We start from the raw sequence: 41337 nt of genomic DNA on the forward strand, positions 1-41337 counted from the left end.
CACCCGCCGTTCACCGTTGCCGGCGCGACCGTATTCGCGGGTAAACCCGCTCCTACACACAATGCACAGGCCGTTGTAGGAGCGGGTTCACCCGCGAACACGGGCGAAGCCCGTGCTATCCGCCGCGTTGTCTGTTTCGTGAACAAGCCCGCACGTTCCAGGATATGGCGGTTATTCGACCGCCAACCGCCCCTTGTTCTGCCGCTCGGCCTTGTACTGCATGGCCACTGCCGGTGCCGGCTTGGAGGTACCGGTTTCCAGCCATTGTCGCATGCGGCTGGCATCGGCGAAGTGGGTGTACTTGCCGAAGGCATCGAGAATGACCATGGCCACCGGCCGGTTGTCCATGCGGGTCAGCAGTACCAGGCAGTGCCCGGCTTCGTTGGTGAAGCCGGTCTTGGTCAGCTTGATGTCCCAGTTGCTCTTGTTCACCAGGTGGTCGGTGTTACGGAAGCCCAGGGTGTAGTTAGGCTTGCGGAAGGCCACGGTCTTTTCGCGGGTGGTCGACAGCTCGCTCAGCATTGGATACTTGCGCGAGGCCATCAGCAGCTTGGCCAGGTCGCGGGCAGTGGAGACGTTCTGCGTCGACAGGCCGGTCGGCTCGACATAGCGGGTATGGGCCATTCCCAGGCTGCGGGCTTTGGCATTCATTGCCTTGATGAACGCAGGGTAACCGCCGGGGTAGGCGTTGGCCAGGCTGTTGGCCGCACGGTTTTCCGACGACATCAGGGTAATCAGCAGGGTTTCGCGACGGTCCAGCAGGCTGCCCAGGCGCACGCGAGAGTACACGCCTTTCATTTCCGGGTTGTTGGCGATGGTCATGGTGAGCATTTCATCCATGGGCAGCTTGGCATCCAGCACCACCATCGCCGTCATCAGTTTGGTGACCGAAGCGATGGGCACCACGCGGTCGGCGTGGCTTGAATACAGCTCCTTGCTGCTGTTCAGGTCGATCAGCAGGGCGCTGCCTGAAGCCAGATGCAGTTTGGATGGGTCACGTTGAACCTGGGCCGGGGGTTGTGCAGCAGCAGTCGACGGAAGGGTCGCGGTACCTGTGAGCAACAGCAGCAGGCTGAGGATAGACAGGGAAGTTTTCACGTTGAGGCTCACTAAAAGTTTGTATGTCGTTGGCTGTGCAAGGGTTTTCCCCCTAGAAACCGATGCATTCTGGAGTATGGCTGAATTGCTGTCGAATGCCTTATGACTAAAGGGCGCAAGGTGAACGATATTTAATCCTGTACCCATTACGTTCTTTTCCAGCTTCGCCAGTTCCGTCCAATCGTTGGCAGAATTCAACCACTTGGCGTAGGTCGAGAGAAGCACCTGCACCGAGCGCCCAAGCTGCCCAGCAATGAACGCTGGATTCGTGGTGACGAGCCAGAAGGCTGGAAGATGAATGGCGACTCCGTCGAGACGCGGCGCTTCTGCTTCGAGCGGTATTGCGCGATCTCTCTGGCCCTTGCCAGTGCGCCAAGAGCCCGGCTGTTCAACATTACGGTGCGGGTGTATTTCGTCTTGGTCCGCTCGACTGCCTGCTTTTCAACCACGATCCGGCAGATGTGAGCCGTCTTTTTCTCGACGTCGACCTCATCCCAGCGCAGCGACATAATCTCGCCTGTGCGCATACCCACCCTGCGACACGCTGCTGATGACCCGATTTGCCTCAGAGGCGGTCGACCGTATCTTCAGGCCCGGCTTTCGGTACAGCAAGGCAGAGGTGCTGCTGATGGACTTGCGGCAACCCGGTGAGTTGGCAGAGGACTTGTTTGCGCTCAAGCAATGAGTGGCTGCATTCGACCTACATCTGCCTTTAAAAAAGGACAGCTAACGGCCAGAAGAGGACCGTCGAAGACATTACCTGATGGGCTGATTTGTGGAACGAGGCGGTCATCCATGTTCCGCTGCTAGCATTGATCTGAACTGAGAAATGAGCGCTGAAGATAATCCGGCACCTTCGAACACTGCGCAGGTGAAGCTAACGGGTGCAGGGCCTGGAGCAGTTATGATGCGGTCTGCAACCACAGCTACTGCACTGCTTCGATAGCGCGTGCGCCCGTCATAACCTACGGCATTTTTTTGCAGAAAGTCAGCGCTGTTCGAGGTATGAGGAACCGTGTCGAGTAGCCCAGCTCTCGCAAGTGCCAGCGTTCCACCACAGATGCCAGCAATTGTCGCTCCACTTGAACGACTAGCATGAAGAAAGTCTCGAATATCCGGAGCTTCTGTACGCTCCCAGACCATTCCTCCAATCACGACAACAACGTCCGGTTTCCAGTCCAGGCATTGTTGCAAGCCACTATCGACAGTTACAGCCAATCCGCCCTGCGAGTGGAGCGGCCCTGTAACAGGTGCGAAAAACCCGACGTCGATCCCATAAAATGGAGACGCAGTTCCAGCAATGAATGCGTATTCCCAGTCAGCAAAACCCGGTGTCAGTATCAAACCCACGCGTGCCATCAGCCAGATTCCTCCATGAATGCCGATAGCGTACGGCGTCTTCAAACAGACATCAAGGTTCAGCTAGCGGTGCTCATAGAAGGGAGGATGATGTTCCCGGTCGCGATATTGGATTCAATATCGAAATTAAGAATACTGTGCTGCTGGCACCAGGGCCTTAGAACAATTTGAAATTTGTCAAGTTTCGGCAAGCTTGATTGACTACGATTATGAAGGCGAAAGCGAAGCTGACGCATCTTAGATAACACGCAATTGACTCCAGACCGCCGGGGGCATTTAGTGAACCCCTCAGACTTTGTCTTCAGTAAGTGACCGCTTTTGGCCGATAACTGTTCTCCACGAAGGACAACAATGGGTCGAAAGCTGCCGGTCGGGATGACCGCTTTCGACCCATTGCAGACACTCACGGAAAGGAGTACTGCAAACCGAGGCCTCCGATCGCCATTACTGCTGGCTCTGGCTTGACAGCACTCTTCAAATTCACTGCAATGAAATGCGTTTAGGGGACGAACCAAGGAACCAGCCATGGGCAAGACGCCATCCTGTTCCCGGGGGGCATCCTCCGTGCCTCGGTTTTCATTCCGGTGGGCTTGTTTCTGGTCTGCCTTACATTTTGGTTAGTTGAAGACCGCTTGGACCGCTTGGGCTTTGTAGTTCACGCCCAACGCGCCCGAGGCAATGTCAGCGCAGTGAACGCGGGCGGCAGTCATCCACAAATCGACTTTAGGGACGCCACTGGCAGAGTGATCAGCTCACCCGTAACTGGGTTGATGTTCGGCTACGCCATAGGCGACCGGGTTAACGTGTTGTATCGCCCTGAAGCGCCCGCTACGACCGCACTCATCGATGACCGAGGCGCGCTGTGGGGCGCGAGCCTGCTGGCCGGTCTGTTCGCTTGCGTATTCGCGTTGGGAGGTAGCCGCTACCACCTGGCCGCATGGATTTACCGACGCCGGATGGCGCAACCAGTTAAAATGGTTTGCGACCACCGCCGGCCTTTGGGTAGTGCGCCTCAATCAATGCCACCAATCAGCTCCACGGCAGCATCTGCTCCATCTCGGCCATGAAACGCTCGCGACGGGTTTGCTTGCGCTTACCGGCGTTACTCGAAATCGGAAAAGCTCATCTGACTCATGAGACGGAGGGCTTGTAGAGGGCAGTGGACGGAGGGCTATTTCAGCACAGGTCAGACGGCCTGTGCTGACTTGATTGGAGAATCCCTAAGCTTCAACGATATACATAATGGAAAATGGTTAGAGCAATGAGCAGTACCATTTGGATGGCTAACATGCTCACCAATAATCGTCTCATATTGGGCGGAAAACGTTTAACTTCATTTAAGTCAATCAAGCCTCTGCGCAAAAAGATTGACGGTATCGCCAGTACCAAAGAGATCGACCCCGTGCGCATGACTTTGCCCAGTAAGCCTGCATGCTGGAATATTTTTTTATTGCCGGCCACGTACGTACAGTTCGGGAGAAACGACTCAAAGTGCTCAGTGTATTTATGTGCGATGTAACACAGCACGATCATAGACAGAATTATGGGCGCAAGGATCAACAGCGCAATCAATCCAGGGTCAACTGCATTCACTCCGATACCTCACGATATAAAAAATCACCCACCATCTCACCTCCCCAGCTCCCGATGTCTCCGAAGATTTTACCGCCAACTGCACCGCCTACCACAGCACAAACCAGCGCTCCAGGGCCGCCTGTAGTAACCCCCAGAACGACTACACAAGCACCAGCTCCTGCCATACCTCCCGCATACCCACCGAGGCTGCCACCTCCCAGGCCACCTATCAACGCCGAGCTTTCAACATATTTGGCGCGGCGGCACTGGTCCTCCCGGCCCATTGTGCAGGCTTTATGAATCGACAAGCCTGTGGCAGCCACATCCAGCGCAGTACCGATATACGTGCCTTTCTTGACCAAATTCGACGCTTTGGCAACACCAGATACCTTGTCGGCATAGCCGGCGATCTCGCCTGAGTGGAGGTAGCTGCGGGTCGAGATGCCCAATGCCTGCTTGACCTTTCCTTGGTTACGTAACCCTGAACCGTACGCGGCGAAGTTTTCCAGCTGCTTTTCGAGCTTCATGAACAAAGCGGTGCGCTTGGCATAAAACGCGTCGCGGGCACTCAAGGTGCCAGAGCCGAGGTACTCGCGATGTAATTTCTCGATCTCCTCAAGTGTGTCCTTGATATTTTGCAGATGCCTGCTCCAGCCTTCACCGACTGCACCAACTCCCATTGAAGCGTTGGCAAGAACGCTTTGCAGCAAGTCGAAGTGCTCCAGGAAAAAATCATCCGCGTCCACCCCACTTGTAAGCAAGCCAGCGTGCACCTGAGCAGCCTTGGCCATGAGGAAAGCTTCGTGGCTGGTGCAAGAGGGTGTATCGGGGTCGCCGACGATCACCAGCTCCCCGCCCATAACCACACTGTTGGCAATGTGCGCATTCAGAACATCGAATTTGCCCTGAGCATGCCCCGATACCGGTGTGCTGGCCTTCAAAGACTGGTAGGACTGGGTTCTGGAGTTGATGAAGCTGCGTGCCTCACTCATCGTCTTACCTCACGCATACTTCTTATTGTTGATCCGGTCCCAGCCCCCCGTCACATTCCCTCCAGCTCTACCATCAGTTCGTTTCTGCCGAGTGTAGGTGGTCTTGATGCGTCCGTAGTTCAACTGAACGACCTCGATAGGAACGCCCGAGCCGGCGTTCTGCGAGTAGTCGGCAATGATCACTTCTTCCAAGACAATTTCGTAGTACTTGAGCTTGTCTGTGCCTGCCCGGCAAAGCACGAGCTTCACTTCTTTCAGATGTTGGCCCGCACAGCTTGCTTCCAGCAGCTTGCAACTCGCGCTGTCGAGAAACTTAGTGAAGGTGAAATTGGTCAGGGTCGTACGACCGGATGTCGCACCGCCAGAAGAGCTCGCGGTGGCAGATGTGCTTTGATTGACGGCGAAATTGTAGCTATTGATCTCGATCCAGTTGGTGTACTGCTCATCCAGCGCTTCGCCAGGGATACCGTCGATTTGGATGTAGGCATCGAAAGCCATATTTACCGCTCCTTGGTAATGGTTGGAATTATTCTCGAAGGAAGAGTATGACACTTATATCAAAAGAATGTTCCTGGGCACGTTATGGGTTTTCCGATCAAGTCAGCACAGGCTGACCTGACCTGTGTTGGGATAGCCCTTCCTAGGAATTGGGGGACGCTAGCGCACGATCCGCGCAATTTACTACCTGCTGAGAGAGGATTAGAAAGCCTTGGAGCGATGCGTAGCCTATTACTGGAGTAGTTGCCCCCGCGTCAGAAGGGCCCAAACGTCCTGGGAGTGCTTCTTCATGCCGAAGATCTTGCACGGCAATGTGATAAGTGACCCGATGGCGTAAAGCCACATGTCAAGAAGCACGATTGCTACAAAGTCCATGGTGTTTATATCTCCCGGGGCTACCGTAAGGGGCTGGCAATGGAATTCGTTTACCACGAGGGCAGCTTTGGGTCGACAGCGGACTGTGGGAGGTGGCTGTAGCTGACGACCCAGGATGGATCTTGGTTGGCTGAACGCCTGGATGGGGGAGTAAAGCTGTCTAAAACCGCCCGAAAGCGTCTCGGTCTTATTGGGCCAAAGTCGCTGAAACTGGCTGAACCCTATTAGACAGGCCAGATGCTCAGGCCGCTTGCGGTGCGGTCTGAGGATAGACTCCCACGCTACTGCTGCATTGCCGGGATGTGCTGGATGGACGCACAGCCGGCGCGTACCAATTTTTGCACCAATGGCTATGTTTTTGAGTGGGATGCAGTGTAGCGAAAGGTCCCGGTATTGAGGTTCTCGCCCGTGTCCGGTGATCTGATATAAAACCTTTCTGGACAGGGTAAGCGCACACTTGATGTAGCTCAGAGCTTCTGAGCATTGAGAGGTGCGTATGACCATAGATAGGGATGGAATGGATTGTGATCAGCAGGCTATCAGGCCGGCTGAAAACAATGGTCCGCCAGGCGGTCAAGACTCGGAAGGTAAAAGGGAGCAGCCCGAGGATCGCGACGATTCCGCACATAATCGGCCCTTTCGAGGCAGGCAGAGACCAGGCCCGCCGGACCCATCGCGGGCATCCAATGCCGAGCGTTATAGTTATCACAAGCGCCCACTGGAGTAACTGCCAGTACAGTGTGTAAAGGCTGGCGGAAGTACTGTTCAGCCCAGCTGATAGAAGCCCAGCCCCGCGCTGGGCTTTTTGCATTCATGCGACGCCATGAGGGCTTGTGCTAGCAGGGCTGGGCATCGACGTTCAGCGGTGGATGAGCAAGAGCTCGCTGATGATGCAGATCGAGCCGTCCTCGGCGGGTGTTGCGTCGGTGTAATCGACCTGGTTGTAGACCCCGCCGTGGAACTCGAACAGGTGTGAAGCCCAGGTGCTGTCGAGCTGCAAATCGCCCGACGAGGCGGATACCCCGTTGTATTCGGCCGTCACGTTTACCACGCCTTCAGACGTGGTGTGAATGCTGATGTGGAACGTCGCACCCAGTGGCACCCCCTTCAAAACCGTGGAGTTCACCGGATCGGTCTGGTTGAAGGTGCGCCGAAACCCGAAGGTGATGTTGCCCTTGTTCCAGAACACCTTTACCGGCGGGCCGTCATCCCCGCGTACGTGCATCTGGGCAATGACCACCTTCTGCGCCGAGTTGACCTTGGTCAGCGTCATGGTCTGGCGATTCCAGTGATTCTGGGCGCTGGCCAGCGTCCAGTCTTGCGTTTCTGTCCATTCGCAGCGTGTCCTGTGGGTGCTTTTGCTCGAAGCACCTTTGGTGGGTGCTGAAAACTGGATCGAGCCATCGCTGAGCACCGTCACGATGCTGGGGAAGCGGGCAATCGCTTCAGCACCGTTTAGCTCCAGAGCAACGGGGTTGGTTGAGGAGACGGCTATCGGCGTGGCGATGGTGAGGTGGCTGATATCTACGGCCATGGGGAGCTCCTGGCGAAAGGGTTTGAGTGGTTGAGCAGCCGTGCAAATGGCGGTCGAACACAAAATTAGCCTGTGGCTAAAATCAAATCAATAGCTTTTGGCTAAATTAATTTCGCTTTGTGGGATGTTACCTACTGGCGAAATTTTTCGCGATGGGGCTTTACGCTGGCTTTGGCGGTGAGATAAGCTTTAGCTGAATACTGTACGAATATACAGCTATCAGGATAAGAATATGTCTAGGCACATGCAGTCGGGACCCCAACAGCGCCAGGAAATGACTGGAATAGAGCGGCTTAGCCTGCGGGTATCGTCAATGATCAACCACCCACTCGCGCAGACGCAGCGTTGGGTAGTGGTGCACCGCCTGGATACCGACGGTGAAGCGGAATGGGAGGAGGTGATGGGCCAGTTGCTGGAAACGCCCGAGTTACAGTTGACGTTCAACGATGATGCTAGCGTGACGGTGCGATGGGCGCGCTCTAGCGTGGAAGAGCGTGATGATTTTGTCGTCGAGCGCGACTGCGAGATGCAGGTCGAGGAGGCGGCACCTTTCTGAGCTTCAGCAAAAGCCCGCCGGTCAGGGCGGGCTTCGGTTTATACCAGGTGGGCATTCCACACCAGAAGGACCCTGGCCTGAATGTAGGTCTCTTCCCGACGAATCATGCGGTCTTTGTGCCGCGAGTTGTCGGAGATCATCTCGAAGTGGTCCTCGTCCGCGATCTGTAGCCGCTTGATGTAGATGTGGTCGCCCCAGGAAAAGAAGTAGATGCCATCGCCGACGAATTCGCGGATGCTGACGTCGACGATCAGCGGGTCGCGGTGCCTGATGGTAGGTTCCATCGACTGACCCCAGCCGGTCACCATCTTCAGGTGATGGTGCTCGCTGAACTCCACGCCCAGCTCGCGCAGGTGGCTGGGGCTGACGCGAACGTCCTTGAACATCTCGGGGTAGTCGTGGGGGATCTGGCCACCGCCCATGGCGGCCCGCACGTCATAGTGGGCAATCCACACTTCGTCACCGACCAGGCCGGGGCGAAGCGGCTCGGCTTTCAGCAGCGTGGTATCTGCAGGCTCTTGCGCAGCTGCCAGCAGCCTTTGCCGGGTTTCTTCAGAGATCCCTTTGCCGCTTCGGGCCAGCATCTGCTTGACCAGGTCGGCTGCTGAGAGTTTGTTGTCACCTGCCTCGACAGCACCTTGCGCATGTTCGCCTGGCGACAGTGCGTCGAACCAGCCCCGTGGCAGGCCTTCGATGCCCTCGATGCGACGGGCCACGTCATCGCCCAGGTTTTTCACTGTCTTGTCCGAAAGGATCTGGCTCAGGTGTGCAGGCGCCATCCCCCAGCGCTCTGCGCAGGTCCCCTTTCTCTGGCTACCGATCAGTTTCACCAGGTTGTGCTTGCGAATTTGGTAGATGTCCATGGGGTGAAGCATGCCAGTGTTTAGCTTGCTGCTAAATGTGCGCATGGCTAAATCTGCTCTTGTGGTGCTGTTAGCTGTAGGCTAAATTAAGCGCGCAAACAAGGAAAGCTAACGAGACATTTTTCTCCAGGGCTGATCACATCATCATCTGTAATGAGGTTCACATGGATCCGACCGACCTCGGCCCGGGCACCGTCACTTGGTTGGGCGGTACGGGGACTGTACTGCTAGGTGCGTTTCTGTGGCTGCGCAAGTGGTTGTCCAGAGATGCAGTCGACCGCGCGATGGACAACGCGGAGCTTGCAGTCATCCGCCACCTGACAGAACTGCTGGACATCGAACGGGATGCCCGACGGGAGGCCCAGGCAAAAGCTGATCTGCTCGCCAAGGAACGAAACGAGCTGGTGATGACCGTAGGCCGGCTGCAAGGCAAGGTCATGGTGCTGACCAGTCAGTTGGGCAGTAGCGGCCAAACACGAGGTGGCAACCCCGGCAATCCGTGAAGAACAAAAAAAAGCCCGCCAGTTTGGCGGGCAACAGGGGCATAGGGAGCAACGCACAACAAATTCGGGTCAGGCAGCCAAGGTGCCTGGCTGCAACTGTTCGGCCAGTGCCCGGGCTGATGCGAGCGTCGGCATCGGGCCGCTGACGGCTTCGCCGTTGCGAACCAGGTACCAGCACGCCAGCAGGCCCTGCTCACGCAGTGAGACGGGAACGGCGCTACCGACAACGGACATGATCTGGATAGTGGCCATGGGGACCTCCTGTGAAACATGGCTCCACCATACGCAGCAGCCGGGGCAGTTTGAAATCAACTTCCTCGATAGTGATCATTGGTCCTATCAACCGTTACCACGTTCGGGCCTTGTTACTTTGACTCCGTTCTCTGTCAACCGAGCACAGGGAAACGGTAAAGGTTGTGTAAGGGACGACCAGTGACTGACTCTGTTACGCTGAATAAACGTTTCATTCATGACCAAGGAGCCTGTTATGCCGACAACTCCAAGCCGGGACACCGTGCTTTGCATCTCTCTGGCCGGTCGCCCGGGGACCTTCGGCGTGCGCTTTCACAATCACCTGTACCAGCAGCTGGGCCTGGATTTCTATTACAAGGCCATGCGCACCGATGACCTGCCGGCGGCGGTGGCAGGGATCCGCGCTCTGGGTATTCGCGGCTGTGGGGTGTCGATGCCCTACAAGGAAGCCTGCATGGCTTTGGTCGATGAAATCGATCCCTCGGCGGCGGCCATCGAGTCGGTCAATACCCTTGTCAACTGCGATGGCCACCTGAAGGCTTACAACACCGATTACCTGGCCGTGCGCCAATTGCTGGTGCAGCACCAGGTCGATCCGGGCACCGCGTTTGCCCTGCGAGGCAGCGGGGGCATGGCCAAGGCCGTGGCCAGCGCCTTGCGCGATGCCGGCTTTGCCGAAGGCATCATCGTTGCGCGCAACGAACAGGCCGGGCGCCAGTTGGCGGATGTCTGTGGTTATCGCTGGGTGCCTGAGCCAGGCGACCTCTGCCCGCCGATGCTGGTGAATGTGACGCCGATCGGTATGGCAGGCGGGCAGGAGGCAGATGAGCTGGCGTTTCCCGAGCACGCCATCGCGGCGGCGGAGCGGGTGTTCGACGTGGTGGCGATGCCGGCGCAGACGCCGTTGATTCGCCGGGCTCAGGTGTTGGGCAAGCCGGTGATCACTGGGCTGGAGGTCATAGCGCTGCAGGCGCTGGAACAGTTCGTGTTGTACACCGGGGTAAGGCCATCGCAGGAGCAGGTGGATGCGGCTGTGGCGTACGCGCGGGCTATCTAGTTCCCCCAGCCCCCTTCACGGCTTTAGCTGCGAAGGGGGCTGGCGAAACCAGGGTCAGAACACCTTGTTCCCGCCATCGAGCTGCTTGTCGACCAGTGCCCGGCCATGGGCCAGCGACACATGCTGCGCATTCTCAAGGTCGGAGAAGAACTGCATTGGCATCGACATGCGCTTGCTGGTGTGCCCGTCAGGTGCCGTGATCAGGCAGCCGGCGGCATAGGGCAGGGGTGAGTCGGGGTGGGGCATCACGCTGGCGGTGATGGTGTGCTCGCGGTATTCACAGTGAAGAGATTGCATCGTCCTTACCTCGCTGTGGCATGTGAAGCAGTTACCTTCATATACCACAGCAAGAGGCCGGGAGTTCCCGGCCCGACGAGCGCGCCGCGACGAACGCTCAGTCCTTGAGGTCGGTTGGCTGGATCACTTCGACCCAGTAACCGTCCGGGTCCTTGACGAAGGCCAGGTGGTTCATGCGCCCGTCCTGCAGGCGTTTCTGGAACGGTACGTCCAGTTCCTCGAAGCGCGCGCAAGCGGCGCGTACGTCGGGTACCGAAATGCAGATATGGCCAAAGCCGCGCGGGTCGGTGTTGCCATTGTGGTAGGCGAACTCGGCATCGTTTTCGGTGCCATGGTTGTGGGTCAGCTCCAGCACGCCAGGGATCGACTTCATCCACTGGTGGCGGGCGGTGTCATCAGCGGGGATCTGTGCCGGGTCGACCAGGGCCAGGAAGTACAGGCTGAAAGCGGCTTCAGGGAAGTCACGCTTGTCCACCAGGCGGAAGCCCAGCACGCGGGTGTAGAAGTCCAGCGACTTCTCGATGTCCTTGACCCGCAGCATGGTGTGGTTGAAGACGAACTGGGCGGTGGCGGCGTCAGGTTGCGCGGTGACGCCAGGCAGGGTTTGCAGATCGTGCAGGCTCATGGGAACTCCTGAGACGGGGCCGGGCGCAGGGCGCCGGCAAAACAGACAGGCTGGCCATGATACGGCAGTGCACCGATTGCGCAAATGAAAGCGCCCTGCAAAGGCAGGGCGCTGAAATTAGAGGCCCGCATGTGCGGGCGCGTGATGGGGTCGCTAATCCTTTAGCTGTTTCGATACTGAGCCAGTCCTTGTGAAAAAAGTGTGAAGCCTGTGTGCACATTTCATCAGCGTACCCAGCTTTCTACCGTGGCGGCCCCATACTGTTCTTTCCAAGCCTTGAGACCGCGGTGGTTGCCGCCTTTGGTCTCGATTCGCTCGCCGGTGTGCGGGTTCTGATAGACCTTGACCACCCGTGGGCGGCGTTGTTGCTTGGCGGGTGTGCTGGAAGCGCGGGCCACAGCCTTCGGGTCGAGGATGGCGATGATATCGCGCAGGCTCTTGTCATAGCTTTTCATCAGGCCGACTAGTTTCTGCTCGAATTCGATTTCGCGTTTGAGGCCGGCATCCTTTTTCAACGCTTCCAGTTGCGCCATCTGTTCCTGGAGCGCTTTTTCGGCAGCACGAAACTCTGCAAGTCTGGACACTGTAATCACTCCTGTACGTCGGTCGTGGCAGGGCGTGACGAACATTGAAAAAGAGTAAAACGCCGGCCACGCAGGTGGGTTCCACTGTTCGCTGATATCGAGTGTAGTCATTCATGGCTACCGGGTAAACTGCTAACTTTTTGCAAGTAAGCCGGGAACTTTCCCAGTTTTGCGTGCGGTATTTGGCGGTTTTTCTGCGGTTGCGCGACCGGGGGGCTAGACCATGGTCCAATGGCCTGCGTCAGAGCCTTTGCGCGATCATTTCAGATAATGGCCGACTCATGTTCGGGCTTGCCGCAGTACCGTGGCCAATGCGTGCCGCAGGTTGTTAAATCGTGTTAATTCTGGATGTTTCTTCGCATGTTTTCCCCTTTTCCCCTCGCCCCCGGGCGCCGTGTTACCGGCCTGTTTCTGTTGTGTGCCGGTGTCAACGCCCAGGCTGCCGGGTTTCTTGAAGACAGCAGTGCCAAGGTTGAAGCACGCAATGTCTATTTCAACCGGGACTTCCGGGACGGTTACAGCAGTTCCAGCCAGGGGGCATCCAAGCGCGAAGAGTGGGCACAAGGCTTCATCCTCAATGTGCAATCGGGTTATACGCAAGGCCCGGTAGGTTTCGGAGTGGATGCGCTGGGCATGTTCGGCTTCAAACTGGATTCCAGCCCGGCCGACAGTAACAGTGGGTTGCTGCCCTCGTCCGGTCACGATCCCCGGCACTCGGCCGACCAGTATGCGAAGATGGGCCTGGCGGCTAAGGTCAAGGTCTCCAGTACTGTGCTCAAGTACGGCTCGATGATGCCGGATGTGCCGTTGCTCAAGTACAACGATGGCCGTCTGCTGCCCACCCTGTTCCAGGGGGCCATGCTCACCTCCGAAGAACTGCACGACCTGAAGTTCACCCTGGCTCGCCTGGACAAGTACACCGCGCGGGACTCCACCGACCGCCAGGACATCCGCGTGCACTGCAAGAACAAGCGTTATGCTTGCGATACCGAAGCCGACCACTTCGACCTGGCCGGTGTCGACTACCGTTTCAACGAGCGTTTCAGTGCCCAGTACCAAGTGGCCAGGCTGGAGAATATCTACCGCCAGCACTTTCTCGGGCTGGTGGCCAGTCAACCGCTGGCGGTGGGCAGCCTGTCGGCTGACTTACGGCTGATCAAAAGTGATGACATCGGCAATGCCCGTGCGGGCGAAATCGACCATCGCGCCTTCAGCGGCATGCTTGGCTATAGCCTAGGTGGCCACAAGCTCAGCGGCGGCTGGCAGCGCATGTATGGCAACAGCGCCATGCCGTACCTGGATGGCAGCAACCCGTACCTGGTCAACTACGCCCAGGTCAATGATTTCGCCGCTGCCCAGGAGCGCTCCTGGCAAGTACGCTATGACTACGACTTCAAGGCGCTGGGTGTGCCCGGCCTGACCTTCTTCACCCGTTACATCAACGGTGACAATATCAAGGTGCCGGGCAGCCGTGCCGAAGGCAAGGAGTGGGAGCGCGACACCGAGTTCAAGTACCAGGTACAAAGTGGCACTTTCAAGGATGTCAGCGTACGCCTGCGTAATTCCACTTACCGCAGCAACTATGAAAGGTGGGCGCGTGACATGGATGAGACGCGGGTCATTGTCAGCTACAACTTCTCGATCTTCTAAGCGGCCGCTTTGCCAAATACCGGTAGCCGCCTGACAATAGAGGTGGGTTTGCGCAAAGGGCAGGGCAATGAAAGACCTGTTGTTGATCGGCATCGGCGCGGGTGACCCGCGCCAGGTCACCTATGAAGCAGTCGATGCGCTGCGATGCGCTAGCGTGTTCTTCGTGCTCGACAAGGGCAACGGCAAGGATGAGCTGGTGCGCCTGCGCAAGGTCATTCTGCAGCGCTACCGTCCCGAAGGTGGCTATCGCCTGGTGCCGGTGGTCGACCCGTTGCGCGATGTGCAGGCGGAGGACTACCTGGGTGCGGTGCAGAGCTGGCACCGGCGGCGTGCTGCGCTGTATGCGCGCCTGATCGAGGAGGAAATTGGCGACGGGGAAACAGGTGCCTTCCTGCTGTGGGGCGAGCCCACCCTGTACGACAGCACCCTGCGTATTCTCGACCTGGTCCGCGAACACGGCGTGACGTTGCGCTTGCAGGTCATCCCTGGCATCAGCAGTGTGCAGGCGCTTGCGGCGCGGCACCAGGTGCCGCTCAACCGCGTCGGCGAGCCCCTGACTGTGCTGCCGGGGCGACGCCTGGCCGGGCAGGGGCCTATCGACAATGTGGTGGTGATGCTCGACGGGCAGTGCGCCTTTGCCGGGCTCGATGACCCGGCGTTGACTATCTATTGGGGGGCGTACCTGGGGACCGAGGATGAAGTGCTGATTGCCGGGCCGTTGCAGGCAGTCAAGGCACAGATACTGGAAGTGCGTGAGCGGGAGCGGGCGCGCAAGGGGTGGATCATGGATACCTATCTGCTGCGCAGAGCGCTGTGAGGTGGGTTGCCTGTGTCGGCCTCTTCGCGGGCAAGCCCGCTCCTACGAGCGAAACAGGCGACACCGTGCTCAAGGGTTACCCAGAATACCCACCACCGTGTCCCGCAACTTGTCGATACTGAAGGGCTTGCCGATCAGGTGCATGCCCTCCGGTACATTGAAGCTGTCGGCGTAGCCGCTGGCGAACAGCACCGGTAATAGTGGCCGCAGTTCGCGCGCTTTGCCCGCCAGCACTTCACCTCGCATGTCCGGCAGCCCTACATCGGTCATCATCAGTGCCAGCGCTTGGTCCGGATCCTCGAGTACCCGCAGGGCGGCTGCGGCGTCTTCTGCCTCGATGACCTTGTAGCCCAGCTCGTCGAGCACTTCGACCATCAGCATGCGTACGATGTCGTCGTCTTCGACTACCAGAAGGTGCATGGTTCAAATCCTGTACAAATGAGTGTCTTTAATCTGTGCACCGCGCGGCATCAGAAGTTCCCGAGGATACCGCTCCATGCAAACAGATGGAACGATTGCCGAACGCAACCTTCAAATACTGGCTTAATGCCCTGCCAGACCTGTCAAAGCTGGTTAGACTCGCTTATCAGGACAGCGCAGTGGCAGATAACAATAACGACTGACCGGCCACTCTTTTCAATGGACTTTTCTAGCTCGGGCGTTTTCTCATGATTCAAGCAGCCTCGATGGACCAGCGAAGCTTTCGCAAGCTGTTGAGCCGCAACATCGGCCTTCCCTTGGGGGTTGGCCTGCTGGGGGCCGTGGCCTTCGTCGCGGTGATCAACTACCTGCTTTCGGCCATGCAGTGGGTCGAGCACACCGACCGGGTGATCGGCAATGCCAACGATACGGTCAAGCTGTCGATCGATATGGAAACGGGCATGCGCGGCTTCCTGATCACGGGCGACGAGCGCTTCCTTGACCCCTACGAGGTGGCCAAGCCACGCATTTTCGGCAGCCTGCAGAGCCTGCGCGGCATGGTCGAGGACAACCCCCAACAGGTCGACCGCATCGATCGGCTGATCGCCTTGCAGCAGGCCTGGAACGACTTCGGCAACCAGATGATTAACCTGCGCCGCAGCCAAGGCGATTACCAGACCTTGATCGGCAACGGCCGGGGCAAGCGCATCACCGATGAAATCCGCAAGGAATTCGATGACCTGATCAGTACCGAACAACAACTGCGCATGGCCCGCAACGAAAAAGTCAGTTCCGTCACTGTGATGGCGATCTCGTCTTTCGTGCTGTTCATTGTCGGCCTCAGTGCATTGCTGGCTTACCTGGGCCGTCGCGACCTGTTGGCACTTTCGGCCAGCTACGATGAAAACCTGCAGGCCCAGCAACGGTCGGCGCAGCGCCTGGAGCACCAGGCCTGGTTGCGCAGCGGCCAGACTCAGTTGGCGCAGCAGGTGCTCGGGCAACTGACCCTGCCCATGCTTGGCGAGAACATCCTGCGCTTTTTTGCCTCTTATCTGGGCAGCGTGGTGGGCGCCGTGTACGTGCGCGACGAGCATGGCCGGCTGGTGCGCGTGGCCTGTTATGGCCTGGGTGCTGAAGAGCAGGCCCGCGAGCAGGTCGAACCGGACCACCATGGCCTGTTGGCCCAGGCGGTCCGCGAAGGCCGCTTGCTGCGCCTGGACGACCTGCCCGAAGACTTCTATCGCCTCAGTTCCGGCCTGGGCAGCGGCTTGCCGCGCAGTGCGCTGCTGATGCCGGCGACCGAAGACGGGCAGATCAACGGGGTGATCGAGCTGGGTTTCCTGCGCCCCTTGCAAGAGCGGGATGAAGAGCTGCTGGAGCGGGTCGGCGGCAACCTGGGCATGTCGATCGAGAGTGCGCGATATCGTCAGCGCCTGCAGGAAGTGCTGGCCGAAACCCAGCAACTCAATGAAGAGCTGCAGGTGCAGCAGGAAGAACTCAAGACTGCCAACGAAGAGCTCGAAGAACAGTCACGGGTGCTCAAGGAGTCGCAGGCCCATCTGGAGACCCAGCAGGCCGAACTCGAGCAGACCAACGAGCAGTTGTCCGAACGCACTGAAGCACTGGACCGCAAGAACGATGAACTGAGCCAGGCGCAGCTGGAGCTGCAAGCCAGGGCCGACGACCTGCAGCGATCGAGCAAGTATAAGTCCGAATTCCTCGCCAACATGTCCCATGAGCTGCGCACGCCGCTCAACAGCTCGCTGATCCTGGCCAAGCTGCTGGCAGAAAACGGTGAAGGCAACCTCAGCGAAGAGCAGGTCAAGTTCGCCGAATCCATCTACTCGGCCGGCAACGATCTGCTCAATCTTATCAACGACATCCTCGATATCGCCAAGGTCGAGGCCGGCAAGCTCGAAGTACGGCCCGAGACCACCCAGGTCGAGCGACTGGTCGACGGCTTGCGCGGCATGTTCCAGCCGCTTGCCGGTCACAAGGGACTGGCCTTCGAGGTCAAGGTCGAGCCGCAGGTACCGACCACGCTGTTCACCGACCGTCAGCGCCTGGAGCAGATCCTCAAGAACCTGCTGTCCAACGCCATCAAGTTCACCGAGCGTGGCCAGGTCAGCATGAACGTCAGCTTCCAGGCTGGCAGCGGTATCGTGTTCGCGGTCCGTGACACCGGCATCGGCATTGCGGCCGATCAGCAGCAGGCGATCTTCGGCGCCTTCCACCAGGTCGATGGCACCAGCAATCGCCGCTATGGCGGCACTGGCCTGGGCCTGTCGATCTCCCGTGACCTGGCGCATTTGCTCGGTGGCCAGATCAATGTCGACAGCAGCCCCGGGCAAGGCAGCGTGTTCAGCCTGATTCTGCCGGAGCGCTATGCCGCCGAGGACGAAGGCGTCGAGCCGCAAAGCCTGCGCCCGGCCGTCGATGCGTTGCCGCCTGTACCGCAAGCGCCGTTGGCCGCCGCGGTCATGCGCCCGGCACCGGCTTTTGCCGACGACCGCGAGCGCGCCCCTTTCGATACCCGTTGCATTCTGGTGATCGAAGACGAGCCCAACTTTGCCCGCATCCTCTTCGACCTGGCCCATGAGCTGGGCTACAGCTGCCTGGTGGCCCATGGCGCCGACGAAGGCTTCGAGCTGGCCGCCCAGTACATTCCGGATGCGATCCTGCTGGATATGCGCCTGCCCGACCACTCGGGCCTGACCGTCCTGCAGCGCCTCAAGGAGCAGGCCGGCACCCGCCATATCCCGGTGCACATCATTTCGGTGGAAGACCGCGTCGAGGCGGCCATGCACATGGGGGCGGTGGGGTATGCGGTCAAACCCACCAGCCGCGAGGAGCTCAAGGAGGTGTTCGCTCGCCTGGAAGCCAAGCTTACGCAAAAGCTCAAGCACATCCTGCTGGTGGAAGACGACGACCTGCAGCGCGAGAGCATCGCCCGGCTGATCGGCGACGACGATGTCGAGATCACGGCCGTGGCCATGGCCCAGGATGCCCTGGCGCTGTTGCGCCAGAACATCTACGACTGCATGATCATCGACCTCAAGCTGCCAGACATGCTCGGCAACGAGCTGCTCAAACGCATGACCGCAGAGGATATCCGCGCCTTCCCGCCGGTGATCGTGTATACCGGCCGCAACCTCACCCGTGAGGAAGAAGCCGACCTGCTCAAGTATTCACGCTCGATCATCATCAAGGGCGCACGTTCGCCAGAGCGCCTGCTGGACGAAGTGACGCTGTTCCTGCACAAGGTCGAATCGCAGTTGTCCAACGAACGTCAGCGCATGCTCAAGACCGCGCGCAGCCGCGACAAGGTGTTCGAGGGCCGCAAGGTGCTGCTGGTGGACGACGATGTGCGTAATATCTTCGCCCTGACCAGTGCCCTGGAGCACAAGGGCGCCATTGTCGAAATCGGCCGCAACGGGCGCGAAGCCATCGAGCGCCTGGAGCAGCACGACGACATCGACCTGGTGCTGATGGACGTGATGATGCCGGAGATGGATGGCTTTGAGGCCACCCGCCTGATCCGTCAGCAACCGCGCTGGCGCAAACTGCCGATCATCGCGGTGACCGCCAAGGCCATGAAGGATGACCAGCAGCGTTGCCTGCAAGCCGGTGCCAATGATTACCTGGCCAAGCCGATCGACCTGGACCGCCTGTTCTCGTTGATCCGTGTCTGGCTGCCGCAACTGGAGCGAATTTGACTAGCGAACGCAACACCGACATCGAGATCCGGCTGCTGATCGAGGCGATCTACCTCAAGTACAGCTACGATTTCCGCAATTATTCCGGCGCTTCGATCAAGCGCCGGATTCTCCACGCGCTGCGTCAGTTCGATTGCCTGACGGTGTCCGCGCTGCAGGAGCGCGTGCTGCACGACCCGGGCATGTTCATGCAGTTGCTGCAGTACCTGACGATCCCGGTCAGCGAGATGTTCCGTGACCCTGACCACTTCCTTGCCGTGCGCAACGAAGTGGTGCCGCTGTTGCGGACCTGGCCCTCGATCAAGGTCTGGATCGCGGGTTGCAGCACGGGGGAAGAGGTGTATTCCATGGCCATCCTGTTGCGTGAGGAAGGGCTGCTTGAACGCACCATCATCTACGCCACCGACATCAACCCGCTTTCGCTGGACAAGGCCAAGCAGGGTATCTACTCGATGCAGAGCATGCGCGAATACGAGGAAAACTACCGCCTGGCCGGTGGCCGCCGAGACTTCGCCGAGTACTACACCGCCGCCTATGGCAACGCCATCATGGACAGCAGCCTGCGCGACAACGTGACTTTCGCCGACCACAGCCTGGCCACCGACAGCGTGTTCTCCGAGACCCAACTGGTGTCGTGCCGCAATGTGCTGATCTACTTCAACAAGGACCTGCAGGATCGGGCGCTCGGCCTGTTCCATGAGTCGCTCTGCCACCGCGGTTTCCTGGTGTTGGGTAGCAAGGAGTCGGTGGACTTTTCGGCCTACAGCGAACGTTTCGAGCCGCTGGTCAAGCCCCAACGGATCTTCCGTAAATCATGAACGGCGTACGTGCAGTGGTGATCGGCGCCTCGGCGGGTGGCGTGGCGGCATTGTTCCAGGTGCTCGGCGCGCTGCCATCGGCGTTTGCCATCCCGGTGCTCTGCGTGTTGCACCTGCCGGACGATCGCCACAGCCAGCTGGCTGGCGTGATGCAGCGGCGGCTGCATCGGCCGGTGTGCGAGGCACATGACAAGGAGAGGATCCGCAGCGGGCAGATCTATGTGGCGGGGCCGGGTTACCACTTGTCGGTGGAGCGCGACCTGACGCTGTCGCTTAGCCAGGAGGAACCGGTGCATTTCTCGCGCCCCGCGATTGATTTCCTGTTCATCTCGGCGGCCGATGCCTACGGCGACGGCCTGCTGGGTGTGCTGCTCACCGGGGCCAACGAAGACGGCGCCAGGGGCCTTGTCTACATCAAGAACAATGGGGGGCGCACGATCGTCCAGGACCCTCGTGACGCACAGGTTGCCCTGATGCCGGAGGCCGCTCTGGCCCTGCACCAGCCCGACCATATCCTTACTCTGAGCGGTATCGGGCAGTTGCTCGCGACCTTGGAATACAGCGCATGCTAAGCCACACCATCGCCAAACTGCTGATTGTCGACGACTTGCCGGAAAACCTGCTGGCGCTCGAGGCCCTGATCCAGGGCGAGGACCGTGAGGTGCACCAGGCCCAGTCTGCCGAGGCTGCGTTGTCGTTGCTGCTCGAGCACGAGTTTGCACTGGCCATTCTCGATGTGCAGATGCCGGGCATGAACGGTTTCGAACTGGCCGAGCTGATGCGCGGCACCGACAAGACCAAGCACATCCCGATCGTCTTCGTCAGTGCGGCGGGCCGCGAGATGAATTATGCCTTCAAGGGCTACGAGAGCGGGGCCGTGGACTTTCTGCACAAGCCGCTCGACACCCTGGCGGTGAAAAGCAAGGTCTCGGTGTTCGTCGACCTGTTCCGCCAGCGCAAGGTGCTTGGCCGGCAACTGGAAGCCCTGGAGCAGAGCCGCCAGGAACAGGAGCTGCTGCTCAGCCAGCTGCAGGTGGCACGGTGTGAGCTGGAGCATGCCGTGCGCATGCGTGACGACTTCATGTCGATCGTCTCCCACGAGGTGCGTACGCCGCTCAATGGCCTGATCCTGGAAACCCAGTTGCGCAAGATGCACCTGGCACGGGGCAACCTGGACGCGTTCAGTGTCGACAAGCTGCAGGCCATGGTCGAGCGCGACGAACGGCAGATCAACAGCCTGATCCGGTTGGTCGAGGACATGCTTGATGTTTCGCGCATCCGTACCGGTAAATTGTCGCTGCGGCCCAAACTGTTTGACCTGGGCCAACTGGTGCGTGGGCTGGTGGAAAACTTCACGGCGCAGGCCATGGCCCTGGAAACACACATCGAATTGCAGCGTTGCGAAGCGCTGAAGGGGGAGTGGGACGAATTCCGGATTGAACAAGTAGTGGCCAACCTGTTGTCCAATGCAATGCGTTACGGCGAGCGCAATCCGGTGCAGGTACGGGTGTTCGAGCAGGGCGGCATGGCCTGGGTGCAGGTGCAGGATCACGGTATCGGTATCAGCGCCGTCAACCAGCAGCGGATCTTCCAGCAGTTCGAGCGGGTCGCTGCCCAGCAGGCTAGCGGAGGTCTGGGCCTGGGGTTGTACATCTCCGAGCAGATCGTCCAGGCGCACGGTGGCCGGATACAGGTTGAAAGCGAGGAGGGCAAGGGTGCCACATTCACCCTGCAATTGCCGCTGGCAACATTCAAAGAACAAAACGACCAGGCGCGGGCAACCTCTGTGTAAGCCTGGGGTCTGATGGCCAACTGTAAGTATTTCAAGGCGTTAACATGAGTGAAGATGCACAAGATGTGGTTCTGGTCGTCGAGGATGAACCGGCGATTCGCATGATTTTGCGCGATTACCTGGCGGGTGAGGGGTACCACGTCCTGGTGGCTGAAGATGGCGAGCAGGCGTTTGCCATCCTGGCCAGCAAGCCGCACCTGGACCTGATGGTGACGGACTTCCGTTTGCCGGGCGGGATCTCGGGCGTGGATATTGCCGAGCCCGCGGTGAAGTTGCGGCCAGACCTGAAGGTGATCTTCATCAGCGGCTACCCGGCGGAGATTCTCGAATCTGGTAGCCCGATCACCCGCAAGGCACCTATCCTGGCCAAGCCGTTTGACCTGGATACCTTGCACGAGCAGATCCAGTCGCTGTTGCGTTGAGGCATCCGGCCTCTTCGCGGGGCAAGCCCGCGCAGGGGCCCTGGCAGGCTATCGCAGCGTCCGCTCAATCCCGCCGACCAGCAAGTTTTCCATCAGCTCCAACCCCTGTTCTTCAGGCAATGCTTTGAGTAACCCCGGCAGCTGATTGAGAAGCGTCGCCAGTACATGCGCTGTGGCGTCCAACGCTTGCCCCGGCAGTTTTGCTTGCGGTGCGATCAGGCGCAGCAAGCCTGCCTCATAACGCTTGCGCAACGCTGCAAGGTGCGCCTGTTGCGCCTCACTCAAACAACACAAATCCCGCTCGGCCAGCCGAAACTGCAGCGGCCGCTCGGCATGCAGCTGCCAGTGCGCAGCAATCAGGCAGCTCAACGCCGATGCCCCACGGGCCATGGCCCGGCGGGCCTGGTCCAGCGTGGCTTGCAGCTCTTCGTACAACTCTTCGATCAAGTCGTACAGCAGGTCCTGCTTGCTGGGGAAGTGATGGTACAGCGAGCCGGCGGTCAGCCCCACATGGGCCGCCAGCTCGCGCATGCTGACCTGGCCAAAGCCCTTTTCGGCAAACAATGCCATGGCCCGGTCACGTCGCTCCTCAAAGTTGGCACAGCGCATTGCGGCATTGACCGGGGGCATGGTGCTTGGTCCTCAGTAGGTGAAGAAACCGCGACCGCTCTTGCGCCCCAGCCAGCCGGCCGCGACCATTTCCTTGAGCAGTGGAGCAGGGCGGTACTTGCTGTCGTTGAAGCCGTCATGGAAGGCCTCCATGATCGCCAGCAGGGTGTCCAGCCCGATCAGGTCGGCCAGGGCCAGCGGGCCGATCGGCTGGTTGCAGCCCAGGCGCATGCCGGTGTCGATATCCTCGGCACTGGCCAGGCCTTCCTGGCGCACGAAGATCGCCTCGTTGATCATCGGCACCAGGATGCGGTTGACCACGAAGCCCGGGCGGTTACCGGCGGTGATCGGGGTCTTGCCGACTTTTTCCGTCACCAGCAGTGCCTGGGCGTAGGTGCTGTCGCTGGTCTGCAGGCCACGAATGATCTCCACCAGCGCCATCATCGGTACCGGGTTGAAGAAGTGCACACCAATGAAGCGCTCGGGGTGCTCGATGCAGGCGGCCAGTTGAGTCACTGACAGCGACGAGGTGTTGGTGGCGATCAGGCAGTCGGCGGCGACGTTGGCTGCCACCTGCTGCAGGATGCGCTGCTTGAGCTGCAGGTTCTCGGTAGCCGCCTCGATCACCAGCTGTGCAGCGCTGAGCTGGGTGTAGTCGGTGCTGGTGCGGATGCGGGCTTTGGCGGCTGCGGCTTTGTCGGCGTCGAGGGTGCCTTTGCTGACCTGGCGCTCGAGGTTCTTGCTCAAGGTGGCCACACCGCGCTCAAGCGCTGCGTCGGAAACATCCACCAGCAGCACCTGGTAGCCGGCAATGGCGCACACCTGGGCTATGCCGTTGCCCATGGTGCCCGCGCCGATCACGGTGATCTGTTCAATGCTCATGTGTCAGCCTCCCTCAGACGCGCTCGAACACGACAGCGATGCCTTGGCCACCGCCGATACACATCGTGGCCAGCGCGTAGCGGCCCTGGATGCGCTGCAGCTCATGGATGGCCTTGGTGGCGATGATCGCACCGGTGGCACCCACTGGGTGGCCCAGGGAAATGCCCGAACCGTTGGGGTTGACCTTTTCCGGGTCGAAGCCCAGCTCGCGGGCAACCGCGCAGGCCTGGGCGGCGAAGGCTTCGTTGGACTCGATCACATCCAGGTCTTGCAGGTTCAGGCCGGTTTTTTCCAGCACTTTGCGGGTGGCCGGGATCGGCCCCAGGCCCATCAGTTCAGGTTCCACCCCGGCGTGGGCATAGCCCACCAGGCGTGCCAGAGGCTTCAGGCCCAGGCGGCGCACCGCGTCACCTGTGGCCAACACCAGGCCGGCGGCGCCATCGTTGATACCGCTGGCGTTGCCGGCGGTGACGGTACCGTCTTTCTTGAATACCGGCTTCATACCGGCCAGTTGCTCGGCGGTTACATCAGCACGCACATGCTCGTCGACACTGAACTGCACGCTGCCCTTGCGGGTTTTCAGCTCCAGCGCAACGATCTGGCTGGCGAAGCGGCCCTCGGCAATGGCACGAGCGGCGCGGCGCTGGCTGGTCAGGGCCAGTTCGTCCTGCATTTCGCGGGTAATGCCATGCTTGGCCGAGACGTTCTCGGCGGTAATGCCCATGTGGAAGTGCTGGAAGGGGTCCTGCAGTACGCCGACGGTATAGTCGATGCCTTGCAGATCACCCATGCGTGCACCCCAGCGCGCTTGTGGCAGCAGGTAAGGGCCACGGCTCATGGATTCGGCGCCGGCCGCGACGGCCACGTCGGTGTCGCCCAGCAACAGGCCCTGGGCCGCAGAGACAATGGCCTGCAGGCCAGAGCCGCACAGGCGGTTGACGTTGAATGCCGGCGTTTCCTTGGGGATGCCGGCGTTCATTGCCGCTACCCGTGCCAGGTAGGCGTCACGCGGTTCGGTGGGGATTACCGTGCCCATCACCAGGTGGCCGACTTGCTCGGCGGCCAGGCCCGAGCGCTCGATGGCGGCGCGGGTCACGGCGCTGGCCAGGTCGGCCAGTGGCAGGTCCTTGAGAGAACCGCCGAAGCCACCAATGGCTGAACGGACGGCACTGACGACGTAGATTTCTGCGCTGCTCATAAGGGCTCCGATTGCGAAGGCGTGGCGGGACCGGGCCAGGCTCTGCGAGAATGGTTGGCGGCCCCGAAGTGGGATCGAGTCTAGGCAAAGGCTCTGTTGCAGCCTATGCCGGATCTGTTCAAACAACCTGGCACTTTTTGCCACTCAGCATAGACAGCGAAAACCGCCATGCGCGAAAGCGATTCAGTCGCCGTGTACTTCCTCAACGCCATGCTCCACGCTCTGCGCGACACCCCCGCCGAGCGTGACGCCCAGCTGCTTGCAGTGGGCATCGCCCCGCAGCTGCTCGATCAGCCTCAGGCGCGGGTGCCGGCCAAGGCGTTCGCCCAGCTGTGGCTGGCGTTGATCCAGCGCCTGGACGATGAGTTCTTTGGCCTCGACAGCCATGGTATGCCGCTGGGCAGTTTCGCCCTGATCTGCCGGGGCTTGATCCTCGAACCGAACCTGGAAAAGGCCTTGCGCCAGTGCATGGGGGGCTTCGGCCTGTTCCTGCGTGACCTGCGTGGCAGCCTGACAGTACGTGGCGGTCGGGCGTTGATCAGCGTGCAGTCGAACATTGCCGACCCCTTGACTCGGGTGTATGCCGAGGAAACTTACCTGGTGCTGATGATCGGCATGCTGTGCTGGCTGGCCGGGCGGCGAATTGCCATCGACCGCACGGAGCTCGCGGTGTCGCGCCCGGCCCAAGAGGACGACTTGCTGCTGTGGGGGCCGGACCTGCGCCTGGGCAGCGGACGCACCGAGGTGGAGTTCGACAGCGCTTACCTGCGCCTGCCGGTGGTGCAGGACCGGGCGGCTTTGAAGACCTTCCTGCGCAGTGCGCCGCAGGGCCTGGTGATCCGCTTTCGCAATCAGAACGGGCTGGTGGCTGAGGTGTATCGGCACCTGCGGGCATTGCGCTATGGGCAGTGGCCGACATTGGCCGCGCTGGCGCAGCAGCAGGGGATCAGTGCCAGTACCTTTCGCCGGCAGTTGGAGCGGGAGGGGCGTTCGTACCAGCAGATCAAGGATGAAGTGCGCCGGGCCATGGCCTTCGAGCGGTTGCGCGAAGGGGCGTTGAGCATCGCCGAAATTGCCGAGCAGGCGGGGTTTCAGGAACCGAGTGCGTTCCACCGGGCGTTCAAGAAGTGGACCGGACAGAGCCCTGGGAGCTACCGGGCACGGTTGGTCGGCCTGCGTTCTACCTGTGGGAGCGGGCATGCCCGCGAAGAAACCAACGCGGTGGATGGCACCGGCTCTGCCGGTGTTCGCGGGTAAACCCGCTCCTACAGGGCACGAACAGAATTGTGGGGGCGGGCATGAATTGTAGGAGCGGGCTTGCCCGCGAATAGGCCAGCACAGGCCACCCGAAAGAATCAGGCCGGCACCATGGCAAAGCCGACGCCGAACCGGTTCCAGGCATTGATGGTGGCAATTGCCAAGGTCAGGTTGGCCACTTCGGCTGGCTCGAAGTGTTCCTGCAGGGCTTCATATTGCCCCTGCGGCGCACCCTGTTCAGGCAAGCGGGTCAGGCTCTCGACCCAGGCCAGCGCAGCACGTTCACGCGGTGTGAAGTAGCTGGTTTCCTGCCACACGCAAAGGGTCTGCAGGCGTGCTTCGGTCTCACCGGCCTTGCGCGCATCGTTGGCGTGCAGGTTGACGCAGTAGGCGCAGCCGTTGATCTGCGAAGCGCGCAGGCGTATCAGCTCCAGCAGCGAGTTCTCAAGGCCGCTGTTGGCCAGGGCCTGCTCCAGGCCGACCATGGCTTTGTAGGCTTGTGGGGCGTGTTTGGCCCATTCGATACGGTTGTGCATGGCAGTCTCCAACGTGCGGGGGTAGGGCGCTACTGTAGCGCCGCTCATTGGCCACCCCGATAGCCAATTTTGCGCATAAGCGGGAGGCCAATCGCCTATTCAGGTGGCCACTGACCTGCATCCAATCTCTTCATTTCTGCCAAGTCAGCCGAGCCGGGATAATGGCCAGTTCCTGCTTCAAGAGAACCGATTCACAATGAGAGCTGCACTGAACCTGTTGCTGGTGATCCTGCTGGCGTTGAACCTGCGGCCGATCCTGACCAGTATCGGCCCGTTACTCGAACCCATGCGCGCCAGCACCGGCCTGGGTTACCAGCAGGCTGCCCTGCTGACGGCGCTACCGGTGCTGTGCATGGGCCTGGTGCCCTTGTTGCAACCGTGGCTGCGACGCTGGGTCAGCGAGCACGGCGGCATGCTTGCGGGCCTGGCCGCGATTGCCCTGGCCTGCCTGTGGCGCCTGCAACTGGATAGCGCCTGGGCGCTGATCGCCAGTGCGCTGGTGGCTGGCCTGGGCGTGGCGGTGGTGCAGGGCATGATGCCGGGGCTGGTCAACCGCTGGTTCCCCGGGCGTCTGGCCGGGGCGATGGGGCTGTACTCGGCGGCACTGATGAGCGGCGGCGGCCTGGCTGCAGTACTCGGGCCACACATCAGCGGCCATTTCGGCTACTGGCAGGCGGGCTTGGGCGTATGGGCGGTCCCGGCCGTGCTGGCGTTGCTGGCGTGGGCCGTGCTGCGGCCAAGGCAGGAGGCGCCGAAGCTGGGAACGGCCACTGGCGGGCACTGGTTCGGCAGTCGCCGGGCGTGGTTGCTGGCCCTGTACTTCGGCCTGATCAACGGCGGCTACACCAGCATGGTGGCCTGGTTGCCGGCTTACCACATCGAGCACGGCGGCAGTGCTCAGGGCGGTGCCGACCTGGTGGGCCTGATGACCGTCTTCCAGGTGCTCGGTGCGCTTGGCCTACCGCTGCTGCTGCGACGTTGGGCAGACAGGCGCCCCGGTCTGTCCCTGGCATTGGCGATCCAGCTGGCGGGCTTCCTGGGTCTTTTGCTGGTACCTGCGGGGGCTTCCGGGCTTTGGGTCGCCATGATCGGCTTTGGCTTGGGTGCCTGCTTCAGCCAGTGCCTGACGTTGACCCTGGAACACCTGAAAACGCCTGCCGAGGCCGGCAGCCTGGCGGCGTTCGTACAGGGCATCGGCTTTATCATCACCGGCATCGTGCCGTATATCACCGGTTGGTTGCGGGATGTCAGTGGCGACTTCCAGGCTTCGTGGACGCTGTTGACCGTGACCGTGCTGGCAATGCTGCTGGTGACTGCGTGCTTCAACCCGCGCGGCTATGCGGCGGCCATCGCACGGCCGGCTGCAACCGGCAACGCCGCACCGGTCAACTGAGGCGTTGCAGGGTATCGCGTACCCGGTCCAGCGCCGGGTCGATATCCAGCAGTTCGATGGCGCCGAAGCCCATCAACAGCCCCGGGCGTACCGGCGCCTCGCTGAAGAAGGGTGCCAGCGAATACAGGCCGACCTCTACCTTGCGCGCGAGGTTGGCCAGCAGTTCCACATCCACCCCGTGTGTAGCCAAGGCACTGAGGTGGAAGCCGGCGCTGGCGGGGATGGCGCGGAACCACGGTGCCAGATCGCCGCCCAGGCGCGCCAGGATGCGCTCGCGGCGTGCGCTGTAGACCTCGTGGCAGCGGCGGATGTGCTTGTTCAGGTGGCCTTCGCCAAGAAAGCGCGCCAGCGCCCACTGCAGCAGGGTAGGGCTGTGCCAATCGCTGAGGTGCTTGGCCACGCAAGCGGCCTGCAGTACGGCAGGCGGTAATACGGCATAGCCCAGGCGCAGCTCGGGCAGCAAGGTCTTGGAGAAGGTCCCGACGTAGGCTACCAGCCCATGCCGGTCCAGGCGCTGCAGCGCGTCCGAGGCTGGCCCGTGGTAGCGGAATTCACAGTCGTAGTCGTCTTCGATGATCAGTGCACCCAGCTCGGCGGCCCGCGCAAGCAGGGCATGCCGGCGTGGCTCGCTCATCGGCATGCCCAGCGGGAACTGGTGCGAGGGTGTTACGTAGATCAGCCGGGTGCCGTCGGCGATCTGTTCCACGCACAGGCCCTCATCATCCACTGGCACCGATTGCAGGCGTGCACCCAGGGCCAGGAACAACTGCCGTGCTGGCGGGTAGCCGGGATCCTCCATGGCCACCTGGCAGCCCGGTTCGACCAGCACCCGGGCGATCAGGTCCAGCGCCTGCTGGGCGCCGTTGCACACCAGCAGGTCGGCTGCGCTGCAGTGCACCCCGCGCGAGTAGGCGATGTGGTGGGCAATGGCTTCGCGCAGTTCCGGCAAGCCCTGAGCCGGGAATTGTCGCTCGGGGTGGCGCTGGCTACGGCGCAGGGCGTAGTTCAGGCAACTGCGCCACTGGTCGAAGGGGAACTGGGCCTTGCTCGAAGCACCACCGACGAAGTCATAGCGCGATGGCGCCTGCAACTGGCGTTGGCTGAGCACGGTGGCGCGCTGCTGCCAGCGCTCGAGGGAGGCGCCGCCGGCCAGGGGGATGGTGGCTGATTCGGTGCTGCGCAGCGGATGGCGTGGGGTGACGAATGTGCCACGGCCGACCACGCCGTTGAGCAGGTTGTCGTAGGTCAGCCGCGAATAGGCCTCGGCCACGGTCTTGCGCGATACGCCCAGTTGTTCAGCCAGCAGGCGGGTGGGCGGCAGTTGGGTGCCGGCGGCCAGGTGGCCGCTGTCGATACCGTCGCGCAGTTGCTGGTAAAGCTGATCGGCCAGGCCTTTGCGGCCCTCCAGGCGAATGTGCAGTTCCATGGACGGGTCCGGAGCGGAGGATTGCTCAGGATAGCGGATTGGCTGCGACTCAGGTGCTTGTCACAGGCTACGATGATGCCAAGCCAACCGCTCAGAGCCGGGCGGTGCTGACAGTGATGTAGCCTTTTTCTGCCAGGGCAATGCGTATCACGGTTTCATCTTCCGGCGCGTTGCGGTTGCGCTTGATGCGCACGCCTTCTACCGTCGAAGCCTTCATATGCTCTGAAATGGCCCGTCCGTTCGCGTCGAAGAACACCTCGCTGGCCAGCAACTCGATGCGTTCGATCAATTGCCGGGAATGTTCATCGGTGACGCAGAAGAACATGACCCCCGACAAGTGCGGGTCGTTGTCGGGGTTGGTCATGTCATGGGCCAACATTTCGCGCAGGCTGCTGCGCAGTTCGGCGATGGGGCGGGCGTACGGGTGCATGCGGAGCCTCCTCTGGATCGCGACCTTGCGTCCTCCAGCGCCGATCATGTTTTCTCTGGGTAGGGACATCAAGTAAGGCGCTTCTGAGGCTCGTGTAGGAAATGCCTTTAAGGTGCGGAGGCGGGGTCGAATCCCAGGATCTACAAGGCGGCAGCCCCAGCCTTGGCCACTTGGGCATCCTGTTCGGATTTGACGCCGGATACACCGATGGCACCCACCACCTGGCCTTCCACCCGCAGCGGCACCCCACCTTCCAGGCTGGTCAGCAGGGGGGCGGTCACGAATGCAGTACGGCCACCATTGACCATATCTTCATAATCCCGCGTCTCTTTGCGCCCCAGTGCGGCGCTGCGGGCTTTTTCCAGCGCGATATAGGCACTGGCCGGCGCGCAGCCGTCCAGGCGTTCCAGGGCCAGTGGGTGGCCGCCGTCGTCGACCACGGCGATGGTCACGCTCCATGCTCGGGCCTGGGCTTCCTGGCGGGCGGCGGTCAGTACGCGGGCGATTTCGGTCTGGCCGATAACGAACTTGCTATGCATGGGCGGGCTCCGGGTTCAAGGCTGCTTCGACGATTTCGATCCAGTGGCGCACGGGCGTGCGTCCAGCCCCGTCGAGGTGGGCCTGGCAGCCTATATTGGCTGTGGCAATGAGGTGCGGTTTACCGCTTTCCAGCGCATTCAGACGATTGTCGCGAAGTTGCAGTGACAGTTCAGGCTGGGTCAGCGAATAGGTCCCCGCTGAGCCGCAGCACAGGTGACCATCGGGCACCGAGGTCAGGGTAAAGCCGAGCCGCGTCAGCAACGCTTCTACCGCACCGCCCAGCTTCAGGGCGTGCTGCAGGGTGCATGGGCAGTGGAAGGCCAGGCGCTGTTCGGCGCACAGGGCCAATTGTTCGATCGGCTCATCGCGCAAGATTTCCACCAGATCGCGGGAAAGGGCGCTGACCCGGGCGGCCTTGGCAGCGTAATGGGGGTCTTTTTCCAGCAGGTGCCCATAGTCGCGGACAAACGCACCGCAGCCGCTGGCGGTCTGCACGATAGCCTCGGCACCCGCTTCGATGGCGGGCCACCAGGCGTCGATATTGCGCCGTGCCCGCTGCAGGCCTTGCTCCTGGGCATTCAGGTGATAGTCCACCGCGCCACAGCATCCGGCTTGCCGGATCGGTTGCACGCTGATGCCCAGGCGGTCGAGCAGCCGCGCAGCAGCGGCATTGGTATTGGGTGACAGGGCCGGTTGCACGCAGCCTTCCAGCATCAGTACCCGGCGCGCATGGCGCACTGCCGGACGCTGGCCGGGTGGGGTGACCTGCGCCGGCAACTTGCGTTTGACTGAGGCCGGTAGCAGCGGGCGCAGCGCCTGGCCGCTGCGGGTCAGGGCCTTGAACAGTGCCGGGTGCGGCACCACCGCACGCAGGCCCAGGCGCAACAGGCGCTGGCTGAGCGGGCGTGGCACTTGCTGCTCGACCACCGCGCGGCCGATGTCCAGCAGATCGTGGTACTTCACCCCGGATGGGCAGGTGGTTTCGCAGTTGCGGCAGGTCAGGCAGCGGTCCAGATGCAATTGGGTACTGGCGGTGACCGGCTCGCCTTCGAGCATCTGCTTGATCAGGTAGATTCGCCCGCGCGGGCCGTCCAGTTCGTCGCCCAGCAACTGGTAAGTAGGGCAGGTGGCGGTGCAGAAACCGCAATGTACGCAGGTGCGCAGGATGCGCTCGGCTTCGTCGGCGCGGGCCAGGCGGCGCGATGTTTCGCTAAGGTTGGTTTGCATGGTCTGGCCTCACAGGTCCGGGTACAGGCGACCAGGGTTGAACACCCCCTGGGGATCGAGCTGCTGCTTGAGGGCGCGGTGGTAGCGCATCAGTGCAACCGGCAGTGGCGGGCTGCTGGTTGCACCGGGGGCGTAGCAGGTGGCGTGGCCACCTACCTTGGCGACCTGGTTGCGAATGGCCTGCGCCGGTGCGCGGGTCTTGAGCCAGCGCTGGGCACCCCCCCAGTCGATCAGTTGCTGGCCGGGCATTTCCAGCTCGCCGGTGATGGTGGGTACGGACAGGCGCCACAGGGGGGCGGCGTCGGTAAAGAACGCCAGGCGCTGCTCGCGCAGGTCGCTCCAGAAGCGGTTATCGAGTGTTTCGCCCCCCAGCCGTTGGCGTGCCGACTGCACCGACCCTTCGCCGCCTTCCAGGCGCAGGTATAGCGTTTCGCCGTCATGGCAGGCGGCGCTGATCGGCAGCGGATGCTGGCCCCATTCGGCCAGCTCGGCCAGCGCTTCATTGCGGCCCATCGGCAGGCGCAGGCTCAGGCATAGGCGCGGCCGTGGCAGCACTTTCAGCGAAACTTCGGTCAGCAGCCCCAGGCATCCGAAGCTGCCCGCCATCAGGCGTGACACATCGTAGCCGGCGACGTTCTTCATCACCTCGCCACCAAAGCGCAGCAGTTTGCCGTGGCCGGTGATCACCCGTGTACCCAGTACAAAGTCGCGCACCGACCCGGCCCACGGCCGTCGAGGGCCAGACAACCCCGTCGCGACCATGCCGCCCAAGGTGGCCTCGGGGCCCAGGTGGGGTGGCTCGCAGGGCAGCATCTGGCCAGCCTCGTGCAGGGCTGCCTCGATCTCGCGCAGAGGGGTACCGGCGCGGGCCGTGAGTACCAGCTCGGTGGGGTCGTAGCTGACGATGCCGCGGTGGTTGCGGGTGTCGAGTACTTCGCCCGCCACCGGGTTGCCGAGCATCGCTTTGCTGTTGCTGCCCTGGATACGCAGCGGCGTACCTTCGTTCAGTGCCTGGTTGACTTGTTCCAACAGCCCCTGGCTCATGTCGCGGTCCATGCTCATCAGAAGCGCTCCAGCTCGGGGAAGGGTAGTTGCCCATGGTGCACATGCAGGGCGCCGAATTCGGCGCAGCGGTGCAGGGTGGGAATGTTCTTGCCGGGGTTGAGCAGGCCCTGAGGGTCGAAGGCGGCCTTCACCGCGTGGAACAGGGTGATTTCGTCGCTGTTGAACTGCGCGCACATCTGGTTGATCTTCTCGCGTCCCACGCCGTGTTCACCGGTGATGCTGCCGCCCACCTTCACACATAGCTCCAGAATCTTGCCGCCGATCGCTTCGGCACGCTCCAGCTCGCCGGGCAGGTTGGCATCGAACAGGATCAAAGGGTGCATGTTGCCGTCGCCGGCATGGAACACGTTGGCCACCCGCAGGCCGTACTCCGCGGACAGGTCGCTGATGCCCTTGAGCACCCGTGGCAATGCTCGGCGCGGGATGGTGCCGTCCATGCAGTAGTAGTCCGGGGAGATGCGCCCCACGGCCGGAAAGGCGTTCTTGCGTCCGGCCCAGAAGCGAACGCGCTCGGCTTCGTCGCAGGCCAGGCGCACCTCGCGGGCCCCGGCTTGCGTCAGCACGGCGGCGACGCGCTGGCAGTCGTCGTGAACATCGGCTTCCACGCCATCCAGTTCGCACAGCAGGATCGCCGCCGCGTCCACCGGGTAGCCGGCATGGATGAAGTCTTCTGCGGCGCGGATCGCCAGGTTGTCCATCATCTCCAGGCCGCCGGGAATGATGCCGGCAGCGATGATGTCGGCGACTGCCTGGCCGGCGTCCTCGACGCATTCGAAACTGGCCAGTATCACCCGCGCCACCTGGGGCTTGGGCAGCAGCTTGACGGTGACTTCGGTGACGATACCGAGCATGCCTTCGGAGCCGGTGAACAATGCCAGCAGGTCGAAGCCAGGGCTGTCCAAGGCATCGCTGCCCAGGCTCAGGCGTTCGCCCTCGACGGTGAGGATTTCCACCTTGAGCACATTGTGTACGGTCAGGCCGTACTTGAGGCAGTGCACACCACCGGCGTTTTCGGCGACGTTGCCCCCGATTGAGCAGGCAATTTGCGAGGAAGGGTCTGGTGCGTAGTACATGCCATGGGGGGCGGCGGCCTGGGAAATGGCCAGGTTGCGTACGCCCGGCTGCACGCGGGCGTAGCGCCCCTGCGGGTTGACCTCAAGGATGCGGTTGAAGCGTGCCATCACCAGCAGGATGCCCTTGGCCAGCGGCAGGGCACCACCCGACAGGCCGGTACCGGCGCCACGCGCAACCACCGGTACGCCGCGCTGGTGGCAAAGCTTCAGCAGCGTCTGCACCTGTTCCAGGCGCTCGGGCAGCGCCACCAGCAGTGGCACGGTGCGGTAGGCCGACAGGCCGTCGCATTCGTACGGTTTGAGGTCTTCATCGCGGTGCAGGATTTCAAGGTCCGGCAGGGCGTCGCGCAGCGCCTGCAACAGGGCGGCCCGGTCCACGTCAGGCAGTACGCCATCGACGCGTTCGTCGTACAGGATATTCATCGGCTCACTCGGCAACGGTTTTTATTGTTGTTGGCAAAGCGGTCACCGTTGCAGCGTGCGCGTGCTAGCGGCCGGGGTCGAGTGAGATGTTGACTGGTCCTACCAGTTTCTTCGGACAATGCTGTTTACTCACGGCTCTGTCCGGCTAGATTGGCGCTATAAGTCAAAGTGGTCCTACCAGCAGGAGTGTGTGCAGTGGGTACTGAAGGCAAGGTCAAGGTCGCCGACCAGGTGGCCGAACGGGTCGAGCGGCTTATCGTCGAAGGTGTGCTCAAGGTGGGCCAGGCGCTGCCGTCGGAGCGGCGGCTGGTGGAGAAGCTTGGCTGTTCACGTTCGGCGTTGCGGGAGGGCCTGCGCATTTTGCGTGGGCGCGGCATCATCGACACCGAACAGGGGCGGGGTTCGTTCGTCGCCGATCTCACCGGGCAGGCGGGTGCTACGCCTTTGATGCACCTGTTCAGTTCGCAACCGCGTACGCTGTTCGACCTGCTGGAGGTCCGGGCGTTGCTGGAGGCTGAGTCGGCGCGGTTGGCTGCGTTGCGCGCTACCGACGTCGACCGCCTGCTGATCCGCCGGCGCTATGAAGAAATGCTGGCTGCGCACGAGGCTGCGCAGGCGCTGGATGCCCGTGAGCATGCCCGTCGTGACCATGCCTTTCACCGGGCAATCAGTGAGGCGTCGCATAACCCGGTGCTGGTGCATACCCTGCAATCGCTCAGTGACCTGACGTTGAGCACCGTGTTTGCTTCGGTCAACAATTTGTATTGCCGGCCGGCGCAGAAACGCCAGATTGATCGGCAGCATGCGCGGTTGTATCGCGCGGTGATGGAGCAACTGCCCGAGCAGGCGCAGCGGGCGGCGCGTGAGCATATCTACGGCATACGCGACAGTTTGCAGGAGATCGAGCAGGAAGAGCAGCGCCTGGTCAGGGCGACCATGCGCATGGATGGCTGGGGGTGAGGTGGCCCTGTACCGCCCTTTTGCGTCGAACCGCTGCGAAAGGCGGTACAGGTTTACGCAATGGTCAGTGGTCAGCCACAGGGTCATCCTGCGACAGGATGGCCCGGGCCAGTTCTTCATCATTGGCCTGCAGCCCTGGATGGTCCTTGCGGGCCTGTTCAAGCGCCGACTCCACATAGGCGCCGCGGATGGCACCGCCGCTGGCGACGAACGCTGAAAGTTCGTCACGGGCCGGGATGATCCGTTTGTCATCCTTGAAGGTCGAATACAGCGAAGCGGAAATACCGGCCGAGGTGGCGACGTCGCCCGCATCGACGCGGGCCAGGGCAGCGCCGGCAGGCATCAGGAGCAGCAGCGCAGGGGCGAGCAGTAGGTGGCGCATGTTGTGTTCTCCAGTAGCGTAAAGCACAGGGAAATAAACCACTCAGTGTCTAAGACGGCCGGGGCGTTCAGGTAGTTCCCTACTCCTGGCAGGCGCCGCTGACGAGGTGGCTGAACTCACGGTTTTCAAGGTACCGACGGAGCGCGTCATGGATTGACCGCGTCGGGATGCGCGTGATTTGCTTGGGTGGATGGCGCTTCGCGGGCAAACCCGCAGAGGGCCCTGCCGATCATTCAAAGGAAACTGAAGGTTCGCCCATGTCCGACTACAAGCTGCATTGCTTTGCCGAATCCGGCAACGCCTACAAGGTTGCGCTCATGCTTGAACTCACCGGCCAGAACTGGCAGCCGGTGTTCGTCGACTTCTTCCATGGCCAGACCCGTGAGCAAGCCTGGCGCGATGAGGTGAACGAGCAGGGCGAGGTGCCGGTGATGGAACACGCTGGCAAGCGTTTCACCCAATCTGCGCTGATCCTGGAATACCTTGCTGAACAGACCGGCCAGTTCGGGCCCCGCGATGAAGACGAAAAACGCGAGATCTGGCGCTGGATGCTGTTCGACAACCATAAGTTCACCAGCTACTACGCTGTGCTGCGCTTTCTGTTCTGCCTGAAGAATACTGGTGAAACCGATGTCACGAGGTTTCTGCGCGAGCGTGCCACGGCGGCTTACCGTATTGTCGACGCGCACCTGGCGAAGATGCCATTCATGATCGGTAACCGGTTGACCATCGCCGACCTGTCGTTGGCGGGGTATGTGTTCATGCCAGAAGACACCGGTATTCCGCTGGCAGAGTTCAACCACATCGAAGCGTGGAAAGCCCGCATTCAGGCGCTGCCGGGGTGGAAACACCCGTATGAGCTGATGCCGCGCACGGCATCCTGACGCATTCGCGGCTATGGCCGCCTCCACAGCGGCCGCGCAAAATCAAGTGTGTGGCACACCCCGAGTGGGTGCGCCGCCCGCATACTCCGGCTTCAGGTGCCCTTGCTCATCCAGTAGATATGCGTCCATCACCTCCCGTACCACCGGCCCTGCGACCCGGCCCCCAGCCTCGCCGTTCTCGATCATCACCGCCACCACCACGCTGGGATGCTCGGCCGGAGCAAAGCCGACAAACAGGGCATTGTCGCGGTGGCGCTCCAGGGTCTTGTTGCGGTTGTAACGCTCACCCTGCTTGATCGCCACCACCTGCGCGGTACCGCTCTTGCCGGCAATCCGGTACTGCGCACCGGCTGCCGCGGCACGGGCAATACCGCGCGGGTCGTGCATGACCATCTGCATGCCCTGGTTGACCTGGTCCCAGGCATGCTTGTCGTGCAGAACGATGTCGGGCATGGGGTGGGGGTCGATCGGCGTGTCGCCGCCCACGGTCATGGCCAGGTGCGGGCGGTGCCACACGCCCTTGCTTGCCAACAGGCTGGTGGCCTGGGCCAGCTGCAGGGGGGTGACCTGCATATAGCCTTGGCCAATGCCCAGGATCAGTGTCTCGCCCGGGAACCAGGCCTGGCGTCGCGTAGCGCGCTTCCACTCGGGCGAGGGCATCAGCCCGGAGGCCTCCTCGAACATGTCCAGCGACACCTTCTGGCCCAGGCCGAACTCGGCCATGTAGTCGTGCAGGCGGTCGATGCCCAGCTTGTGCGCCAGGTCGTAGAAGTAGGTGTCGTTGGAACGCATGATGGCGGTGTACATGTCCACCCAGCCGTCGCCGCTGCGGTTCCAGTTGCGGTACTTGTGGTGATAGTTGGGCAGCTCGTAGTAGCCTGGGTCGAATACCCGGCTGCCAGGGGTGATCACCCCGCTGTCGAGGCCAGCGATGGCCACTTCAGGCTTCACGGTCGAGCCGGGCGCGTACAGGCCGCGCAGGACGCGGTTGAACAGTGGGCGGTCGATGGAGTCGCGCAGCGCGGCATACTGTTTGAAGCTGATGCCCTTGACGAACAGGTTGGGGTCGAAGCTTGGGTTGCTGACCATCGCCAGGACATCACCATTGGCCGGGTCCAGCACCACTACCGAGCCACGGCGGTCACCCAGCGCTTTTTCTGCGGCTACCTGCAAATGGGCGTCCAGGGTGAGCACTATGTCCTGCCCTGGGGTCGGGGCCTTGTGGTTGAGCACACGCATCACCCGCCCTTGAGCGTTGGTCTCGACCTCTTCGTAGCCCACGTGGCCATGCAGCTGGCTTTCGTAGAAGCGCTCTATGCCGGTCTTGCCAATCGATTGGGTGCCGCGGTACTCCGTGCTGTCGAGCGTCTTGGCTTCTTTCTCGTTGATGCGCCCCACATAGCCCACTGAATGAGCGAAATGCTCGGCCAGTGGGTACTCGCGGATGAATTGCGGCTCTACATCCAGGCCTGGCAGGCGGAACTGGTTCACGGCGACCAGGGCGATCTGTTTCTCGCTCAGGCCCACCATGAGGGTCACGGGCTCGAACGGTTTGCGGCCACGGCGCAGGTCCTTGTCGAACTGCTTACGGTCGTCTTCGGTCAGGCCCAGCACCTGCGTCAGGGTGTCGAGCACTTTGGCCGAGTCGCCGCCGGCCCGCTCGCGGGTCATGGTCAGGTCGAAGCTGGGCTTGTTGTCCGCCAGTACCACGCCGTTGCGGTCGTAGATCAGCCCGCGTTCGGGGGCGATGGGCAACACGTGCACGCGGTTGTTTTCCGACACGGCCGTTTGCTGGTCGTGCTGTAGCACTTGCAGCACATAGAGCCGGCCAACCAGGACGGCACACAGGCTGAACACCATGGCGGCGCAGGCCAGAAGCCGACGGTTGACCAGATGTTTTTCCTTTTCGTGGTCCTTTAGAGGGATAGGTTGCGGCATCAGTGAGTCGATCCTGGGGGGGGGGGCAGTACGCGCGCGATCGGGCCGCGGATGCTACGCAACCCGTACTGCCCCCTCAAGACGAGCCCCGGCTGCCGGCTGGCTGGCATCGGCTGTGTGCCCCATGATCCGGGCGCTGAGGGGGAATATGAAGATTTGTTCATTGCGGAGTCATGATGGCGAGTCAGGGGTGGTTTTTGATGATTTGTGGATCCACAGATCGATTCTGTTCGGTAACCGAACATCAAGTTTCGTTGGTTGTAAATTTCTAAACTATTGAATTTATTTATAAAAAATATGATTTTTCCTAGCAATGAACTGAAATTGGTTGCGCCTGATTGTTAGGCAGTGCTTTCGTCACGTTGTCTGTGGATCCATTATCTGGTTGATTAGCGCCTGACAACGGCCGGAGCCCTCCTGCCGTATGCGATAACAATTACAAAAAGGGTCCAGTCATGAATGGCTATCCAGCGGCACTGAACCGTCAGGGTTCCTCCCGTTGCGCCTGCGTGTGCGCATCGTTCTTCTCGCCTGTGGCCAAGCCTGGCCGGCAGGTGACCCCATGAATACCGATCTCAAGCAACGTCTGGACAACGACCCGATGGGTCGCTTTCAGTGCCTGGCCATTGGTATTTGCATCATCCTCAACATGATCGATGGCTTCGACGTGCTGGTCATGGCCTTCACCGCTGCCTCGGTGTCTGCCGAGTGGAACCTGAACGGGGCGCAGGTAGGGCTTCTGCTCAGTGCCGGCTTGTTCGGCATGGCGGCCGGGTCACTGTTTATCGCGCCGTGGGCTGACCGCTTTGGCCGACGCCCGCTGATCCTGCTGTGCCTGGCGCTGTCCGGTATCGGCATGCTGCTCTCGGCACTTAGCCAGAGCCCGCTGCAACTGGCGCTGCTGCGTGGTCTGACTGGGCTGGGCATTGGTGGCATCCTGGCCAGCAGCAATGTGATTGCCAGTGAATATGCCAGCAAACGCTGGCGCGGCTTGGCGGTGAGCCTGCAGTCCACTGGCTATGCGCTGGGTGCGACCCTGGGCGGTTTGCTGGCGGTATGGCTGCTGGGGCATTGGGGCTGGCGCTCGGTATTTCTGTTTGGCGGCATCGTTACCGTACTGGTGATTCCGCTGGTACTGCTGTGGTTGCCAGAGTCGCTGGACTTTCTGCTGGCACGCCGGCCGGCCAATGCTCTGGCCCGGGTCAACCGTCTGGCCGTGCGCCTCGGCCAGCCGGTATTGGCGCAACTGCCGGCTGTTGCCGCAAGGGCAGAGGGTGCCAAAACCGGGTTCAGGCAGCTGCTGGCGCCGGCCATGCGCCGCACCACGCTGGTGATCTGGTTGCTGTTCTTCCTGGTCATGTTCGGCTTCTACTTCGTCATGAGCTGGACGCCGAAACTGTTGGTGGCCGCCGGCTTGTCGGCCCAGCAAGGCATCACCGGCGGCGTGCTGTTGAGCGTGGGCGGCATCGTTGGCGCGGCGCTGATCGGCGGCCTGGCTTCGCGCTGGCCACTGACTCGCGTGCTGGCGTTGTTCATGCTCATCACCGCCGCGCTGCTGGTGCTGTTCGTGGCCAATGGTGCCTCGGTCACTGCGGCGCTGGCGTTGGGCCTGCTGATCGGGCTGTTTTCCAACGGCTGCGTGGCTGGGCTGTATGCCTTGTCGCCGGTGGTCTATGACGCATCGGTACGCGCCACCGGTGTGGGTTGGGGGATCGGCATCGGCCGCATGGGCGCGATCCTGTCGCCGACCGTGGCTGGCGTGCTGCTCGATGGTGGCTGGCAACCCCTGCATCTGTATGGCGTGTTCGCCAGCGTGTTCGTGCTTGCCGCCGGTTGCCTGCTGCTGCTGCGCCCAACGGCCAAGCCTGCGTCTGCCTTGCCTGCTGATGCACTGAGCCACTGAGTGCAACCCGGCCTGGCCGGGTATCTGAATGCAACTTACTGCTCTGGGTCATGCTGGCCTGGGGCGGTCTGCTGCGCCTATTGAACGTGGAGAACAATAATAATGATGGACACAACTTGCACGCTGGCCCGTTCGGTCCTGGCTGTTTCGCTGGCGTTTGGCCTTGGTTTGCCGGCCTGGGCGCAAGAGGGGGGCTTCTTTGAAGATGCCAAGGGTGGGCTGACATTGCGCAACTACTACTTCAACCGCGATTTCCGCGACCCGGGGGCCGCCAAGGGCAAGGTTGAAGAATGGGCCCAGGGTTTCATCTTCAAGTTCAGCTCTGGCTACACCCCGGGGCTGATCGGTTTTGGCCTGGACGGTATCGCCCTGTTCGGCGTGAAGCTGGACAGCGGCGGCGGTACCAGCGGCTCAGAACTGTTGCCGGTGCACGATGACGGGCGAGCGGCCGACGACTACGGTCGGGCCGGGCTGGCGGCGAAGCTGCGTATGTCCGCGACCGAGCTGAAGGTGGGGGAGTTGTTGCCGGATATTCCACTGCTGCGTTACGACGATGGCCGTCTGCTGCCGCAGACCTTCCGTGGTGCCATGCTCGACTCGCGGGAAATCGAAGGCCTGAGCCTGCAGGCCGGCCAGTACCGCGAGGTGAGCCTGCGCCACTCTTCGGACATGCAGGACCTATCTGCCTGGGCCGCGCCCGGGGTCACCTCGGACGGCTTCAACTACGCCGGTGCCGAGTACCGCTTCAACCAGCAGCGAACACTGATCGGCGCCTGGCACGCGCAGTTGGAGGACATCTACCAGCAAAGCTACTTCAACCTGCTGCACAGCCAGCAGGTAGGGGAGTGGAGGTTGGGGGCCAACCTGGGCTACTTCATTGACCGGGATGACGGGCAGGCGCGCATCGGCGACATCCAGAGCCGCACCGGCTACGCCTTGCTGTCAGCTTCGCACAGTGGCCACACGCTGTACCTGGGGTTGCAGAAGGTCAGTGGCGACAGCCAGTGGATGTCGGTGTACGGCAGCAGTGGGCGAACCCTGGGCAATGACATGTTCAACGGCAACTTCAGCAATGCTGACGAGCGCTCGTGGCAAGTGCGTTATGACTACAACTTCGCCGCGCTCGGTGTGCCAGGGCTGCTGGCCATGGTGCGGTACGGGCATGGCGAGAACGCCACCACGGCGGCGGGCAGCAATGGTAAGGAGTGGGAGCGCGATATCGAGGTGAACTACACCTTCCAGAGTGGGGCTTTGAAGAACCTCAACATCCGGCTGAACAACGCGGCCAACCGGCGCAGCTTCAACAGTGATCTCGACCAGACGCGCCTGATCGTCAGCTACCCGCTGACCTTGTAGGGCGGGTTTAGCGCGAACACCGGCGCAGCCGGTGCCATGTTCCGCGTTGCCT

At 61.5% G+C, this 41337-nt stretch carries 42 protein-coding genes and 2 pseudogenes; 18 read left to right on the forward strand and 26 right to left on the reverse strand.

The genetic code is table 11. The features are described from left to right. Positions 1–171 precede the first annotated feature (171 nt). Positions 172–1098 carry a D-alanyl-D-alanine endopeptidase gene (gene pbpG / locus ACF8RA_RS03080; RefSeq protein WP_209966925.1) on the reverse strand — a complete coding sequence of 309 codons (927 nt, stop codon included), beginning with the start codon at positions 1096–1098 and terminating at the stop codon, positions 172–174. Between the two features lie 194 nt (positions 1099–1292). Continuing rightward, positions 1293–1607: a hypothetical protein gene (locus ACF8RA_RS03085; RefSeq protein WP_231114308.1), complete on the reverse strand. Its 315-nt coding sequence runs from the start codon at positions 1605–1607 to the stop codon at positions 1293–1295. Positions 1608–1624: 17 nt separating this feature from the next. On the opposite strand from ACF8RA_RS03085, the pseudogene ACF8RA_RS03090 reads away from it, so the two are divergent. After that, positions 1625–1780 (forward strand): annotated as a pseudogene (locus ACF8RA_RS03090) (DNA polymerase V subunit UmuC); the annotation flags it as partial. A gap of 107 nt (positions 1781–1887) precedes the next feature. On the opposite strand, the gene ACF8RA_RS03095 reads toward ACF8RA_RS03090, so the two are convergent. Further along, positions 1888–2457, reverse strand: a complete 570-nt coding sequence (locus tag ACF8RA_RS03095; protein ID WP_392518784.1) for a DJ-1/PfpI family protein — start codon at positions 2455–2457, stop codon at positions 1888–1890. 584 nt (positions 2458–3041) lie between these two features. Between ACF8RA_RS03095 and ACF8RA_RS03100 the strand changes: the two genes are divergently transcribed. Beyond that, positions 3042–3524 (forward strand): DUF3592 domain-containing protein, encoded by a 483-nt coding sequence (locus tag ACF8RA_RS03100; protein WP_392518773.1) that lies wholly within the window; start codon positions 3042–3044, stop codon positions 3522–3524. Here the strand turns inward: ACF8RA_RS03100 and ACF8RA_RS03105 are convergent. From ACF8RA_RS03105 to ACF8RA_RS03125, 5 genes and pseudogenes are all read right to left on the reverse strand, one after another. Further along, positions 3490–3592, reverse strand: a pseudogene (locus tag ACF8RA_RS03105) (IS5/IS1182 family transposase); the annotation flags it as partial. The gene ACF8RA_RS03100 and the pseudogene ACF8RA_RS03105 overlap by 35 nt on opposite strands. 92 nt (positions 3593–3684) lie before the next feature. Continuing rightward, positions 3685–4050 (reverse strand): hypothetical protein, encoded by a 366-nt coding sequence (locus ACF8RA_RS03110; RefSeq protein WP_174369962.1) that lies wholly within the window; start codon positions 4048–4050, stop codon positions 3685–3687. After that, positions 4047–5024, reverse strand: a complete 978-nt coding sequence (locus tag ACF8RA_RS03115) for a hypothetical protein (protein WP_392518774.1) — start codon at positions 5022–5024, stop codon at positions 4047–4049. The genes ACF8RA_RS03110 and ACF8RA_RS03115 overlap by 4 nt, the downstream gene beginning before the upstream one ends. Before the next feature lie 9 nt (positions 5025–5033). Then, complete coding sequence (locus ACF8RA_RS03120; RefSeq protein WP_392518775.1) at positions 5034–5522, reverse strand: Hcp family type VI secretion system effector; 489 nt, start codon at positions 5520–5522, stop codon at positions 5034–5036. 1234 nt (positions 5523–6756) lie between these two features. Continuing rightward, the gene (locus ACF8RA_RS03125) at positions 6757–7431 is read right to left on the reverse strand and encodes a polysaccharide lyase family 7 protein (protein WP_392518776.1); all 675 of its coding nucleotides are present in this window, start codon (positions 7429–7431) and stop codon (positions 6757–6759) included. A 232-nt stretch (positions 7432–7663) separates the two neighbouring features. On the opposite strand from ACF8RA_RS03125, the gene ACF8RA_RS03130 reads away from it, so the two are divergent. Further along, the gene (locus tag ACF8RA_RS03130; protein ID WP_176682407.1) at positions 7664–7987 is read left to right on the forward strand and encodes a DUF1654 domain-containing protein; all 324 of its coding nucleotides are present in this window, start codon (positions 7664–7666) and stop codon (positions 7985–7987) included. A 38-nt stretch (positions 7988–8025) separates the two neighbouring features. Here the strand turns inward: ACF8RA_RS03130 and ACF8RA_RS03135 are convergent, their stop codons facing one another. Further along, a complete protein-coding gene (locus tag ACF8RA_RS03135) occupies positions 8026–8850 on the reverse strand; it encodes a S24 family peptidase (RefSeq protein ID WP_176682408.1) in 825 nt (274 codons plus the stop codon). A gap of 164 nt (positions 8851–9014) precedes the next feature. Between ACF8RA_RS03135 and ACF8RA_RS03140 the strand changes: the two genes are divergently transcribed. Next, positions 9015–9353: a chemotaxis protein gene (locus ACF8RA_RS03140; protein ID WP_176682409.1), complete on the forward strand. Its 339-nt coding sequence runs from the start codon at positions 9015–9017 to the stop codon at positions 9351–9353. A 69-nt stretch (positions 9354–9422) separates the two neighbouring features. Here the strand turns inward: ACF8RA_RS03140 and ACF8RA_RS03145 are convergent, their stop codons facing one another. After that, positions 9423–9605, reverse strand: coding sequence for a hypothetical protein (locus ACF8RA_RS03145; RefSeq protein WP_392518777.1), 183 nt, complete (start codon positions 9603–9605; stop codon positions 9423–9425). A gap of 235 nt (positions 9606–9840) precedes the next feature. Between ACF8RA_RS03145 and ACF8RA_RS03150 the strand changes: the two genes are divergently transcribed. Beyond that, entirely contained in the window at positions 9841–10662 is an 822-nt protein-coding gene (locus ACF8RA_RS03150; RefSeq protein WP_392518778.1) for a shikimate 5-dehydrogenase, read from the forward strand. Between the two features lie 54 nt (positions 10663–10716). On the opposite strand, the gene ACF8RA_RS03155 is transcribed toward ACF8RA_RS03150, so the two are convergent. The 3 genes from ACF8RA_RS03155 to ACF8RA_RS03165 form a co-directional block, all read right to left on the reverse strand. Continuing rightward, positions 10717–10959, reverse strand: coding sequence for a hypothetical protein (locus ACF8RA_RS03155; RefSeq protein ID WP_021782100.1), 243 nt, complete (start codon positions 10957–10959; stop codon positions 10717–10719). 97 nt (positions 10960–11056) lie between these two features. Next, the gene (gene gloA / locus ACF8RA_RS03160) at positions 11057–11584 is read right to left on the reverse strand and encodes a lactoylglutathione lyase (protein WP_339444308.1); all 528 of its coding nucleotides are present in this window, start codon (positions 11582–11584) and stop codon (positions 11057–11059) included. A 224-nt stretch (positions 11585–11808) separates the two neighbouring features. Beyond that, complete coding sequence (locus ACF8RA_RS03165) at positions 11809–12168, reverse strand: histone-like nucleoid-structuring protein, MvaT/MvaU family (RefSeq protein ID WP_176682412.1); 360 nt, start codon at positions 12166–12168, stop codon at positions 11809–11811. A gap of 360 nt (positions 12169–12528) precedes the next feature. On the opposite strand from ACF8RA_RS03165, the gene ACF8RA_RS03170 reads away from it, so the two are divergent. Both ACF8RA_RS03170 and cobF read left to right on the forward strand, forming a co-directional pair. After that, the gene (locus tag ACF8RA_RS03170) at positions 12529–13818 is read left to right on the forward strand and encodes an OprD family porin (protein ID WP_392518779.1); all 1290 of its coding nucleotides are present in this window, start codon (positions 12529–12531) and stop codon (positions 13816–13818) included. 67 nt (positions 13819–13885) lie between these two features. Next, positions 13886–14635: a precorrin-6A synthase (deacetylating) gene (cobF, locus tag ACF8RA_RS03175; RefSeq protein ID WP_392518780.1), complete on the forward strand. Its 750-nt coding sequence runs from the start codon at positions 13886–13888 to the stop codon at positions 14633–14635. A 69-nt stretch (positions 14636–14704) separates the two neighbouring features. Here the strand turns inward: cobF and ACF8RA_RS03180 are convergent, their stop codons facing one another. Beyond that, positions 14705–15055: a response regulator gene (locus ACF8RA_RS03180; protein WP_176682415.1), complete on the reverse strand. Its 351-nt coding sequence runs from the start codon at positions 15053–15055 to the stop codon at positions 14705–14707. Between the two features lie 248 nt (positions 15056–15303). Between ACF8RA_RS03180 and ACF8RA_RS03185 the strand changes: the two genes are divergently transcribed. The 5 genes from ACF8RA_RS03185 to ACF8RA_RS03205 are packed head-to-tail and all read left to right on the forward strand — an operon-like array spanning position 15304 to position 21803. Beyond that, positions 15304–18771, forward strand: coding sequence for a response regulator (locus tag ACF8RA_RS03185; RefSeq protein ID WP_392487684.1), 3468 nt, complete (start codon positions 15304–15306; stop codon positions 18769–18771). Next, the gene (locus ACF8RA_RS03190) at positions 18768–19589 is read left to right on the forward strand and encodes a protein-glutamate O-methyltransferase CheR (protein WP_176682417.1); all 822 of its coding nucleotides are present in this window, start codon (positions 18768–18770) and stop codon (positions 19587–19589) included. Before ACF8RA_RS03185 ends, ACF8RA_RS03190 begins: the two co-directional genes overlap by 4 nt. Next, positions 19586–20161 (forward strand): chemotaxis protein CheB, encoded by a 576-nt coding sequence (locus ACF8RA_RS03195; protein WP_392514597.1) that lies wholly within the window; start codon positions 19586–19588, stop codon positions 20159–20161. Before ACF8RA_RS03190 ends, ACF8RA_RS03195 begins: the two co-directional genes overlap by 4 nt. Further along, entirely contained in the window at positions 20155–21381 is a 1227-nt protein-coding gene (locus ACF8RA_RS03200; RefSeq protein ID WP_392461390.1) for an ATP-binding protein, read from the forward strand. The genes ACF8RA_RS03195 and ACF8RA_RS03200 overlap by 7 nt, the downstream gene beginning before the upstream one ends. A gap of 44 nt (positions 21382–21425) precedes the next feature. Beyond that, positions 21426–21803, forward strand: coding sequence for a response regulator (locus ACF8RA_RS03205; RefSeq protein ID WP_003256176.1), 378 nt, complete (start codon positions 21426–21428; stop codon positions 21801–21803). A gap of 48 nt (positions 21804–21851) precedes the next feature. Here ACF8RA_RS03205 and ACF8RA_RS03210 read toward each other — a convergent pair whose 3' ends face one another. From ACF8RA_RS03210 to ACF8RA_RS03220, 3 genes are read right to left on the reverse strand one after another with little or no spacing between them, the layout of a single operon-like run. Beyond that, on the reverse strand, positions 21852–22433 hold the full coding sequence (locus ACF8RA_RS03210; protein ID WP_176682420.1) for a TetR/AcrR family transcriptional regulator: 582 nt from the start codon (positions 22431–22433) through the stop codon (positions 21852–21854). 12 nt (positions 22434–22445) lie between these two features. Then, complete coding sequence (locus tag ACF8RA_RS03215) at positions 22446–23294, reverse strand: 3-hydroxybutyryl-CoA dehydrogenase (RefSeq protein ID WP_392514599.1); 849 nt, start codon at positions 23292–23294, stop codon at positions 22446–22448. 13 nt (positions 23295–23307) lie between these two features. After that, positions 23308–24492, reverse strand: a complete 1185-nt coding sequence (locus tag ACF8RA_RS03220) for an acetyl-CoA C-acyltransferase family protein (protein WP_003256172.1) — start codon at positions 24490–24492, stop codon at positions 23308–23310. Between the two features lie 168 nt (positions 24493–24660). Here ACF8RA_RS03220 and ACF8RA_RS03225 point away from each other — a divergent pair, with 168 nt between their 5' ends. Further along, positions 24661–25749: an AraC family transcriptional regulator ligand-binding domain-containing protein gene (locus ACF8RA_RS03225; protein ID WP_392514601.1), complete on the forward strand. Its 1089-nt coding sequence runs from the start codon at positions 24661–24663 to the stop codon at positions 25747–25749. Positions 25750–25847: 98 nt separating this feature from the next. On the opposite strand, the gene ACF8RA_RS03230 is transcribed toward ACF8RA_RS03225, so the two are convergent. Further along, positions 25848–26285 carry a carboxymuconolactone decarboxylase family protein gene (locus tag ACF8RA_RS03230; protein WP_003256170.1) on the reverse strand — a complete coding sequence of 146 codons (438 nt, stop codon included), beginning with the start codon at positions 26283–26285 and terminating at the stop codon, positions 25848–25850. Between the two features lie 196 nt (positions 26286–26481). Here ACF8RA_RS03230 and ACF8RA_RS03235 point away from each other — a divergent pair, with 196 nt between their 5' ends. After that, positions 26482–27678, forward strand: coding sequence for a CynX/NimT family MFS transporter (locus ACF8RA_RS03235; RefSeq protein WP_176682423.1), 1197 nt, complete (start codon positions 26482–26484; stop codon positions 27676–27678). On the opposite strand, the gene ACF8RA_RS03240 is transcribed toward ACF8RA_RS03235, so the two are convergent. From ACF8RA_RS03240 to glcD, 6 genes are all read right to left on the reverse strand, one after another. After that, positions 27671–29104, reverse strand: a complete 1434-nt coding sequence (locus tag ACF8RA_RS03240) for a PLP-dependent aminotransferase family protein (RefSeq protein WP_392461400.1) — start codon at positions 29102–29104, stop codon at positions 27671–27673. The two genes, ACF8RA_RS03235 and ACF8RA_RS03240, sit on opposite strands and share 8 nt — an antisense overlap. Positions 29105–29195: 91 nt before the next feature. After that, complete coding sequence (locus ACF8RA_RS03245) at positions 29196–29534, reverse strand: hypothetical protein (protein ID WP_176682425.1); 339 nt, start codon at positions 29532–29534, stop codon at positions 29196–29198. 140 nt (positions 29535–29674) lie between these two features. Then, positions 29675–30073: a heme-binding protein gene (locus tag ACF8RA_RS03250; RefSeq protein ID WP_392461402.1), complete on the reverse strand. Its 399-nt coding sequence runs from the start codon at positions 30071–30073 to the stop codon at positions 29675–29677. Next, the gene (glcF, locus tag ACF8RA_RS03255) at positions 30066–31301 is read right to left on the reverse strand and encodes a glycolate oxidase subunit GlcF (protein WP_392514603.1); all 1236 of its coding nucleotides are present in this window, start codon (positions 31299–31301) and stop codon (positions 30066–30068) included. Before glcF ends, ACF8RA_RS03250 begins: the two co-directional genes overlap by 8 nt. A 9-nt stretch (positions 31302–31310) precedes the next feature. Then, positions 31311–32363, reverse strand: a complete 1053-nt coding sequence (gene glcE, locus ACF8RA_RS03260; protein ID WP_176682428.1) for a glycolate oxidase subunit GlcE — start codon at positions 32361–32363, stop codon at positions 31311–31313. Next, positions 32363–33862 (reverse strand): glycolate oxidase subunit GlcD, encoded by a 1500-nt coding sequence (gene glcD, locus ACF8RA_RS03265; protein WP_392514604.1) that lies wholly within the window; start codon positions 33860–33862, stop codon positions 32363–32365. The genes glcE and glcD overlap by 1 nt, the downstream gene beginning before the upstream one ends. Positions 33863–34057: 195 nt before the next feature. On the opposite strand from glcD, the gene glcC reads away from it, so the two are divergent. Further along, complete coding sequence (glcC, locus tag ACF8RA_RS03270; protein ID WP_392514606.1) at positions 34058–34822, forward strand: transcriptional regulator GlcC; 765 nt, start codon at positions 34058–34060, stop codon at positions 34820–34822. 64 nt (positions 34823–34886) lie between these two features. Here the strand turns inward: glcC and ACF8RA_RS03275 are convergent, their stop codons facing one another. Then, a complete protein-coding gene (locus ACF8RA_RS03275; RefSeq protein WP_003256154.1) occupies positions 34887–35204 on the reverse strand; it encodes a DUF2388 domain-containing protein in 318 nt (105 codons plus the stop codon). Between the two features lie 257 nt (positions 35205–35461). Here ACF8RA_RS03275 and ACF8RA_RS03280 point away from each other — a divergent pair, with 257 nt between their 5' ends. Then, a complete protein-coding gene (locus ACF8RA_RS03280; RefSeq protein WP_176682431.1) occupies positions 35462–36088 on the forward strand; it encodes a glutathione S-transferase family protein in 627 nt (208 codons plus the stop codon). Between the two features lie 42 nt (positions 36089–36130). On the opposite strand, the gene mrdA is transcribed toward ACF8RA_RS03280, so the two are convergent. Continuing rightward, entirely contained in the window at positions 36131–38026 is a 1896-nt protein-coding gene (mrdA, locus tag ACF8RA_RS03285) for a penicillin-binding protein 2 (protein WP_392514608.1), read from the reverse strand. Between the two features lie 562 nt (positions 38027–38588). On the opposite strand from mrdA, the gene ACF8RA_RS03290 reads away from it, so the two are divergent. Next, complete coding sequence (locus tag ACF8RA_RS03290; protein ID WP_104961418.1) at positions 38589–39929, forward strand: MFS transporter; 1341 nt, start codon at positions 38589–38591, stop codon at positions 39927–39929. A gap of 102 nt (positions 39930–40031) precedes the next feature. After that, complete coding sequence (locus ACF8RA_RS03295) at positions 40032–41285, forward strand: OprD family porin (protein ID WP_392518783.1); 1254 nt, start codon at positions 40032–40034, stop codon at positions 41283–41285. Positions 41286–41337: the final 52 nt, after the last annotated feature.

Origin of the sequence: Pseudomonas sp. FYR_5 (assembly GCF_043106315.1) — a bacterium.
Taxonomy (GTDB): Bacteria; Pseudomonadota; Gammaproteobacteria; order Pseudomonadales; family Pseudomonadaceae; genus Aquipseudomonas; species Aquipseudomonas putida_Y.

Bases quoted from the DNA above. Each gene is read 5' to 3' on its own strand.
- ACF8RA_RS03085 (WP_231114308.1), bottom strand. From the start codon at position 1,607: ATGTCGCTGCGCTGGGATGAGGTCGACGTCGAGAAAAAGACGGCTCAC.
- ACF8RA_RS03095 (WP_392518784.1), bottom strand. From the start codon at position 2,457: ATGGCACGCGTGGGTTTGATACTGACACCGGGTTTTGCTGACTGGGAA.
- ACF8RA_RS03115 (WP_392518774.1), bottom strand. From the start codon at position 5,024: ATGAGTGAGGCACGCAGCTTCATCAACTCCAGAACCCAGTCCTACCAG.
- ACF8RA_RS03120 (WP_392518775.1), bottom strand. From the start codon at position 5,522: ATGGCTTTCGATGCCTACATCCAAATCGACGGTATCCCTGGCGAAGCG.
- ACF8RA_RS03125 (WP_392518776.1), bottom strand. From the start codon at position 7,431: ATGGCCGTAGATATCAGCCACCTCACCATCGCCACGCCGATAGCCGTC.
- ACF8RA_RS03130 (WP_176682407.1), top strand. From the start codon at position 7,664: ATGTCTAGGCACATGCAGTCGGGACCCCAACAGCGCCAGGAAATGACT.
- ACF8RA_RS03135 (WP_176682408.1), bottom strand. From the start codon at position 8,850: ATGGACATCTACCAAATTCGCAAGCACAACCTGGTGAAACTGATCGGT.
- ACF8RA_RS03140 (WP_176682409.1), top strand. From the start codon at position 9,015: ATGGATCCGACCGACCTCGGCCCGGGCACCGTCACTTGGTTGGGCGGT.
- ACF8RA_RS03145 (WP_392518777.1), bottom strand. From the start codon at position 9,605: ATGGCCACTATCCAGATCATGTCCGTTGTCGGTAGCGCCGTTCCCGTC.
- ACF8RA_RS03150 (WP_392518778.1), top strand. From the start codon at position 9,841: ATGCCGACAACTCCAAGCCGGGACACCGTGCTTTGCATCTCTCTGGCC.
- ACF8RA_RS03155 (WP_021782100.1), bottom strand. From the start codon at position 10,959: ATGCAATCTCTTCACTGTGAATACCGCGAGCACACCATCACCGCCAGC.
- gloA (WP_339444308.1), bottom strand. From the start codon at position 11,584: ATGAGCCTGCACGATCTGCAAACCCTGCCTGGCGTCACCGCGCAACCT.
- ACF8RA_RS03170 (WP_392518779.1), top strand. From the start codon at position 12,529: ATGTTTTCCCCTTTTCCCCTCGCCCCCGGGCGCCGTGTTACCGGCCTG.
- cobF (WP_392518780.1), top strand. From the start codon at position 13,886: ATGAAAGACCTGTTGTTGATCGGCATCGGCGCGGGTGACCCGCGCCAG.
- ACF8RA_RS03180 (WP_176682415.1), bottom strand. From the start codon at position 15,055: ATGCACCTTCTGGTAGTCGAAGACGACGACATCGTACGCATGCTGATG.
- ACF8RA_RS03185 (WP_392487684.1), top strand. From the start codon at position 15,304: ATGATTCAAGCAGCCTCGATGGACCAGCGAAGCTTTCGCAAGCTGTTG.
- ACF8RA_RS03195 (WP_392514597.1), top strand. From the start codon at position 19,586: ATGAACGGCGTACGTGCAGTGGTGATCGGCGCCTCGGCGGGTGGCGTG.
- ACF8RA_RS03200 (WP_392461390.1), top strand. From the start codon at position 20,155: ATGCTAAGCCACACCATCGCCAAACTGCTGATTGTCGACGACTTGCCG.
- ACF8RA_RS03205 (WP_003256176.1), top strand. From the start codon at position 21,426: ATGAGTGAAGATGCACAAGATGTGGTTCTGGTCGTCGAGGATGAACCG.
- ACF8RA_RS03210 (WP_176682420.1), bottom strand. From the start codon at position 22,433: ATGCCCCCGGTCAATGCCGCAATGCGCTGTGCCAACTTTGAGGAGCGA.
- ACF8RA_RS03215 (WP_392514599.1), bottom strand. From the start codon at position 23,294: ATGAGCATTGAACAGATCACCGTGATCGGCGCGGGCACCATGGGCAAC.
- ACF8RA_RS03220 (WP_003256172.1), bottom strand. From the start codon at position 24,492: ATGAGCAGCGCAGAAATCTACGTCGTCAGTGCCGTCCGTTCAGCCATT.
- ACF8RA_RS03225 (WP_392514601.1), top strand. From the start codon at position 24,661: ATGCGCGAAAGCGATTCAGTCGCCGTGTACTTCCTCAACGCCATGCTC.
- ACF8RA_RS03230 (WP_003256170.1), bottom strand. From the start codon at position 26,285: ATGCACAACCGTATCGAATGGGCCAAACACGCCCCACAAGCCTACAAA.
- ACF8RA_RS03235 (WP_176682423.1), top strand. From the start codon at position 26,482: ATGAGAGCTGCACTGAACCTGTTGCTGGTGATCCTGCTGGCGTTGAAC.
- ACF8RA_RS03240 (WP_392461400.1), bottom strand. From the start codon at position 29,104: ATGGAACTGCACATTCGCCTGGAGGGCCGCAAAGGCCTGGCCGATCAG.
- ACF8RA_RS03245 (WP_176682425.1), bottom strand. From the start codon at position 29,534: ATGCACCCGTACGCCCGCCCCATCGCCGAACTGCGCAGCAGCCTGCGC.
- ACF8RA_RS03250 (WP_392461402.1), bottom strand. From the start codon at position 30,073: ATGCATAGCAAGTTCGTTATCGGCCAGACCGAAATCGCCCGCGTACTG.
- glcF (WP_392514603.1), bottom strand. From the start codon at position 31,301: ATGCAAACCAACCTTAGCGAAACATCGCGCCGCCTGGCCCGCGCCGAC.
- glcE (WP_176682428.1), bottom strand. From the start codon at position 32,363: ATGAGCATGGACCGCGACATGAGCCAGGGGCTGTTGGAACAAGTCAAC.
- glcD (WP_392514604.1), bottom strand. From the start codon at position 33,862: ATGAATATCCTGTACGACGAACGCGTCGATGGCGTACTGCCTGACGTG.
- ACF8RA_RS03275 (WP_003256154.1), bottom strand. From the start codon at position 35,204: ATGCGCCACCTACTGCTCGCCCCTGCGCTGCTGCTCCTGATGCCTGCC.
- ACF8RA_RS03280 (WP_176682431.1), top strand. From the start codon at position 35,462: ATGTCCGACTACAAGCTGCATTGCTTTGCCGAATCCGGCAACGCCTAC.
- mrdA (WP_392514608.1), bottom strand. From the start codon at position 38,026: ATGCCGCAACCTATCCCTCTAAAGGACCACGAAAAGGAAAAACATCTG.
- ACF8RA_RS03290 (WP_104961418.1), top strand. From the start codon at position 38,589: ATGAATACCGATCTCAAGCAACGTCTGGACAACGACCCGATGGGTCGC.
- ACF8RA_RS03295 (WP_392518783.1), top strand. From the start codon at position 40,032: ATGATGGACACAACTTGCACGCTGGCCCGTTCGGTCCTGGCTGTTTCG.